Origin of the sequence: Sutterella sp. KLE1602 (genome assembly GCF_001578585.1) — a bacterium.
Lineage (GTDB): Bacteria > Pseudomonadota > Gammaproteobacteria > Burkholderiales > Burkholderiaceae_F > Sutterella > Sutterella wadsworthensis_A.
Window position 1 is genome coordinate 1 of record NZ_KQ968509.1, and the last position, 56,437, is coordinate 56,437.

A 56,437-nucleotide genomic window follows, 5' to 3' on the forward strand; every position below is an offset into this window, starting at 1 on the left:
GCCGCGTTCCACGGACTTCCGAGATGAACCCTTTTCAAAGGCCTTGACGACTTCGAGGACGCTGTAGCCGCGGCCGCAGCCGAGGTTGATGGCGATCCAACCCGTGTGGTTCATGATGTAGGGCACGGCCTTGGCGTGGCCGTCGGCGAGGTCCATCACGTGGATGAAGTCGCGCACGCCCGTGCCGTCGGGCGTCGGGTAGTCGTGTCCGAAGACGCGCAGGCGGGGCAGCGTGCCGTGAGCCACGCGGGCGACGTAGGGCAGCAGGTTGTTCGGAATGCCGTTGGGATCCTCGCCGATGAGGCCCGAGGGATGGGCGCCGATCGGGTTGAAGTAGCGCAGGCAGACGGCGCTGAATTCGGGATAGGCGCGGCAGACGTCCGCGAGAATCTGCTCGATGTGCAGCTTCGAGCGGCCGTACGGGTTCGTCGGTTCGCCGGTCGGGCAATCCTCGGTGAGGGGAAGCGTCTCGGGCGTGCCGTAGACCGTCGACGAGGAGCTGAAGATGATGCGGTTGACGCCCTTCCTGCGCATGGCCGCGAGCAGCACGAGCGTGCCGTTGACGTTGTTGTCGTAGTACTCGACGGGCTTGCTGACGGATTCGCCCACGGCCTTGAGGCCTGCGAAGTGAATGACGGCGTCGACGCCGTCGAGCGCCTTCTCCATGGCGGCGGCGTCGCGGATGTCGCCTTCGATGAAGACGGGGCGACGGCCCGTGATCGTCTCGATTCGGTCGAGAACGGAGCGGTCGGCGTTGGAGAGATTGTCGAAGAGCACGACGTCATGGCCGGCCTCGATGAGCACGACGGCCGTATGGGAGCCGATGAAGCCCATGCCGCCGGTGAGCAGAATGTTCATGTCTGGGTCCTGCGAGGTGAAGACGGGAGGCGCGGGAGCGCCGTCCCCTGGGATGGTGGCATTGTAATGCTGCGGCGTGATTGCAACAACAGTCTTCCCGAATCGGCGTGCGGCCCGGCCGTATAATCACAGTTTTTTTGCAGGATCGAGCATGCAGGAAGGAACCGTACTCTGCTTTGACTTCGGACTGGCCAGAACCGGCGTCGCCTCGGGCAATACGCTCACGCGTAGCGCGCAGCCCGTCACGATCATTCATGCCAGAACGAACGACGAGCGCTGGAAGGCCGTCGAGGCCCTCGTGAAGGAATGGGAGCCCGTGCTTCTGGTGGTCGGCGTACCCCGTCACGGGGACGGCACGGACTGCGACCTCACGCCCCGCTGCGAGCGCTTCGCCCGCCAGCTCGGCGGCCGCTTCCGCCTGCCCGTGCGCACCGTCGACGAGCGCTTCTCGTCCGTGATGGTCGAACACGGCGCGGACAAGATCGACGACGAGGCCGCCGCCGTCATCCTGCAACAGTACTTCGACGAGCAGGACGCCGTCGCCTGAGGAAGCCTTTCATGCGCTATGTCATCGGATGCGGCCGCATGGCCGCCGTGGGGATCATGATCCTTGTGATCCTCTTCATCCTTCTCGTGCTTTTCCCGCTGGTCGGCCGCAAGGGCCGCGGCCGCTGCGTCAGGCGCGTCTGCCGCGTGCTCATGCGCGTGCTCGGCGTGCGCATGACCGTCAGGGGCGCGGTGCCCGTCGCGCAGAGCGCCGAATGCGGCGTGAACGGAGAGGGACCGGGCTACATGGTCTGTGCAAACCACGTTTCCTTCATCGACATCTTCATCCTCGATGCGGTCCTTCCGTGCCGCTTCGTCGCCAAGAAGGAGATCGCCTCCTGGCCCGTCTTCGGCTTCATCGCCAGGGGAACAGGCACGCTCTTCATCGACCGCAGCCGCAAGCGCGCCGTGCTTGAGATCGCCGACGCCATGGCGGGCGCCATCAACGAGGGCACCAACGTGCTCTTCTTTCCCGAGGGCACGACGGGCAACGGCCTTGAGCTTCTGCCTTTTCATCCGAATCTCTTCGAGGCCGCCGTCCGCTCGGGCGCGCAGATTCTGCCCGTGACGCTCCGATACACGCTCGACGGCAAGCCGAGCGGGCTCGTTTCCTATGCGGGGGACGTCGCGCTCTTCACGGTCCTCAAGCGAATCCTCTTCACGCCGGGACTCGGCGTCGAGGTGACGGTGCTCGATTCCGTCTCCGTCGACGGAAAGACCCGCCAGGCGCTCTGCCTTGAGGCATCCGCGCTCATGTCGGGGGCGCTCGGCGTCTCCGACGTCACCGCTGAACGCGAAGAGGCCCGCAGGCGCCGCCTGCAGGCCATGTCCGAAACGAAGGCCGAAGCCGAAAAGACCGTCTGAGACGGACTTATTTGTATTTGAAGGGGTCTGCCCAGCAGGGGCAGTCCTCCTGATAGATCCGCCTGTCGGGGAAGCGCACGGCGGTGAGCTTCCCGCCCCACAGGCATCCCGTGTCGATGGCCACGATGTCGTCGCGGCGGATGAGGCCCAGCATGGACCAGTGGCCGAAGCAGATGGGCGTGCCCGCCATGGGGCGCTTCGAGTATTCGAACCACGGGATCAGGTGCTTGGGTGCGGAGCCGATGTCCTCCTTCTGCTTGAAGTCGAGCTCGGCCGTCTTTTTGTCCACGAAACGCATGCGCGTGAAGCAGTTGAGAATGGCCTGCATGCGCTCGCCGCCCTTGAGCCCGTCGTCCCAGTCGCTGTTGCCGTACATCTGCTGGAGCATGGCCTTCCAGTCGGGCCCCGACAGCACGGCCTCGGCCTCGCGTGCGAGTCCCCTGGCCTTTTCCAGCGTCCAGAGCGGATGAACGCCCGCATGCACGAAGACGGCGTCCTCGGTTTCGATCATGATGGACTGGTGCCTGAGCCACTCGATGAGTTCGTCCGCGTCGGGCGCCTCGAAGATTTCTCCGATCGTGTCCTTCTTGTGCACCTTGCTCGCACCCGCCGCCACGGCCAGAAGGTGCAGGTCGTGGTTGCCGAGCAGGCATCGCGCCCTGCTGCCGAGGCCAGCGACGCGCCGAAGGGTCGCTAGCGATTCGGGCCCCCTGTTGACGAGATCGCCGAGGAAGATGAGCGGGGCGTCCTCCGGGAGCTGTTCGAGCAGACCGTCCAGGCTTTCCAGACAGCCCTGCAGGTCGCCGATGGCGAAGTACGGGTTCGTGACCATAAGAATCTCTAATTCGTGCTAGTCTTTACGACAATTACAGCGTTGATTGCCCCGACTGAGGGACAACCCTGATTTTCTCAATTGTACTTTTTATTGGTCACAAGACAATGAAGCCTGTTCGCAAAGTCGTGTTCCCCGTCAACGGTCTCGGCACCCGCTTTCTTCCCGCCACGAAGGCGATGCCCAAGGAAATGCTCCCCGTGGTCGACATGCCCCTGATCCAGTACGCAGTGGCGGAAGCCGCTGCGGCGGGCATCACCGAAATGATCTTCGTGACCGGCCGCAACAAGCGCGCCATCGAGGACCACTTCGACTCCTATCCCGAACTCGAGCGCGAGCTTGAGGAAAAGGGCAAGGACGAGCTTCTCGAGCTCGTGCGCGGCATCGTTCCCGCCGGCGTCAAGTGCATCTACATCCGCCAGCCCAAAGCCCTCGGCCTCGGCCACGCCGTGCTGTGCGCCAAGCCCGTCGTGGGTGACGAGCCCTTCGGCGTCATGCTCGCCGACGACCTCGTCGACGCTCCGAGCTCCTGCATCGGCCAGCTGACGGCCGTGCGCGAAGCCCGCGGCGGCGGTTCCGTGATCGCCGTCCAGGACGTTGCTCCCGAAGCCACGAACAAGTACGGCATCGTGAGCGTGGATGACACGAGCCTGCAGACCTCCCAGATGCGCGGCATCGTCGAGAAGCCCGACCCTAAGGTCGCGCCGTCCCGCATGGCCGTGATCGGCCGCTACGTCTTCGAACCCGAAGTCTTCGACTACCTCGAGAAGGTCACGGTCGGCGTCGGCGGTGAAATCCAGCTCACCGACGGCATCGCCTCGTCGCTCGACACGGTGCCGACCTACGCCCACCGCTTCGAGGGCACGCGCTTTGACTGCGGCAGCAAGCAGGGCTTCCTTGACGCGACCATTCACTTCGCACGCAAGCGCGGCTTCAAGATCAACTGATCCCGCCTTCCGCAAGAATGACAAAACCCGCACAGGCCGACAGCCGTGCGGGTTTTGTTGTTTCAGAGGGCTTCGGGAGGCCGTCAGGCGCCGCGGACCTTCTTCAGAAGGGCCGTGGTGGAGCGTTCGTGCTCGAACTGAACCGTGACGGTCCTGGCGCCCCAGGTGGAGACGAGCTTCGCCTCGGGGAGGTCCTCGATGCGGTAGTCGCCGCCCTTGACGTAGATGTCGGGGTGGGCAAGCTCGACGGCCTTGAGCGGCACCTTGTCCTGGAAGACGACCACGAGGGAGACGGACTCGAGCGAGGCGAGTACGGCGGCGCGGTCGGCCTCGGTGTTGATCGGACGGTCGTCGCCCTTGCCGAGCATCTTGACGGAGGCGTCGCTGTTGATGGCCACGACGAGACTGCCGCCGAGGCTGCGGGCCTGGGCGAGGTAGGTGACGTGGCCGCGGTGCAGGATGTCGAAGACGCCGTTGGTCATGACGACCGGATGCGCAAGCGCGGCGGCGCGCTCGGCGAGCTCGTCCATCGTGCAGATCTTGCCTTCAAAGGCAGGGGCGGGTAGACGGGTGCTCACGGGAGACTCCTTTGCTTGAGTTGTGCGAACCAGGGGGAGGCGACGGCGTCGGCCAGACTCCTGAAGGCCCCGGTGGCGTCCGCGGAGGGAACGGGGGCCTCAAGGCCGTCGGTGCCGAGCTGAATGCGCTCAACGCAGCCTGCGGCGCGGCCTGCCGTCATGTCGCCCGGCTTGTCGCCGAACATGATCGAGGTCGAAAGGTCGATGCCGAGGTCCTCGGCAGCCTTGAGAAGCATGCCGGGACGGGGTTTCCTGCAGTCGCAGTCCATGCGGTAGGGCGGATTCGCCTTTTCGGGATGGTGTGGACAGAAGTAGACGCCTGCGACGGGGGCGCCCGCCTCGGCGAAGCGGGCCTTCATCCAGTCGGTGAGGCGGGTGAAAGCGGCTTCGTCGTAGTATCCGCGTCCGATGCCCGACTGGTTGGTGACCACGACGAGCAGGTAGCCTGCTTCCGAGAGGGCGCGGGCGGCCTCAAGGACGCCCGGAACCCAGTCGAACTCCTCGATCTTGTGGACGTAGGCGTGATCGATGTTGATCACGCCGTCACGGTCGAGAAATGCGGCCTTTCTCATCATTCTTCCACGTTCGGGAAGGCGGCGAGGAGGTTCTGCATGTACTCGCGGGTGCCCTCCTGAACCGTGCGGAACTCGACGTCGCAGCCGGCCTTGCGCAGGTTCTCGAGGTTGGCCTGCGTGAAGGCCTGGTACTTGCCCTTGAGGGCTTCGGGGAACGCGATGTACTCGAGCTCGCCCGTCGCGACGGCCTCTTCGAGCGTGAGCTGCTGCCTGCCGTCGTGTTCGCGCAGGGCGTTGATCACGGACAGGGCGACGTCGTTGAACGGCTGGGCTCGGCCCGTGCCGCAGTTGTAGACGCCGGAGACGGGCTTGTCGAGGAAGTGCATAAGCACCTTGCAGACGTCGCCGACATAGACGAAGTCGCGGGACTGCTCGCCGTTGCCGTAGCCGAGGCAGCCTTCAAAGAGCTTGACCTTGCCCGTGCGGCGGTACTGGAAGTACTGGTGGAAGGCGACGGAGGCCATGCGGCCCTTGTGCTGCTCGTTCGGGCCGTAGACGTTGAAGTAGCGCAGGCCGATCACGGGAGCGCGAAGGCTCTTGAGTTCGCGGCGAAGCACCTGGTCAAAGAGGTACTTGGAGTAGCCGTAGACGTTGAGCGGGCCTTCATAGCGGACGTCCTCGATGAACTCCTGGTGCGCGCCGTACGTGGCGGCGGAGGAGGCGTAGATGAAGGGAATGCCGAGTTCCTGGGCCCAACGGTAGAGCTCAAGCGTGTAGCGGTAGTTGTTCTCCATCATGTACTTGCCGTCGTGCTCCATCGTGTCGGAGCAGGCACCCTGATGGAAGATCGCCTCGGGCTTCGGAGCGGAGCCGTCACGCACGCGGGCGATGAAGTCGCGCTTGTCGAAGTAGTCGGAGATGCTGCACTTGGCAAGGTTCTGGTACTTTTCGCCGCGTTCGAGATTGTCGACGGCGATGATGTCGGTGATGCCGCGCTCGTTGAGGGCGAGAACGTTGTTGCAGCCGATGAAGCCGGCGGCGCCGGTGACGAGAATGCTCATGGCAGTCAATCCTTAAAAGAGTTCTTCATAAGAAACGGTGGCGGTGCCGAGCTTGCCGACGACCACGCCGGCGGCACGGTTGGCCGTGCGGACGGCCTCCTCGACGGTCATGCCCGTGGCGAGCATGGTGGCGAGGATGGCGATGACGGTGTCGCCCGCGCCCGAGACGTCGTAGACCTCGCGCGCCTGAGTGGGCACGGTGATCTGGCCGCCTTCAAAGTAAAGGGTCATGCCTTCCTCGCTGCGGGTGAGGAGGAGGTACTTGAGACCGAGCTCGGCGCGCAGGCCCTGGGCCTTGGCGGTGAGCTCCTCCTCGGTCCTCCAGGAGCCGACGACCTGGCGGAGTTCGGAGCGGTTGGGCGTGAGCATCGTGGCGCCGCGGTAGCGCGAGTAGTCGTCGCCCTTGGGATCGATGAGGACGGGGATGCCCGCATCGCGCGCCATGGCGATCATGGAGACGATGTGGGAGAGGCCGCCCTTGCCGTAATCGGAGAGAATCAGGGCGTCGTGTTCGGCGAGCAGGGCGCGGAACTTGTCGAGGTGCTTGTTGAGGACCTCCTCGGCGGGATGCGACTCGAAGTCGCAGCGAAGCATCTGCTGTTGGCGGGCCACGACGCGCAACTTGACGGTCGTGTCGAGCGATTCGTCGAACTGGAAGTGCGGCGTGATGCCCTGTTCGCGCGCAAAGCGTTCGAGCGTGCGGCCGGGTTCGTCGTTGCCGACGACGCAGAGCAGGGAGGAGCGGCCGCCGACGCTGGCGATGTTGACCGCGACGTTGGCCGCGCCGCCGAGGCGCTCTTCGGTGCGGCTGATGCGCACAACGGGAACCGGCGCTTCGGGGGAGATGCGTTCGGCGTCGCCAAACCAGTAGCGGTCCAGCATGGCATCGCCCGTCACGAGAACGCGGGCTTTGGAAAGAGTCTGTTTGTCCATAAAACTTGCGGGCGGCGCAACGGCCGCCATGGTGGTAGACGTGCCCTGATTGTAATGGTTGGCGGGCCCTCGCGTCGGCGCGGCCGTGCGTTTGCCAACGGTTGCAATCGGGTTTTGGGCGGAAGTCACCGATTGGCTACAATTATCTAATTACCTGAAGCAGGCGCAGGCCCCGTTCCAGCGCCTGCGGACTAATACGAGGAAAGAAATTATGGCGCCCGACGTCTCTATTTTTAAGGCTTATGACATTCGCGGCATTGTTGACAAGACTTTGACGGAGGATGCCGTCCGCCAGATCGGCCGGGTGCTCGGCACGATGGCGCACGAGGCCGGCAGGACCTCGTTCTGCGTCGGCCGCGACGGCCGCCTGTCGGGCGAGAGGCTCGCGGGCGCCCTGATGGAGGGCATCACTTCCGCAGGCGTGGACGTCATCGACATCGGTATGGTGCCGACGCCTGTTCTCTACTTCGCCACCGTCCACTTCGGCAACGGCACGGGCGTCGCCGTGACCGGCTCGCACAATCCGCCCGAATACAACGGCCTCAAGATGATGATCGGCGGCATCACGCTCTTCGCCGACCAGATTCAGGACATTCTCGCCCGCATCCGGAACGAGGACTGGTGCACGGCCGAGGTGCCGGGCACGATCCGCCGTGAGGACGTGGTGCCCGCCTATCTCGAGCGCGTCCTTTCCGACGTGCGCCTCGAGCGCCCAATGCGCATTGCGATCGATGCGGGCAACGGCGTCGCCGGCCCCGTCGCCGCCAGGCTCTTCAAGTCCCTCGGCTGCGAGGTGACCGAACTCTTCACGGACGTTGACGGCACCTTCCCGAACCATCATCCCGATCCCTCCAAGCCCGCCAATCTCGAGGACCTCAAGAAGGCGGTTCTTGAGGACGGCATCGAGCTCGGCCTCGCCTTCGACGGCGACGGCGACCGCCTCGGCGTCGTGACGAAGTCGGGCGAGATCATTTATCCCGACCGTCAGATGATGCTCTTTGCGAAGGACATCCTTGCGCATCATCCCGGCGCCCAGATCGTCTACGACGTCAAGTGCACGCGCCGTCTGGTGCCCTGGATCGAAGCCTGCGGCGGCGTCCCGACGATCAGCTGCACGGGCCACTCTCTCGTCAAGGCCAAGCTGCGCGAGACGGGCGCTCCGTTCGCGGGCGAGATGTCGGGCCATCTCTTCTTCAACGACGGCCGCTGGCCCGGCTTTGACGACGGCGTTTATGCCGGCGCCCGCATCCTTGAAATCCTTTCCCGCGAGGCGGATCCGTCCGCCGCGCTTGAAGCGCTCCCGAGCGCCGTCAACACGCCCGAACTGCAGATCCGCATGGCCGAAGGCGAGAACAAGGCCTTCATCGCCCGCCTGCAGAAGGAGGCCCGCTTTGACGACGCGCTTGACGTGATCACGATCGACGGCGTGCGCGTCGAGTGGAACGACGGTTTCGCGCTCGCCCGCTCCTCCAACACGACGCCGGTCGTCGTGCTTCGTCTCGAAGGCGACACGCCCGAGGCGCTCGAGCGCATCAAGAAGACCTTTGCGGAGGTGCTGCTCAAGGTCGAGCCGTCGCTTGAGCTTCCCTTCTGATAGACCGCGTTAGGAATTTTCCTCATGACTGATTCGAACAACTGGACCCTGCTTCCCTTCCTGCGCGACAGCGCAGGCGTGGACACCATGGTGACCGCCTGCGGGATCCGCCTTGACATCTCCCGCCAGCGCCTGACGGGCGAGGACCTCAAGCGCCTTGTCGACCACTGCCGCACGCGCGGCGTCGAGGAGGCGCACCGCCGCATGATGGCGGGCGAGATCGTCAATCCGAGCGAAGGGCGCGCAGCGCTTCACACTTCGCTGCGATCCTTTTCGGCCGGTGCGCCGAAGTTCGCCGAGGTCGACCGCGAGCGTCGCCGCATGCTCGACTTCGCGCGCCAGGTGCGCGAGGGCATCCGCCTCGGCTGCAGGGGTGACCGCATCACCGACGTGATCAACGTCGGCATCGGCGGCTCCGACATGGGGCCGCACGCGGTCTACCATGCGCTTCGTCCCTCCAATCCGAAGATCCGCGTCCATTTTCTCTCCACCGTCGACGGCGTGCTCCTTGAGCGCATTCTCGACGTCTGCAATCCGCTGACGACCCTCGTCGTCGTCTCCTCGAAGAGCTTCGGTACCCGCGAGACGCTCGTCAACGCCGCAGCCGTCGACCAGTGGCTGCTCAACCACGGCATCGTGGGCACGGACCGTGCGCACCACATGGTGGTCGTCTCGGCCAACCCCGACGCGGCCGCCCAGATGTGCCTGCCCGAGGAGAACTTCTTCCGCATGTGGGACTGGGTCGGCGGCCGATTCTCCGTCTGGGGCGCAGTGGGCCTGCCGCTCGCACTCTCTCTCGGGCCCGAGGTTTTCCTCGAGTTCCTGCAGGGCGCGGCCGAAATGGACCGCCACTCGCTGACGGCGCCGCTTGAGAAGAACCTTCCCGCGACGCTGGCCATGATTGCGTTCTGGAACGCCAACCGCCTCGAGATCAGCACGCACTGCGTGCTGCCCTACGACGAGCGCCTGCGCGTGATCGTGCCCTGGCTGCAGCAGCTCGAGATGGAGTCGCTCGGCAAGCACCACACGCCTGATGGCCGCCGCATCCCCGGCAGGACCGGCCAGGCCGTCTGGGGCGCAAACGGCAACGAGGCCCAGCACAGCTTCTACCAGTGGCTTCGCGAAGGCACGGGCCGCGCCAGCATCGATCTCCTCTGGAGCGAGATGCCCGGCCACCGCTATGCGGAGCACTACCGCGTGCTGCTCGCCAACGCCCGAGCTCAGGCCGAGGCGCTCATCATGCGCGATCCCGACAATCCCTGCTTCAACGCCGTCTCAGCCATCGTGATGGACGCCGTGACGCCGCGCCGCCTCGGCGCGCTCATGGCCATGTACGAGCACAAGACGACGATGCTCGGCACGCTCTTCGGCATCAACCCCTTCGACCAGCCCGGCGTCGAGCTTGGCAAGCGCCTGAGCAAGCGCGCCGAACGTGGCGAGGATCCGATGGCTGCAGTTGCGGAAGAGGTGAGGTTTTAATTGAAGATCCTCGTCATCAAGTCCTCCTCCATGGGCGACATCATTCATGCGCTGCCCGTGGCTCATGACATCAGGCAGGCTCTGCCCGAGGCCGAGCTTCACTGGGTTGCGGAAGAGAGCTTCCGCGACATTCCGACGCTCGCCCCCGCAGTCTCCAAGGTTCACGTGACGGCCTTCCGCCGCTGGCGCAAGGCCATTCTCTCGGGTCCCGTCCGAGCCGAAATGGCGGACGTGAAGAATGCGCTTCGCGCCGAACACTACGACGTCGTGCTCGACATCCAGGGGCTGATGCGCTCGGCGATGGTCGCCCGCTGGGCGGGCGTTCCCGCCACGGGCTACAGCTGGGGCACGGCCCGCGAGCCGATCGCCTCGCTCGCCTATGCCCGCAAGCTTGATCTGCCCGCATCGCTCGGCGCCGTGCGCCGCTACCGCATGGCCGCAGCCGAAGCTCTCGGCTACGAGATCGATCCCGAAAGGCCCGTCTTCGGCCTGCAGGCGAATGCGGAGCCGTCCGTGAAGCCCGCCGGTCCCTATGCGGCGCTGGCCGTCAATACGAGCCGTGACGAAAAGCTCTGGCCCGAGGAGTACTGGACGCATCTGGGCCGCAAGTTCGCCGGCGCAGGCCTCAGAAGCGTTCTCTTCTGGGGCAGCGACGTCGAGCGCGAGCGCGTGGAGCGTCTGGTCAGGACCATTCCCGGCGCCGAAGTGGCTCCGAGGACCACTCTGGCGACGACGGCCGCCACGCTGGCCCGTGCCGAGTGCGTCGTGGGCGTCGACACGGGGCTTGCCCATCTCGGGGCGGCGCTCGGTCGTCCGAGCGTCGGCATCTTCGTCTCCACGCCGACCGAGACCCTGAAGCTTGTCGGGGACGGTCCCGTGCGCAGCCTCGGCGGCATCGGACAGTGTCCGGACGTCGACGAGGTTTGGAAGGCGCTCGTCGCCGTTCAGGGAGAACGCTTGTGAGAATCACTCCGTCCATGTACAGGGCGGTGAGCGTCGTTGCGCTCCCGCTCGCCAGTCTTTATCTGATGTGGCGCTCCCGCCGCCAGCCCGCTTACCGCCAGTTCTGGGACGAGCGCTTCGCCTGGTCGAGCTTTCCGCTCAAGACGGGGCGTCCGCGCGTCTGGATCCACGCCGTGAGCGTGGGCGAGACGAATGCCGCTAAGCCGCTGCTCGAGGCGGTTCTCGAGCGCTGGCCCGAGTGCGACGTGCTGCTCACGCACATGACGCCGACGGGTCGCGAGGCCGGCGCCAAGCTTGTGGCGCTTGCGCCCGACCGCATCCATCAGTGCTATCTGCCCTACGACGCGCCGTATGCCGTCGAGAAGTTCTTCCGCCAGACCCAGCCCACGATCGGCATCATCATGGAGACCGAGGTGTGGCCGAACCTCATGAGCGAGGCCAAGCGGTGCGGCGTGCCGATGGTGCTTGCCAATGCGCGCGAAAGCGAGAAGTCCCGCGCTCAGGCCGAGAAGTTCCTCGACGTGATGGGCCCCGCCTTCGGCAGCTTCACGGCCATCCTCGCGCAGAGCGAGGAGGACAAGGAGCGTCTTGAGAGCCTTGGCGGACGCAACGTCACCGTCTGCGGCAGCGTCAAGTTCGATATCCGTCCGAACGCCTCCCAGGAGGCCGCCGCGCGTGCCTGGAAGGCGTCGCTCAGCCGCCCCGTCGCGCTCATCGCCTCGACCCGTCAGGGCGAGGAGGTGCTGTTTGCGAAGGCCATGGCCACCCGTCCCGAACTTCTCAGGCGTGCGCAGTTCTGGCTGGTGCCGCGTCATCCGCAGCGCTTCGACGAGGTCTTCCGCACGCTCACCGGCGCAGGCCTCAAGGTCTGCCGCCGCTCGCAGATTGCGGAGCCCGCCGACGTGCCCGCCGACACCGACGTCGTGCTCGGCGACAGCATGGGCGAAATGAGCTTCTACTGCGCTCTGGCCGACATGACGGCCATGGGCGGATCCTTTCAGAACCACGGCTCCCAGAACGTGATCGAGCCCGCGCTTGCAGGCTCGCCCATCGTCGTGGGACCGTCCATCTTCAACTTTCAGAAGGTCATCCGCGACGGCCTGTCCGCTGGCGCCATGGTGCAGGTCGAGACTCCCGAGGAGGCACTCGACCGGTTCGAGCACTGGCTTGACGTTCCCGAAACCCGCGTGAGCGCGAGCGAGGCTGCCCTCGGCTTTTCGAGGCAGTATGCGGGCGCGACTCAGCGAATGATGACGATATTGGAGGTCTTGTGGCAGAAGGCACAGAAAACAGCATCCCTAACGTCGTAAGCATCGCGGGGGTGGACCCCTCGGGCGGTGCGGGCGTTCTCGCCGACGTCAAGGCCATGAGCGCCTGCGGCGCCTATGCCTGCGGCGTCATCGCGGCCCTGACCGCTCAGAACACGCAGACCGTCACGGGCGTCATGCCCGTGCCCGCGACCTTCCTCAAGGAGCAGATCGACACGCTCTTTGACGACGTTCGCATCGACGCGGTCAAGATCGGCATGCTCGGCACGGTCGAGCAGATCGAGACGGTGGCCGACGCGCTCGTGCGCCGCAAGCCCCGCTTCGTGGTGCTCGACCCCGTCATGGTCGCCAAGGGCGGCAGCCGGCTGCTTGCGGCTGACGCCGTCGACGCCTTGAAGGAGAGGCTCCTGCCGCTCGCCACCATCATCACGCCCAACCTGCCCGAAGCCATGTGCCTTCTCGGACGAGAAGAGGACGTGACGGAGGAGGAGTTCCCCAAAGTCGCCCGCGAGCTCTGGAAGCTCCTCGGGCGTCGAAACGCCTGGGTCTATCTCAAGGGCGGCCATCTTGAGGGCGAGTCCGCCTACGACCTGCTCTTCAACAACGTCGTCTCGGTTCCCTTCACGGCTCCCCGCGTACCGACGAAGAACACGCACGGCACGGGCTGCACGCTTTCGTCCGCCATCGCGGCCTTCCTGCCGCAGTCGGTCGACGTGCCCGAGGCCTGCCGCCGCGCCAAGGAGTACCTGACGGGCGCCGTCCGACACGCAGGCGAGCTCGACGTCGGCCACGGCCACGGTCCCACGAACCACTTCTGGCGCCTCTGGAAGGAGAGGGTGTAAAAATTTGTAACGTCTCCTTGACGGGGGGTTGGGAAGGCTGCATAATCTCAATCCTCAACGGCGCATTAGCTCAGTCGGTTAGAGCAGAGGAATCATAATCCTTGTGTCCGCGGTTCGAGTCCGTGATGCGCCACCAGATTTCAAAAGCCCCGCCTTCTCCACTGAAGCGCGGGGCTTTTTTCTTTCCCGGCCGCAGGCCATGGTCCTGCGGCTCTAAACATCGTCCCCGGATCTAAACCGTGCAAGCGAAGAAACTCTATCTGCGCAGCTTCGGCTGCCAAATGAACGACTACGACAGCGGTCGCATCGCCGACCTTCTCAACGCCGAAATTGGCTATGAACGCACCGACGTGCTTGAGGAGGCCGACCTGGTCGTCGTCAACACCTGCTCCATTCGTGAAAAGGCCCAGGAGAAGACTTTCTCCGACCTCGGCCGCATCCGCGAAGTCAAGAAGACGCGTCCCGGCATGCTGATCGCCGTGGGCGGCTGCGTCGCGAGCCAGGAGGGCGAAAACGTCATCCGCCGCGCGCCCTGCGTTGACGTGGTCTTCGGACCGCAGACCCTGCATCGTCTGCCCGACATGCTTCGCGCCCGCGTTGAGACGGGCCGTCCCCAGGTCGACGTGAGCTTCCCCGAAATCGAGAAGTTCGATCATCTGCCCGCCCCGAAGGCGCATGGCGCCGCCGCCTTCGTCTCGATCATGGAAGGCTGCTCGAAGTACTGCTCCTACTGCGTGGTGCCCTACACCCGCGGCGAGGAGATCTCGCGCCCGATGGTGGACGTCCTCATGGAGGTCGCCCAGCTTGCCGATCAGGGCGTCAGGGAAGTGACGCTTCTCGGCCAGAACGTGAACGCCTATCGCGGCAAGATGCCCGACGGCTCGATTGCGGACTTCGCCCTGCTGCTTGACTACGTCTCCGAAATCGACGGCATCGAGCGCATCCGCTACACGACGAGCCATCCGCGTGAATTCTCCCAGCGCATCATCGACGCCTACGGCCGCCTGCCCAAGCTCGTCAACCACGTGCACCTGCCCGTGCAGGCGGGCTCCGACCGCGTGCTCGCCGCCATGAAGCGCGGCTACACCGCCGCCGAGTACGTCGAGATCACGAGGAAGCTCCGAGAGCTTCGTCCCGACATCTCGATCGCGACCGACTTCATCGTGGGCTTCCCCGGTGAAACCGCCGAGGACTTCGAGGACACGATGAAGCTCGTCGAGAAAGTGGGCTTCGACGCCAGCTTCTCCTTCATCTACAGCCCGCGTCCCGGCACGCCCGCCGCCCGTCTTCCCGACGACACGCCCTATGACGTGAAGCTTGCGCGCCTGCAGCGCCTGCAGGCGACGATCGACGCGAACGCGACCCGCATCAGCGAGAGCATGCTCGGCACCGAGCAGCGCGTGCTCGTGCTCGGCCCCGCGCGCAAGGGCGAGGGCTTCCTCATGGCCCGCACGGACAACAACCGCATCGTGAACTTCGAGGGACCGCTCTCGCTTGTGGACACGATGGTGCGTGTTAAAGTGACGAATGTGTATCCGCATTCGCTTGGCGGACAACTTCTGGACTGACTACCGACCTATGGCTAGTGAAAAGACCGTGCAGCCCGAAACGCTGCGCTACTCCGCAGATGCGGGAAACGCCGAGCTTTCCGCGCTCTGCGGCCCGCTTGACGAAAACCTGAGGCAGATCGAGACGATCCTCAACGTGCGCGTCAGCCGCCGCGGAGACGTCTTCCGCGTGACGGGCGAGCTTGAGGCCGCCCGCCGCGCCGTGACGGCGCTCGCAGTCCTGATGACCCGCGTCAAGAGCACGGGCGAGGAGCTGAGCGTCGACGACATCCAGTGGCACTTCGTCGGACATGACGACGAGTACCGCAGCGGCGCCGCGTCCGATCCCGAGGGCGCCGTCGACGACGTCGACCTCAAGGTCCGCCGCCGCGACCTCCAGGGCCGCACGCCCAACCAGCGCCTTTACCTCAAGGCCATCATGGGGCACGACATCAGCTTCGGCGTCGGTCCCGCCGGCACGGGCAAGACCTTCCTCGCCGTCGCCGCGGCCGTCGACGCCTTCGAGCGCGGCACCGTCGAGCGCATCGTGCTCACGCGCCCCGCCGTCGAGGCGGGCGAGCGTCTCGGCTTCCTGCCCGGCGACCTGACGCAGAAGGTCGATCCGTACCTGCGTCCGCTCTACGACGCGCTCTTCGATCTGATGGGCTTCGAGAAGTCACAGCGCCTCATGGAGCGCCAGTCGATCGAGGTGGCGCCGCTTGCCTACATGCGAGGCCGCACACTCAACAATGCGTTCGTCATCCTTGACGAGGCCCAGAACACGACGCCCGAGCAGATGAAGATGTTTCTCACTCGCATCGGCTTTGGTTCCAAGGCTGTGATCACGGGCGACGTGACGCAGATCGACCTTCCGAAGGGCGTTCCGAGCGGCCTGAAGCATGCGATCCGCATTCTTGACGGCGTGCGCGGCATCGAGATCACGCGTTTCACGTCCAAGGACGTGGTGCGCCATCCGCTCGTCGCGCGAATCGTCGACGCTTATGAAGAGGCCGCCAAGCAGGATGAGCTTGCGGCCAAGGCCAGAAAAGAGGTGAAAGAATGAGCGAACCTGCAGTGAAGTTTTCGTTCCAGAACGCGGCCGCTTTCCCGCAGCTGCCTTCGCGCTCCGTGATGATTCGCTGGATGACGCGCGCCTGCGAGCTTCCGACGATGATGACGGTCCGCTTCGTCGACCAGGAGGAAGGCTACGAGCTCAACCACTCGTACCGCCACCGTGACTACGCGACGAACGTTCTGACGTTCAACTACACGACCGAGCCCGAGGTGACCGCCGACGTGGCGATCTGCGTGCCCGTCGTCGAGCGTGAGGCAGCGGAGCAGAACAAGGAGTTCCGCGCGCATCTCGCACACCTGCTCATCCATGCGGTTCTGCATGCCCACGGGTATGATCATGTTACGCAGGAAGAGGCTGAGGTCATGGAGGCTCGCGAAACCGAGCTCATGCTCTCCCTCAAGTTCCCCAATCCCTACAGCGACCGCATCGGCATGGTGCACGACTGACTCTGACCAAGTTGAAAACAAGCTGTTCCGGCAAATATGTCCAGTTCCTCTGAACCTCCCAGTCCGACCTTGGGCCGTACTTTTCTTGACCGTCTTACCTCCGTCTTCCACGAAGAAGAGCTCAACGACCGGGCCGACGTGCTCGAAGTGCTCGGCGAGGCCCGCCGCCGCAATGTGATCGACGACGAAGTGTTCTCCATGATGGAGGGCGCGATGGCCGTTTCCGAAATCAGGGCGGGCGACCTGATGGTGCCCCGCTCCCAGGTGCAGGCCGTCGACTTCTCGGAGCCGCGCGAAGTCTGGCTTCCCGCCCTCATTGCCTCGGGGCACTCCCGTCTGCCCGCCGTCGAGGACGATCTGGACAACGTGCTCGGCATCCTGCACGCCAAGGACCTGCTGCAGGTGCTTATGAATCCCGCGGTTGATCCGAAGACGCTTCTGCGTCCCGCCCGCTTCATTCCGGAAACGCAGCCGATCAACGTGCTGTTGCGAGACTTCAAGGAGACCCGAAGCCATCTGGCCCTCGTCATTGACGAGTTCGGCAGCATCTCCGGCCTCATCACCATCGAGGACGTGCTCGAGCAGATCGTGGGCGAGATTTCCGACGAGTTCGACCATGACGAAGAGGGTAGCAACATCGTCGCCGACGGCGAGGGCCGCTGGCGCGTCAAGGCCATCACGCCAATCGAGCAGTTCAACGACTACTTCAAGTCGAACCTCGAGGACCAGTACTGCGAAACGATCGGCGGTCTCGTGACCGACCGCTTCGAGCATGTGCCGCACACGGGCGAGACCATCGAGGAGAACGGCTTCCGCTTCCGCATCCTCGGCGGCGACGACCGTCAGGCTCGTCTGCTGAGCGTCGAGAGGATCAAGTAGCGTGAGCGAGGCGTCGCACTGGTGGGAGCGCCGGCCCGAAGCGGCGGGCGCGCTCGGCGCCTTGGGCATGGGGCTTCTCTTTGGCACGGGGTTTGATCCGCTTGGCTGGCAGTGGATGTCGCTCATCGCGCTCGTCGGCTTCTTCCTCGTCTTCGCGGCGCGTCCGACGCCCGCCCGAGCCGCGCTCGTGGGTTTTCTCTTCGGACTCGGCTGGTTCGTGCCGGGACTCTCCTGGACGATGAACTCCATTGCGGTCTACGGGCGCCTGCCCTGGGCCGTTGCGGCGCTTGCGCTTCTTGTACTGGGCGCCGTCCTTTCTCTCTTTCCCGCCTTCGCCTGCTGGATTGCGAAGAAAATCGGCGGCGGAAGGCTCGCCACCGAGCTGCCCGCGCTCGCAGGCGTCTGGACCCTTGCGGAATGGCTCAGGGGCGACGTGCTCGCCAATTTCGGCTGGCTCATGCCGGGGTACGCCGTCATCGACACGCCGCTTGCGGGCTGGGCCCCGCTGGGCGGCATCTACGCGGTCACGCTCGCACAGCTTCTCTTCGCGGCGCTCGTCGCCGTCGCGCTCAGCTGTCGCCTTGCCTGGCTTGCGGTGCCCGTCATCGGTGCAGCGCTCATTGCTGGCACGGGGCAGGTCTCCCGGCAGCACGCCTGGTCGGAGCCGTCCTCCACGGTGGACGTGCGCATCATTCAGCCCGCGCTGCCCGTGGTCGACGCCTATACGCGCGCCAATCCCGCACAGCGCATCGAGGCGCTCTTTCCCGCCGCCTTCAAGCCGTGGCCCGCATCCGACAGGCCCCGACTGCTGCTGACGCCCGAGGGCATCGTGAACGTGCCCGTGAGCCGTCTCGGCAGGGAGGCGGCAGGCAGGCTCGTGCTCCTTCAGGAGAAGACCGAGGCAAGGGTGCTCTTCAACGGCTTCCGCAAGGACGGTCCGCGCTTCTTCAACACCTCCTTCGTTCTGGACGAGGGGCAGATCGCCTACAGGCTCGACAAGCGTGAGCTCGTGCCCTTCGGCGAATACGTGCCTGCAGGCTTCCACTGGTTCGTCGAGATGATCGGCATTCCGATGTCGGACCTGATGCGGGGCGACGCCGTGCAGCCGCTCCTGTCGCTCGAAGGGGCCGATGCGGGCATTCTCATCTGCTACGAAAACCTCTACGGCAGCGTGGTCCGCACCTTCTGGCAGTCCCGCTCGCCCGACTTCCTCATCGTGACGTCCAACCTCGGCTGGTTCGGACGCTCCGTGCTCGGACAGCACCTCACGATGAGCCGCATGCGCGCGATAGAAAGCGCAAGGCCGCTGGTGAGCGTGAGCAACACGGGCATGAGCGCCCTCGTCAATTCGAGGGGCGAGATCGCGGCCATGCTCAGGACCGATGGTCCCGATGCCGCGACCATGCCGCTTCTGGGCGCCACGGGCTCGCCCACGCCCTATGTGAGGCTCGGCAGCTGGCCCGCGCTGCTCGCATCGCTCGTTCTGGCGCTCTGCGCCGTGCTCGTCCGCTTAGGGACAGCCAGAATCCGAGCGGGCAAGGTAAAGGGCTTATAATTAAATCTTTGAGCTCCCGTTTCCGTCAGGAAAGGGAGGGCTCCCTCATTTTTTGAATCAACAGGCGCCGACAAGAATCGGCGGCATAGAGAATGATTACCTTTCAGGAAGTAATCCTGCGCCTGCAGGAATATTGGAACCGCCAGGGCTGTGCTTTGCTGCAACCGATCGACTTGGAAGTCGGTGCCGGCACGTCCCATACTGCGACCTTTCTGCGGGCTCTGGGGCCGGAACCCTGGCGTGCCGCCTACGTTCAGCCCTCGCGTCGTCCGAAGGACGCCCGCTATGGTGAAAATCCGAACCGCCTCCACCAGCACCACCAGTTCCAGGTCGTGCTGAAGCCGGCTCCGACGAACATCGTCGACCTCTATCTGGGCAGCCTTCGCGCGCTCGGCATCGACACGGAAGTCAACGACATCCGCTTCGTCGAGGACAACTGGGAAAACCCGACGCTCGGCGCTTGGGGTCTCGGCTGGGAAATCTGGATGAACGGCATGGAAGTGACGCAGTTCACGTACTTCCAGCAGGTGGGCGGCCTTGAATGCAAGCCGATCACCGGCGAAATCACGTACGGTCTCGAGCGCCTGACGATGTATCTGCAGAACTGCGACAACGTCTTCGACCTCGTCTTCACGACGTGGACCGATCCGGACGGCACGGAACGCAAGCTCACCTACGGCGACGTCTTCCATCAGAACGAAGTCGAACAGTCCGTCTACAACTTCGAGGCCAGCGACTGCGAGAAGCTTCTCAAGCAGTTCGACTACTTCGAAAGCGAAGCCAAGCGCCTGATGGACCTGAACCTGGCCCTGCCCGCCTACGAAATGGTGCTCAAGGCCGGCCACACCTTCAATCTGCTTGACGCCCACGGCGCCATCTCCGTGACCGAACGCGCCGCCTACATCGCCCGCATTCGCAACATCTCCCGCTCTGTGGCCCAGAGCTACTACGATTCCCGTGAACGTCTGGGCTTCCCGATGCTCGCCAAGTCCGCGGAATAATGCGAGTGGAGGAAAAGAAGAAAATGACGAATTTGCTCGTTGAACTGCAAACCGAAGAACTCCCGCCGAAGGCCCTCGAAAAGCTTTCCGAAGCTTTCGCCGCCGGCGTCGAACAGCATCTTAGGAACCGCGGCTTCCTCGCCGAAGGATCCGTCACCACGGCCTACGGCTCTCCGCGCCGCCTCGCCGTGCACATCTCGAACGTGCTTGAAAAGAGCCCCGACGAAGCCTTCACGCAGAAGCTCGTCCCGGTGCGCGTCGGCCTTGCCGCCGACGGCTCCGCCACGCCGGCTCTCGTCAAGAAGATGAACGCCCTGGGCATCACGTGCGACGTCGCCGAGCTCAAGCGCGTCAACGACGGCAAGAATGAACAGCTCGTCTTTGAAGGCGTCCGTCCGGGCATCGTGCTCGCCGAAGGCCTCCAGACCGCTCTCGATGCCGCCGTCAAGAACCTCCCGATTCCGAAGGTCATGACCTACCAGCTCGCCGACGGCGAGACGACGGTCGCCTTCGTCCGTCCGGTCAAGCATCTCACCGCCCTCTACGGCGAACAGATCGTTCCGGTCAAGCTCTTCGGTCTCAACGCAGGCCGCATCACGCGCGGCCACCGCTTCCACACGACGGAACCGGTCACGCTCTCCTGCGCCGACGCCTATGACGCCGAGCTCAAGGCCGCCAAGGTCATGCCCTGCTACGCCGAGCGCCGCGAACTCCTTCGCAAGCTCCTCACGGAGCGCGCCGCCCAGATCGGCGGCACGGTCATCATGCCGGAAGACCTTCTCAACGAAGTGACCGCCCTGACCGAATGGCCGATCATCTATGAAAGCTCGTTCGAAGAAGAGTTCCTCGCCGTTCCGGAAGAGTGCCTCATCCTCACGATGCAGCTCAACCAGAAGTACTTCGCGCTTCGCGACGCCGAAGGCCGCCTGATGAACCGCTTCCTCCTCGTCTCCCAGCTTGAGGCCAAGGACGGCGGCGCCGCCATCTCTTCGGGCAATGCCCGCGTCGTGCGCGCCCGTCTTGCCGACGCCAAGTTCTTCTACGATCAGGACCGTCAGGAAAAGCTTGAGACCCGCGTTGACGGCCTCAAGCACGTCGTCTACCACAACAAGCTCGGCAGCCAGGCCGAACGCATGCTCCGCGTCAAGACGATGGCCGGCCTCTTCGCCGACCTGATCGGCGCCGACCGCGCCAAGGCCGAACGCGCCGCCATGCTCGCCAAGGCCGACCTCCGCACGCTGATGGTCGGCGAGTTCCCCGAACTCCAGGGCATCATGGGCGAGTACTACGCCAAGTATGACGGCGAAGCAGAGGAAGTGGCGCTTGCCATCCGCGAGCACTACCAGCCGCGCTACGCCGGCGACGCCCTGCCGTCCACCCCGGTGAGCCTCGCCACGGCCCTCGCCGACAAGATGGAGACCCTGATCGGCCTCTTCGGCATCGGCCAGATGCCGACCGGCGAAAAAGACCCGTTCGCGCTTCGCCGCCACGCCCTCGGCGTGTTGCGCATGCTCATCGAAAAGGCCCTGCCTGTCAGCCTCAACACGCTGATCGATGCCGCCTGGGAGGCTGAAAAGGCTGTTCCGGGCGTGACGGACCACCGTGAAGAGCTTCGCCAGTTCTTCCAGGACCGCCTGCGCGTCATGCTCCGCGATGCCGGCTACACCACGCTCGAAGTGGACGCCGTCCTCGCCCTGAATCCGGAAAAGCTCGACGAGCTTCCGAAGCGCCTCGCCGCTGTCCGCGCCTTCATGGCGCTGCCGGAAGCCGAAGCCCTGACCGCCGCCAACAAGCGCATCGGCAACATCCTCAAGAAGATCGAGGGCGAAGTCCCGACGGTCGTCAACGAGGCCCTTCTTGCCGAAGACGCTGAAAAGCAGCTCTTCGCCGCCATCAACGACGTCGAACCCAAGGCCCTTCAGCACTTCGCCGCCGGCGAATACGAGCAGATGCTCGCGACACTTGCCGTTCTTCGCGGCCCGGTCGACAGCTTCTTCGACAACGTCATGGTCAACGCCGAGGATCCGGCCCTGCGCGCCACGCGTCAGGCCCTTCTGAAGCGCCTCTACGACGTCATGAACAAGGTTGCTGAAATCGCCCGCCTCGCCAAGTAAGCGACGTGCGCCGAAACGGCCCTTTCGAGGGCCGTTCAACAGGGATCCAAAACGGTATGATTTCGTTTTGGATCCTTTTTTTATCCGGCTCTGCAGGCCGGACATTCCAACATGAATCTTCTTCGAGGCTGGCTCTTCTACATCGTCCTGAGCTTTTCGATTCTGGTCCTTGCGGTCTGCGTGCTCTGCACGACGCCCTTTGCGAGCGTGAAGTGGCGCTATGAGGCCATCTGCCGTCCGTGGGCGAAGTTCGTGCTCGCACTGCTTCGCGTCATCTGCGGCATCAGGCTCGAGATGAAGGGCATGGAGAACCTTCCGCCCGCCGATACGCAGGCGGTCGTGCTGATGAAGCACCAGTCCGCCTGGGATCCGTTCTGGCTCGGCGCCTATCTTCCCGCGCCCGCCTGCTTCATCTACAAGCGCTCGATCAACTGGATTCCGGTCCTCGGCTGGGTGGTCTGCGCCATGGACATGCTGGCGATCGACCGCAGCAAGGGCCGCTCCGCCTTCGAGGCCTTCATGAAGAAGGGCCCCGTGAAGCTCCGCGAGGGCTTCTGGATCAGTCTCTTCCCCGAAGGCACCCGCGTGCCGCCGGGAGAGCGCGTGCGCTACAAGACGGGCGGCGCCCGCTTCGCATGCCAGAGCGGGACGCCCATCGTGCCCGTCTGCCACAATGCAGGCCACTGCTGGCCCAAGAACTCCATCGCCAAGCAACCCGGCACGATCACCGTGAGCGTCGGCCCCGTCATCGAGACGAAGGGCAGGGATCCGCATGAGGTGACGGCCGAAGTCGAAAAATGGATTGAAGATGAGCTTGAACGAATTGATGCCTGAAGCCGGCAGGGGGCTGTCTCTTCGATTGACGTCGCACCAGAGGGCCGTGACGGCGGAAGACGGCGAGCGCATCGAATATCTGTTCCAGCCCTCCCGACGCCACAGGACCCGCGTCATCCTGAGCTACGATGGCAGGCAGGACAAGCCCGTGGTGACGGTTCCGTACCGCTATGCCGGTCCGCAGATGCTGAGCGATGAATTCGTTCTTCAGCGGTGCGATGAAATCATTCTTCAGAAGAGGGAGTACGTCAGGTGGATGCGGGCGCAGACGCATGCAGTTCTGGACGCTGCGTACTGCATTGCAGGCGGCAGCGGGTACATTCTCTACCGCGGCAGGAAGACGGCCGTTGCGGTCGACGCGACGGCGAAGACTTCGTACGTCGACGTGACGGGAGACGACGCCGTCATTCGTCTGGCGCTGCCGCAGACATGCTCGAGGAAGGAGGTCGACAGGGCGTTGCTAGCCCTTTTCAAGGTGCAGGCCAAAACGGTGCTGGGCGACCTGATGGAGGCCTATCGCGGCAGTGCGCGCCACTGGCCCGCGTCGTGGAGTCTCTCAAGCGCGAGGATGAGATGGGGATGCTGTACGACGAGGAATACGATCAGGCTCTGTTGGAGGCTGATCTTCCTTGATGATGCGGTCGCCTCCTACGTGATCGCGCACGAGCTTGCGCATCTCGAGCATTTCAATCACTCGAAGGCCTTCTGGAAGGAGGTGGAGAGGCTCTGCCCGGACTGGCGGGTACAGCTCGCCAAACTCAACGCGGCGAAGGTGCTGCCCGAACTGGAGGAGGTCGGGCAGTGAGGCTCAGACGGCGTCGGCGTGATGCGGCAGATTGGCCGCCTCGCGTGCCAGTCGCACGAAGGCCGCCACGTCGAGCGTTTCGGCGCGTGCGGCGGGATTGACGCCCGCGCGTTTGATCGCGGCGTCATCCATGAGGGTGGAGAGCGCGTTGCGCAGCGTCTTGCGGCGCTGCTGGAAGGCGAGCGCGACCACTTGGGAGAAGATCTCCATATCGACTTCGGGAAGCGACTCGACGGGGCGCGGCACCATGCGTACGATCGAGGACGTGACCTTGGGCGGCGGCACGAAGGCGCCGGGCGGCACGTCGAAGAGCTTGTGCATGACGTAGCGGTACTGGAGCATCACGCTCAGACGGCCGTAAGTCTTGCTGCCGGGTTCGGCGACCATGCGGTCGACCACTTCACGCTGGAGCATGAAGTGCTGGTCGATGACGCGGTCCGCAGCGCTCATGAGCGCGAAGAGGAGCGGCGAGGAGATGTTGTAGGGCAGGTTGCCGATGATGCGCAGGCGGCGGCCCTCAAGGACGGTCGTCCAGTCGAGTTTCAGGGCGTCGGCCTCGATGAGCGTGAGCTCCTCGGGGGAGAACTGCTCGCGCAGAAACTGGGCGAGGTCGCGGTCGATCTCGACGGCGGCTTCGTGGCCTGCGCAGGCGATGACTTCGCGCGTGAGCGCGGCCTGGCCCGGGCCGATTTCAATGAGAGCGTCGCCCGGCTTCGGGTCGATGCCGCGCACGATGCGCTCGATCCAGTGGCGGTCATGAAGGAAGTTCTGACCGAAGCGTTTGCGGGCCTTGTGCCCTTCAAGCCATTCTTGTTTCACGGTTCTTCGATAAAAAGTGTGCTAATCGGAGGGCGGAGATCATGCTCGTGTCGTCCGCCTTGCCCTGTCCTGCGATGTCGAGCGCAGTGCCGTGGTCGACCGAGGTCCTGATGTAGGGAAGCCCGAGCGTCACGTTGACGCCCTCGGCGAAGCCCACGTGCTTGAGGACGGGAAGTCCCTGATCATGGTACATGCAGAGCACGGCGTCGTAGCGGTCCCAGTGGCCGGGCACGAAGGCCGTGTCGGCGGGCACGGGACCGTCGGCGTGAATGCCGCGGCTGCGCGCTCTTTCCAGAGCGGGCGTGATCGTGTTGATTTCCTCGTGGCCCATGTGGCCGTTTTCACCTGCGTGCGGGTTGAGGCCCGTGACGAGGATGCGGGGCTCGGCCAGACCGTAGTCGCGTGCGAGCGCCGTGTTGAGCGTGTCGAGCACCTCGTCGAGCAGCTCGCCCGTGATGGCCTCGGAAAGCCTGGCGATCGGCAGGTGAGTGGTGGCGAGGGCCACCTTCATCGCGTCCGTGCGGGCGTTCGACGTGAGCATCATGACGACGCGCCTGACGCCGCAGAGATCCTGGAAGAACTCGGTGTGGCCTGTGAAGGGCACACCGGACTCGATGATGATGCTTTTCTGAACGGGCGCCGTGACGACGGCGCTCCATTCGCCTGCGGCGGCGCCTTCATGAGCTGCGCGCAGGATGTCGAGCACGTAGGCCGAGTTGCGGGTGTCAAGCCTGCCGGGTTCGGCAGGCGCCCGAAGCTGCACGTGACGGATGGAGACGTGCGCGGGCAGGGGCCAGGCGATGCCGAGGCGGCGGGCCTCGGCTTCAAGCAGCGTGCGGTCGCCGATCAGGAGGATCGGGTCGGACACGGCGGCTGCGGCCTTGAGCGAGACTTCCGGTCCAATGCCGGCGGGCTCGCCGGTCGTGACGGCAACGGACCGGAGTTCAGTCATGGTTCGCCTCAGTAGTGGCTGTCACGGATTTCAACGTAGGCGCGGTCGCGGAGCTCGCGCTGCCAGTTGTAGACGGCCTCGCCGAGCTTCTTCTCGCGAAGCTGCTGTCGGGCGGCGATGCGCATGCGCTGCGGATTGCCGTTCTTTTCCATGCGGCGCTCGATCACCTGGATGAGGTGGTAGCCGAACTGGGACTTGATCGGTTCGGAGACCTCGTTGGGCTTGAGCGAGTTCATGGCCTTTTCGAATTCGGGCACGGTGTCGCCGGGCTGGAGCCAGCCGAGGTCGCCGCCGCGGGTCGCGCTGTTGTCGACCGAGTGCAGGCGAGCCATCGTGGCGAAGTCGGACTCGCCCGCGTCGATGCGGCGCTTGATGTCGTTGAGGCGGTGGATCACCTCGCCTTCGGGCGTGATGTCGCTCACGAGCATCAGGATGTGGCGGGCGTGGGTCTGTTCGACCGGGCCGCCGGCGAGCTTGAACTGAACGCCGTCACGGGTGTCGGAGACGCGCATGACGTCCCAGGAGTCCTTGCCCTTGATGATGTAGACGCCTTTCCTGGGGGATTCCTTGAGCACGTCGGCCATGACGTTGGGCAGCGACTGCAGGTTGCGCCAGCCGATGTCACCGCCCTGCAGCGCGTCGGAGGCGCGCGAGTAGGTGGCGGCGAGCATGGCGAAGTCCTCGCCTGCGCGGGCGCGCTCGGCGATCTCCTCGGCATGCTTCTTGAGCTTTTCGGTGTTGTCGGGATGGTCGATCGGGATCAGGATGTGCTGGATGTGGAATTCCGTCGTGTTGCCCGTCGTGAAGCCGGCCTGCTCGGCGAGGTAGGCGTCGATTTCACTTTCGGGAATCTGGATCTTGGCGTCGACCTCGCGTTCGCGCAGGCGCTGCGTCGTGATTTCGTCGCGGATCTCCTCGCGGAAGGAGGAGAAGGAGACGCCGTCGGCCATCAGACGCTGACGGAGCTGGTCGACCGACAGGTTGTTCTGACGGGCGATCTGCTCGATGGAGGCGTTGACCATCTGGTCGTCGATGCGGATGCCGGTTTCGCGGGCGCGCTGCTTGATGGCGCGTTCGAAGATCAGGCGTTCAAGCACCTGGGCTCGGAGCTGCTCCATCGGCGGGAGCTGGATGTTCTGGCGGCGCAGGTTGATGGCGACGACGTGCGTGCGCTCCTGAAGCTCGCGGTCCGTGATGACGTCGTTGTTGACGACCGCCACGATGCGGTCGAGTTCGACGTTGCCGGCCTGCGGCTGGACGACGGGAGCCGCCTGCGCAGATTCGGTAACGGCCTGCTCGGCGGCGAAGGCGGTGCTGAGGGCGGCCATGCTCATCGTCAGCACGGCAATGGTCTTGAGCTTATTCATAGTAATCGTACTGTCCAATCTTGTCGGGAACACGGGTGGTGGTCTGATAACCCTTGATGTTCCTCTGGAGTTCAGAAAGCGGGCTTGTGCCAATACTACCCAAGCCGTTGAGCTCGAGTTGTAAGAAGAAGTTGGTCTCGTCGTTGTTGGACGTCGTCGTGTAGCGCTGTGCGGCAAAACGAAGCGTCCAGCAGTCGTGCAGGTACTCGACGCCGCCGATCATCTCGATGGGCTTGTCCTGCAGGAGCGAGTAGTTGTAGCGGAAGAGGCCGAACAGACGGTTCGTGATCGGCCACTGGACCGCCAGGTCGATCTGCTTGATGTAGTCGTTCTGATAGTCCGTGTAGTCGCGCTCGGACGAGTAGTTGTAGCGGTAGTAGAGGCCGACGAGGGACATCGGGCGCGGCTGCCACCTGACGCCTGCCTTGGCCTTCACCCAGCGGCTCATCGCCGAGGAGTACTGGCCGCTCACGTCCGACGTGATCGAGCGCGTCAGACGCGCGCCCACGCTCGCGAGCAGGTCGCTGCGAACGTCGGTGCGAAGCGGGCTTTCGCGCATCTGGGTGTCGCCCGGTGTGTAGAAGTTGACGCGCTGGTCCGAGAAGTAGTTGCGCTGGCCCACGCTGGCCTTGAAGAGCTCGAGGCCGCTCGTCTTGTCGATGTAGCGGGTGGTGAGCACGCTCGTCAGCTGGTTGGCCTCGCTCACGCGGTCGTAGCCGGAGAAGATGTTCTCCGAGAAGAGCGTTGCAAAGTTCAGGTCGGCGATCGTCGTGTCGAAGACGGGCAGGTCATCCTGATTGCGGTACGGCACGTACGCGTAGTAGACGCGCGGCTCGAGCGTCTGGTACGCCTCGCGGTTGAACCAGACGGCGTCGCGGTCGAAGACGAGGCCGGCGTCAAGGCTGAACATCGGCGTCGTGCGGTGCGGATCCTTGTTGGTGAAGCGGCCCCCGTCGCGGTCCAGGTTCTCGAGCTGGTACCAGGTGCCGAGGAAGGTGCCTTTGGGCACGACGAACCAGCCCGCGCCGCGCATCGGATAGGAGACCGTCTGCTCGAAGACGAAGCGGTCGCCCGTCGTGAACGTCGGATGCTCGAACCTCGTCGCCTCGATGGTCGTGCCGACCTCGAAGCCGTAGAAGTCGCCGTTGTAGCCGTTGAAGGTGATCTGGGGCACGCGTTCGTACGGCTTGTAGTAGTCGATGTGGTCGAAGGTGAGCGCCTGGTTCTTCTTGACGTTGATCGACGTGTTCCAGTACGTCTCGTCGTAGCGAAGGGCGTATTCCTGCGGCAGGACGGTTTCGGAGGACTCTCGGACGTTGCTCGAGAAGTCGCTGATGAAGTCATCGTCGGAGACGCGGTTGTAGTCGACGAAGGCGCTCAGCTTGTCGCGGCGCCAGCTCATGTCGACGTGCAGGCTCGAACGGCTGTCGTCCATCTCCTTGTCGTCGGGCATCAGCGCGTAGTCGACTGTCGTCTCGAAGTTGTTGTAGAGGAACCTGGCCTCGGTGTCGAGCATGACGCCGCGCTTGGTCATCAGACGGGGCGTCAGCGTAAGGTCGTAGTTGGGCGCGATGTTGAAGTAGTACGGGACCGCGAGGTCGAGGCCGCGGGTCGAGCTCATGCCGAAGGTCGGCACGAGGAAGCCGGAGCGGCGCTCACGGCTCACGGGGAAGGAGAACCACGGGGAGCCGAAGACGGGCACGCCCATGAAGTGCAGCGAGGCGTTCGTGCCCGTTGCCGTCTGGTCGTACTCGTCGATCTCGAGCTCGTTCATCTTGATGAACCAGGCTTCGTCGTCGCGCTTGCAGGTCGTGACCTTGGCGTCGTCAAAGACGGTCGATTCACCCGAGATGAAGCGGATGTTCTTTGCGCAGCCGCGGATGTTGCGCGGCGCATATTCGTATTCGGCGTCCGACATGTCGCCCGTGCGCGGCGAGATCTTGAAGCGCATGGACGGACCCGAGAAGGAGGCGCCCTGGCGCGAGATGCGCGCGTTGCCAACGGCCTCGACTTCGTCGGTTTCCTGCGTGTAGGTGATTCGGTCGCCCTTGAGGACGGTGCCGGCGCGGCGGATCTCCGCGTTGCCGTAAAGGTGGAGCTGGTCTTCGGGGTTGCCTTCGATGCGGTCGGCGGACACGAAGCTCGCGGCGTCCGAGTCGGGCGTTGCGCGGGACGGATCGAGCGTCGTCACGGATTCGAGGGACACCACGCTGCCTGTCTGAGCGGCCGGCGCAATGGAGGTGTAGGCCATGGCGGCCAGCGCGATGCTTACGCTGATCGCGGTCTGTCGGGGACGCGGGAATGACATGAAAAAACGGTGAGAGTGACAGCCTGTGGGCAGGCCTATAAAATGACGTCAAGACAATTGAAGGATTATAAAGCCCCGTCATTCCCGAGGGGCGCCGCGCAGTCCATAAAATCCCTGCGGGCTTCAGATCCTTCGGCACTAGAGGACGACGAAAACATGACGAACAGCGCGGCCGCCTCCGCCTTTTGGCAGTGGCTCCAGAGCATTTCCCCGAAATATCAGCTCGATCTGACGACGGTAAGCCGTGCAGGCGCGGACGCTGGCTTCAGGTCCTATCACCGCATTGCCGCCGCCGACGGCCGCAGCTTCATCGCCATGAATGCCGAGGGCGAGACGCCCGAGAGCTTCGCTTCCTTCATCAAGGTCGACGGCCTGCTGAGGAACGAGGCGGGCCTCAACGCCCCCGAAATCTTCGAAGCCGACACGGACCATCGCTTCATGCTGCTCTCCGACCTCGGCAGGGAGACCTATCTTGACGTCCTCAACGAGGACAACGCCCGCGAACTCATGGACCGTGCCACCACGGCGCTCGTCGCGTGGCAGAAGATCTCCCGCCCGAACGTGCTTCCCGCCTACAGCCGCGAGGTCCTGCAGCGCGAGCTCGAGCTCTTCCCGACCTGGTACGTGGGCCGCCACCGCGGCGTCGAGTGGACCGAGGAGCAGCAGAAGTGGTGGAGGATGACCACCGAGGCCATTCTCGACACCAACTGCCGCGAGGCCCTCGTCTTCGTGCACCGCGACTTCATGCCGCGCAACCTGATGGTCTCCGATCCGATGCCCGGCATCCTCGACTTCCAGGACGCGCTCTACGGTCCGCTCAGCTACGACATCGCCTCGCTCCTGCGCGATGCCTTCATCTCCTGGGACGAGAGCTTCGTGCTCGACACCACGATCCGCTATTGGGAGAAGGCCCGCAAGGCGGGCATCCCCGTGCCCGCCGACTTCGGCAACTTCTACCGCGACGTCGAGTTCATGGGCGTGCAGCGCCATCTGAAGGTGCTCGGCATCTTCGCCCGCCTCAACTACCGCGACGGCAAGCCCAAGTACCTTGAGGACACGCCGCGCTTCATCCAGTACGTGCGCAAGACGGCCCGCCGCTACATCCAACTCTCGCCGCTCACGCACCTCATCGACGACCTCGAGGGCTCCGAAACGTCCTTCGGCTACACCTTCTGACGGTCATGCGCGCTCTGATCCTCGCGGCGGGGGAAGGCCGCCGCATGCAGCCCGTCACGCTCACGACGCCCAAGCCCCTCGTCGAGGTGGCGGGGACGCCCATGGCCGTTCGCCAGATTCTTGCACTCAGGAAGGCGGGCGTCGAGGAGATCGTCCTCAACGTCGCGCATCTCGGCGACAGGATCGTGGAGACGCTTGGAGACGGCTCCGCCTGGGGCGTGCGCCTGCGCTATTCAGTCGAGGGCCGCACGGCGGGCGAAGCCCTCGAGACGCTCGGCGGAATCGCGAAGGCGCTTCCGATGCTCGATGACGGCGACGGCGCATTCATCGTCGTCGCGGGTGACATCGTGACCGACTTCGACTACTCGCGCCTTGTGCGTGCGGGCCGCGCTCTCGCGGGCTCGGACGCAGTTGCGCACCTCGTGCTTGCGCCCAATCCCTCCTACCATGCCGACGGCGACATGACGCTGGATGAGCTGGGACTCGTCCGAAGGGAGCCGAGGACGCACACGTTCTCGAGCCTCGGCGTCTACGGGACGTCGCTCTTCGAGGGCGTCGAGCCTGTTCGTGCAAAGCTCTTCCCGTGGCTCTGGCAGTTCTGCGAGGCGGGACGCGTCACGGGCGAGGTGTACGAGGGCATGTGGTTCAACGTGGGCGACGTGCGCGAGCTCGCGCTTGCCGAGGCGCGAATTCGAAACCAAATGGAAAAGTGAGGGCACGGCAGGGCCTGTGCGCCGGTCGTGTCGGTAAAATGTGGCGGTCGGGCGCTCCCCGTGTGCAGAGCGCCCCCCGAATAACGTGAGAAGAGAGTGAAGCTCGGTCCCTACGCCGTCGATGTTCCCGTCATGCTGGCCCCCATGGCCGGCATGAGCGATCTGCCTTACCGCGAGATCTGCCGCGCCCATGGTGCGGGATATGCGGTGGGCGAAATGACGACCTGCCAGCCGCAGTTCAGGACGAGCCGCAAGAGCGCCACGCGCTGGGCCTGTGACGCCGAGTTGGGACTGCGCGTCGTGCAGCTTCTCGGAGCTGATCCCGCCATGATGGCCGACGCCGCCCGCTATGCCGAGGATTCGGGCGCGCAGGTGGTCGATATCAACATGGGCTGTCCCGCCAAGAAGGTGCTTCAGACGGCGTGCGGCAGCGCGCTCATGAAGGACGAGGCGTTGGTGGCGCGGATTCTCGAGGCCGTGTGTGCGGCCGTCTCCGTGCCCGTGACGCTCAAGATCCGCACGGGCTGGGACAGGGAGCACAGGAACGCGCTCGCCATTGCGGGCATCGCCGAGCAGACGGGCGTCGCCATGCTGACGATCCACGGCAGGACGCGCGAGGACGGCTTCAGGGGCGAGGCCGAGTACGAGACGATCAGGACCGTGAAGGCCGCCGTCTCCATTCCCGTCATCGCCAACGGCGACATAGACTCGGGCGAGAAGGCAAGGCGCGTGATGGCGCTTACGGGCGCCGACGGCGTGATGATCGGCAGGGCCTCCTACGGCAATCCGTGGATCTTCTCGGAGGTCGGCGCCGCCCTCGGCCATCTTCCCGAAAGGAAGGCGCCGGGGCTTGAGGAACGACATGCGGTCATTTGCGACCACATGCTCCGTCATTTTGACTATTATGGCGGTGCTAGAGGTGCCGTGACCTTCAGGAAGCACCTGAGCCATTATTTGAAGGGGCTGCCGGGCTCCGAGGCGTTGTTGGGCGAGTTGTTCGCCACGTCCGATGCGGACGTCCTCGGTGCGGCCGTCAGCCGTTATTTTGAGAGGTTGCAGGATGACGAGCAGGGACTTGGATGACAAGGCGATTGTCCGCCGTAAGCCTGAAGCGCCGCAGATCAGGCTGATCAGGCAGGCGAAGCAGAGAGTCAAGCTGGGACTTGACTTCGAGGGCGTTACGCTGGAAAGCCTGGCGAAGGACATGCCCGAGCTCAAGGCGGGCCGCATTGAAGAGGCCGTGATCGTCCAGCTCAACCAGTACTTCCAGCAGCTCGGCGGTTCGCAGCCGCATCCTCTCTACAGTCTGGTCATGGAGACGGCGGAGCGTCCGTTGCTCATCTACGTGATGAAGCTCTGCCGCAACAACCAGATTGAAGCCGCAAAGATTCTTGGCATTAACCGAAATACTCTGCGCTCGAAGCTTCGCAGTCACAAGCTTCTGCCCGGAGAAAGTTCATAAGGAAATAGGCAATGAAGAAACAGGCTCTTATCAGCGTGTCCGACAAGACCGGCGTCGTGGATTTTGCCCGCGAGCTCGTCGCTCTCGGCTACCACATTCTCAGCACGGGCGGCACCGCCAAGCTCCTCACGAAGGAAGGCGTCCCCTGCCAGGAAGTCGCCGACTACACGGGCTTCCCTGAAATGCTCGACGGCCGCGTCAAGACGCTCAACCCGAAGATCCACGCCGGCATCCTCGCCCGTCGTCCCGTCGCCGAGCACATGGCCGCTCTCGAGGCCCACGGCATCGACCCGATCGACATCATCTGCGTGAACCTCTATCCGTTCGAACAGACGATCGCCAAGCCGGACTGCACGTTTGAAGACGCCATCGAGAACATCGACATCGGCGGCCCGACGATGATCCGCGCCGCCGCCAAGAACCACGAGTCCGTCGCCGTGATCGTTGATCCGACCGACTACGCCTCCGTCGTCGCCGAAATCAAGGCCGAAGGCGGTGTCACGGCCGCGACGCGCCTCGCGCTCGCCAAGAAGGTCTTCGCCCATACCGCCCGCTACGACGGCATGATCACGAACTACCTCACGAGCCTTGACGAAAACAACCAGCGCACCCGCTTCCCGCAGGTCCTCACCCGCCAGTGGGAAAAGGTCCAGGACATGCGCTACGGCGAAAATCCGCACCAGGCTGCCGCCTTCTACCGCGAATCCTCCGTTGCGCCGGGCCTTCTCGCCGGCTATGAACAGCTTCAGGGCAAGGAACTCTCCTACAACAACATCGCCGACAGCGATGCCGCTTGGGAATGCGTCCGCTCCTTCGAGGCTCCCGCCTGCGTGATCATCAAGCACGCCAATCCGTGCGGCGTCGCCGTGGGCATCAGCTCCGCCGAAGCCTACTCCAAGGCCTTCCAGACGGACTCCAAGTCCGCCTTCGGCGGCATCATCGCCTTCAACCGCGAAGTGACCGGCGAATGCGCCGAGCTCGTTTCCCGCCAGTTCGCCGAGTGCATCATCGCTCCGAGCTTCTCCAAGGAAGCTGTCGAGATCTTCGCCGCCAAGAAGAATCTCCGTCTTCTCACGGTCGCTCTCGGCAAGGCCCACAACGACTTCGACTTCAAGCGCGTCGGCGGCGGCCTGCTCGTTCAGACGCCCGACAACCAGATCTGCGCCGAAGGCGCCCTGCGCTGCGTGACGAAGCGCCAGCCAACGTCGTCCCAGATCGCCGACCTGATGTTCGCCTGGAACGTCGCCCGCTTCGTGAAGTCCAACACGATCGTCTATGCCCGCGGCGGCATGACGCTCGGCGTCGGTGCCGGCCAGATGAGCCGCGTCGACTCCGCCCGCATCGCCATGCTCAAGGCTGAAGAGGCCGGTCTCTCTCTCGAGGGCTCCGTGGCCGCTTCCGACGCCTTCTTCCCGTTCCGCGACGGTCTCGACGTCGTGGTGGACGCCGGCTGCACGGCCGTCATCCAGCCGGGCGGCTCCATCCGTGACGACGAAGTGATCGCCGCCGCCGACGAGCGCGGCATCGCCATGGTCTTCACGGGCGAACGCCACTTCCGCCACTAAGGCGGTCCCGAGGCGCGGGGAGCCGTGAGGCTCCTGCGCCTCAAACGCAGCGGTGAGCGGCGTTTCGACGCCGCCTCCGCGTACCGAATGCAAGCCGCTCCCCGACGGGAGCGGTTCCGTGCTTACAAGGGAGTCATCCGTGACCAACTTCAATCCTTCCCGCCGCAGAGTGCTGTGCGCTGGCGTGCTTGCAGGCGCCTTCACGGCATGTCCTGCGCTTGCCGAACTTCAGGTCTCCATCACGGGCGTGGGCGCCAATCAGCTCCCGATCGCCGTCAAGGTGTTTGAAGGCTCCGGCGCCACGGGGTTCGATGCTGCGGCCGTCATCGGAGCCGACCTTGAGCGATCCGGCGCGTTCCGCCTGATCCCGACGGGCGCCGAAGGCGAACCCGAGAACCTTGAAAAGCCCGCGAGCCTCGAGGCCTTCGGCAAGCTCGGCGCGAACGCGCTCGCCGTGGGCCGCGTCAGCCGTCTTCCCGACGGCCGCTGGGAGCTCACCTACTATCTGCACAACACCGTGACGGGTGCGCTGACGGACTCGGCCGTCTTCACGACGTCGGGCAACGACGTGCGCATGTGCGCGCACCGCATCGCCGACCGCATCTACACGAATCTCACGGGCGAAGGCCCGATCTTTGCGTCGAAGCTCGTCTACGTGGCCCAGCTCGCCCGCAACCGCTATGAGCTCGTCATCAGCGACAGCGACGGCGGCAACCGCCAGGCCGCCCTTCAGTCCCATGAACCGATCATCTCCCCCGTCTGGTCTCCCGACGGCAAGAAAATCTCCTACGTGAGCTTCGAGGACCGCAAGCCGATCATCTATGTTCAGGAGCTCGCGACGGGCGCCCGTCATGCGATCTGCGCCTTCCGCGGCAACAACTCCGCGCCGGCCTTCAGCGCCGACGGCGGCACGCTTGCCGTGGCGCTCTCCCGCGACGGCCTCACGCAGATCTACCTGATGAACGCCAACGGCACCGGCCTGCGCCGCTTTACGAAGAGCTACGGCATCGACACCGAGCCGTGCTTCTCGGCGGACGGCCAGTGGGTCTACTTCACCAGCGATCGAGGCGGCGCTCCGCAGATCTATCGCCAGCCGCTCGCCGGCGGTCCCGCCGAGCGCGTGACCTTCGGCTCTAGCTACGCGATCAGCCCGACGGTCAGCCGCGACGGCCGCTATCTCTCCTACATCTCCCGCATCGACGGCCGCTTCCGTACGGCCGTGATGGATCTCACGACAGGCCAGAACACGCTCGTGACCACGACCGACCGCGATGAATCGCCGTCCTTCGCGCCCAACGGCCGCTTCCTCGTCTATGCGACGGAAGTCAACGGCCGCGGCGTTCTTGGAACGGCCTCCGTCGACGGCAGGCTCTCGACGCGCCTCACCGGTCTGGGCGACATCCGTGAACCCTGCTGGGGACCGATTCTGCCCTGATGAAGGGCGAAAACCAACGACAATCAACCACAACACTGTTGCCAGGAACACAAAATGTCCTTTTCGTGGAAAATCCTCGCTGCCTCCGCAGCCGTTGCCGCTCTTCTGAGCGGCTGCTCGTCCGTCTCCCTTGACGAAAGCGCCAAGGACGGCACGCTCGCCGGCCAGACCGCCGGCAGCCAGACCCAGGCGGTGAATCCGTTCGCCGATCCGAACAACCCGCTCTCCAAGCGCTCCGTGTACTTCTCCTTCGACTCCTATGAAGTCGAAGCCCAGTACATGCCCGCCGTCGAAGCCCACGCCCGCTGGCTTGCCGCTCATCCGAACGTCAACATCATCATCCAGGGCAACACCGACGAACGCGGCGGCCGCGAGTACAACCTCGCCCTCGGCCAGAAGCGTTCCGAGGCCGTCAAGCAGCGCCTGCAGCTCCTCGGCATCCCCGCCGAGCGCATCGAAGCCGTTTCCTTCGGCCGTGAAAAGCCGGTGGCCTACGGTCACAGCGAGGAAGCCTGGGCCCAGAACCGCCGCGCCGACATCGTCTATCCGACGGAAGTGACGTCCGGCAAGGCCGCCCAGTAATCTCTGGACGCATTACCTGAGACGACGGCCGGACGCAGCCCCACGGGGACCGCGGCCGGCCGCCTGCTTTTCGAGCCCGGCTCGTGCACGGACACGAGCGGCTTCTTCGGAGAAATTATGAATTTGAACAAGCTGATGGTTCAGGCCTGCACGGCCGCGATCCTGTCGGGCTCCGCCGCGGGTGCGATGGCCTTCGCGGACGACGATGCTCGCCGCGCCATTCTTGATCTGCGCGCACAGGTTGCCGCCCTTGAGGAACAGCTCAAGAACGCACAGATTTCGTTTGCGACGCGTCTCGACAACCTGCAGAACCAGAACCGCCTTCTCACCGGTCAGGTCGAGGAGCTCACGAATGCGATCCGTCAGGAAAAGCGCAGCACGCGCGAGCTCTACACCAGCATCGACGAGCGCCTCGGCAAGTTCGAGCCGCGCGAAGTTGAGGTCAACGGCGAGAAGGTCATGGTTCAGCCTCAGGAGCAGGCCGCCTACGACGCCGCCGTCGAGCTTCTCAAGGCGGGCGACTACAAGAAGGCCGCCGCCGCATTCAGCACTTTCGGCGCCGAGTGGCCCAAGTCCGCCTACGCGGCCGACGCCGTCTACTGGCGCGGATCCTGCCTCTTCGCCCTTGAGCAGTACAAGAGCACGATCAACGTTCAGAATTCGCTCATCCGCAGCTACCCGAAGCATCCGCGCGTGGCCGATGCCATGATCTCCGTGGCGTCGTCCCAGGCGGCGCTCGGAAACGTCAAGGCAGCCTCTGCGACGCTCGCCAAGGTGATCAAGCAGTATCCGAATTCGGACGCGGCCAAAACCGCCGCCCAACTTCAGAAAACTTTGAAATAAGTCGACGAGAGCACTCAAATGCAGCCTGTCCTGTCATAGGGGCAGGCTATTATTTTGTCGGGTGAAGAGGGGAAAATGCCGTGGATAGCCGCAAAATATGAGCAGAAGCGGAATTTTTAGGTTGTTTCACTTACCGAAGCCGTTTCTACTGGCCTCACAGAGTTGCTAGAATCACCATCGGAGGTGTCGCCATGGATTTGGCGGCACCTTCAGTACCTTATAACTGCCCGGACAATTTCGTACCCCGTGGAGTTTTTTAGCAAGAAGGACTTATGACTGAATCCAAGCAAATTTGCGGCGCCGACCTGCTCCGCAACCCGCAGCTCAACCGTGCCGACGCCTTCACTCAGGAGGAGCGCGACGCCCGCGGCCTTCGCGGTCTTCTGCCGCCGGCCGTTTCCACCATGGAGCTGCAGGTCAAGCGCACGCTCGCTTTGCTCGACCGCTGCCCGACGGCTCTCGACAAGTTTCTGATGCTCGACAGCCTGCATGCGACTGACGAAGACCTCTACTTCAAGATCCTGATCGACTACATCGACGACTACATGCCCGTGGTCTACACCCCGACCGTCGGCGAGGTCTGCCAGAAGTTCAGCCATATCTACCGCTATCCGCGCGGCGCCTTCATCTCGATCAACGACAAGGGCCGCGTCCGCGAAATCATTGAAAACTGCCCGAACGAGGAAGTCGACGTCATCGTCGTGACCGACGGCCAGCGCATTCTCGGCCTCGGCGACCTCGGTATCAACGGCATGGGCATCCCCTGCGGCAAGCTCTCGCTCTACACGGCCTGCGCCGGCATCGCCCCGGAAAAGACGCTTCCCGTCACCATCGACGTCGGCACGAACAACCCGGAATACCTGAACGATCCGATGTACCTCGGCCTGCGTCAGGAACGTGTGACGGGCGAAGCCTACGACGAACTCATCGAGGAATTCGTCACCGAAGCCCGCCGCCGCTGGCCCAACGTCCTCATCCAGTTCGAGGACTTCGGCAACAACCACGCCTTCGACCTTCTCGAACGCTACAAGGACAAGGTCCTCTGCTTCAATGACGACATCCAGGGCACGGCTGCCGTGGCCGTCACGGGCGTCTACTCCGCTCTTCGCGTCACGAAGCAGAAGCTTGCCGATCAGCGCTTCCTCTTCCTCGGCGCCGGCGAAGCCGCCACCGGCATCGCCGAACTCCTCGTCGACGCCATGGTCGCCGAAGGCGTTGAACGCGAGGACGCCCTCAAGCACTGCTTCCTCTTCGACTCCAAGGGGCTCGTGACCTGCAACCGCGGCGACAAGCTCGCCCACAACAAGGTTCCGTTCGCCCACGACGTCGAGAACTGCAAGACCTTCATCGAAGCCGTCCGCGCCCTGCGTCCGACCGGCATCATCGGCGTGGCCGCCCAGCCGGGCGCCTTCAATGCCGAAGTGCTCGGCGCCATGGCCGAAATCAACGAGCGTCCGATCGTCTTCGCGCTTTCCAACCCGACGTCCCGCGCCGAATGCGACGCCGCCACGGCCTACCGTGAAACGAACGGCCGCGCGCTCTTTGCCTCCGGCTCTCCGTTCGCTCCGGTCGACTTCAACGGCAAGACCTTCGTGCCGCGTCAGGGCAACAACAGCTACGTGTTCCCCGGCCTCGGCCTCGGCGCCGTCTTCGCCCGCGCCAAGACGATGCCCGTGGGCATGTTCCTCGCCGCCTCCCGCGAGCTCGCCGAGCTCGTGAGCGAAGCCGACCTCGAACAGGGCTCGCTCTATCCGCCGCTCTCCACCGTGCGTGAAGTCTCGGTCAAGATCGGTGCTGCCGTCGCCCAGTACGCCTACGACAACGGTCTCGCTGGCAACGAACGCCCGGCCGATCTCGAAGCCGCCGTTCGCGAATTCATGTACAAGCCCGAATAAGTTCCGGCTTCATCCGTGAATGAATGAGAAAAGCCTCCGCACTTCGGTGCGGAGGCTTTTTTGTCAGGATTTCGTCAGGATTCAGTCAGGAGTCGCAGGCAGCCGCAGGGCGGGACCCGAGGGCGTGCGTTGTGGTATTCTCCCCGACGCCCGAGAGGTCAGCCCTGATGCGGCGGGCCTTCATCTTCTGCAGGAACCCGTCCCTTCATGACCGACCTTTTCACCGCGCACCGAGGCGTCGACACGCAGACCGAGGAGAAGATCCTCGCACGCCTCTACGGCGAGCCGCTGGAGGAGTGTCCCGACGGGCTGTACATTCCACCCGAGGCGCTGCGCGTCTTTCTGGCGAGCTTCGAGGGACCGCTCGACCTGCTTCTCTACCTCATCCGCAAGCAGAAGTTCGACGTCATGGACATCCCGATGGCGGAGCTTACCGACCAGTACATGCGCTACGTGGATCTGGTGAGGGAGAGCGATCTGGAGCTGGCCGCAGCCTATCTCGTGATGTCCGCGACGCTCATGCAGATCAAGAGCAGGCTTCTGCTGCCTTCCGTGAGGACGGCCGAGGGGACGGAACCCGAGGATCCGAGGGCGGAACTCATGCGCCGTCTTGAGGAGTACGAGCGGATTCGTTCTGCGGCGCTCAAGCTGCAGGCCATGCCGAGGATAGACCGGGACTTCCGTGTCGCCGAGGTGGAGCGCTGCGTGCCCGTGGTGGCGCTCCAACCCGATGTGACGCCCGAGATGCTCGCATCGGCCTGGGCTGCCGTCGCCGCCCGTCTCAAGCTTCGGGACCGGCACAAGGTGAGCAGGCAGGAGCTTTCGGTGAGGGAGCACATGACGGCCCTTCTGAAGCGCCTGCAGACGGAGCCCTTCGTGACGCTGGAGGGGCTCTGGAACGGCACCCGAGACCGCGAGACGATGACCGTGTGGTTCCTGGCGCTCCTCGAGCTTGCCAAGGAGGGAATGATCATCCTCACTCAGGGAGCGCCCTACGCGCCGCTCTACGCCACGCTGCCCGAGGATGCGGGCACGCTTGAGCTTCGTTGCCCCGATCCCGATCCGCTCGTGCTGACGAGCTGAGACGGTGAACGGACAAAACAAAACCCCGCCGGGCGGAGAGCCTGACGGGGTTTTTGTCTTTGCCTGAGCGTGGAGGCTGTTTAGGCTTCTCCGCCGAGGAGAGCGCGCTTGGCGGCGGCCTTTTCATCCTGCTCCTTGAGGATGATTTCGGCACGGGCGAAGGCGAACTCCATGTTCGGCACGAGGTTTGCACCGAGACGCTGGGCGATGTTGGTGCGCTTGAGCTGGGCGAGCGGGTGGCCGGAGGCGCCCGCAATGATCAGCTCGTGGTTGTGGCGGTGCAGGGCGCGTGCATAGACTTCGATCTGGTCCATCGCGGAGTTGTCGATGTTGAGCAGGTCGGTGAAGTCAAGGATCACGATGCGGGCTGCGGAGGCCGACGTGATGCGGGCCGGATCGGTCACGTGCTCGAGCTTGGAGACGGAGCCGAAGAAGAGGGCGCCCTTGATGTGCCAGGCCTCGACCGTGTCGGGCACGTTGAACGGAAGCGTGACGGGTTCGACGACCGTCAGGTTGTTCATGCGCATCAGGAAGAAGACGCAGGCAACGACGAGGCCGAACTGGACGGCGACCGTCAGGTCGAAGATCACGGTCAGGAAGAACGTGATGAGAAGCGTCGCCTTGTAGGAGAGCGTCATTGAGCGCAGGCGCAGGAACTCGCGCCAGTTGCCCATGTTCCAGGCCACGAAGACGAGGATGGCGGCAAGCGCGCAGAGCGGGATGTTGCTCGCAAGCGGGGCGGCGGCGAGGATCACGACGAGAAGCGTGATGGCGTGGACCATGCCCGCGACGGGCGAGAAGGCGCCGGACTTGATGTTCGTGACGGTACGGGCGATTGTGCCGGTGGCGGGGATGCCGCCGAAGAACGGAACGATCATGTTGGCGACGCCCTGGCCCATCAGTTCCTGATTGGGGTCGTGGCGGTCGTCGGTCATCGTGTCGGCCACGCGGGCGCACAGCAGGCTTTCAATGGAACCGAGCACGGCGATCGTGATCATCGGGCCGAGAAGCTGCTTGGCGGTGTCCCACTCGAGGTCGGGGATCTGCAGGCTCGGGAGGGACTGCGGAATGCCGCCGAACTTGGAGCCGATCGTTTCGACGGGAAGGCCGAAGACCGTGACGATGATCGTGGAGAGCACGAGGACGACGACGGTGCCGGGCAGGTGGGCGAGCCAGCGCTTCCACTGCGGGCCGCTCATCTGATAGCCCTTGGGCCAGAACTTGACGATGAGGAAGCTCGCAAGCGCAAGGCCGAAGGCCCACGGATTGATCGTGCCGATGTTGTTGATGATCGTGTTGACCTGGCCGAAGAAGTCGGCGGGCATCTTGGCGACGGTGAGGCCGAGGAAGTCCTTGACCTGCTGCAGGCCGATCATGACCGCAATGCCGTTCGTGAAGCCGATCACGATCGATACGGGGATGAACTTGATGAAGCCGCCGATCTTGAAGAGGCCCATCAGGAAGAGGATGACGCCTGAGCCGAGCGTGGCGAGCATGAGGTTGCTCAAGCCGTACTGTGCGATGATGCCGTAGATGATGACGACGAAGGCGCCGGCGGGACCGCCGATCTGGACGCGGCAGCCGCCGAGAAGCGAGATGAGGAAGCCAGCGATGATGGCGGTGTAGAGGCCCGATTCGGGCGGCACGCCGGAGGCGATGCCGAAGGCCATGGCGAGCGGCAGGGCCACCATGCCCACGGTGAGGCCGGCGGAGATGTCGCGCGACAGCATGCGGCTGTCGTATTCCTTCAGGCAGGTGAGGAGCACCGGATGGAATTTGGCCAGCGGCACGTGGTGCATGAATTCGCGGGCCATGTCTTTGAAGCTCATGTCGAAAACCGGATGAGGTGAGGGAAAAACGCCTAATTGTAAGAAAAGGCATCCTCCTTAGGAAGAGGATGCCTTTGCTCAATCGCAAGCAATGGCCAAAAAATCAGGCCTATTGCGCAAATAAGTCGATCTTATCGGATGCGCATGCCGGGAATAGCGCCGGAGTGCGGTTCGAGCACGAAGAGGCCGAGCGACTTGTCGCCGGCGTCGGAGGCGGCGAGAACCATGCCTTCGGAGACGCCGAAGCGCATCTTGCGCGGGGCGAGGTTGGCGATCACGACCGTCATGCGGCCTTCGAGCTGCTCGGGCTTGTAGGCGCTTGCAATGCCGGAGAAGACGTTGCGGGTGCGGCCTTCGCCCAGATCGAGCGTGAGGCGCAGAAGCTTCGTGGAGCCTTCGACGGGCTCGCACTTGACGATCTTGGCGACGCGCAGGTCGATCTTCGTGAAGTCGTCGATCGTACACTCGGGAGCGATGGCTTCGCCGCCGGGCAGGACGGGTTCGGGCTCGGGAGCCTTTTCGGGGACGAGGACGTCAAGCTGCTTTTCCATGTCGACGCGCTGCATCAGGTGCTTGAAGGCCTTGATCGGGCTCGCGGAGGAGAGCGGCACGGAGACGCTCGCCCAGGTGAGAGGTTCGATCGAGAGGAAGTCCTCGACGCGGGTGGCCGTGGCGGGCAGCACGGGCTTGAGGTAGAGCGTGAGCAGGCGGAAGCCTTCGAGGGCGATCGAGGAGACGCGGTGCAGTTCGGCCCTGGCCTCGGGGTTCTTGGCGAGCTCCCACGGCTTTTCCTGATCGACGAACTCGTTGATCTTGTCGGCGAGCTCCATTACGAGGCGCGTGGCGCGGGCGAACTCGCGGATTTCGAAGAAGCCCTTGACTTCCTCGGCGCGGTTGCGGATGGCTTCAAGCAGCGGATCCTGCATGGCGGAATCGTCGACGCGGCCCTCGAACTTCTTGAAGATGAAGCCCGCGGCGCGGCTGGCGATGTTGACGTACTTGCCGATCAGGTCGGAGTTGACGCGCTGGGCGAAGTCGGACTTCGTGAAGTCGACGTCCTCGACGCGGGAGTTCATCTTGGCGGCAAGGTAGTAGCGGAGCCATTCGGCGTCCATGCCGAGCTCGAGGTACTGCAGCGGCGAGATGCCGGTGCCGCGGCTCTTGGACATCTTCTCGCCGTTGACGGTCATGAAGCCGTGGGCGTTGACGTGATCGGGCACGCGGAAGGGCTTGCCGGCAAAGTGCAGCATGGCGGGCCAGAAGAGCGTGTGGAAGTAGATGATGTCCTTGCCGATGAAGTGGATCTGCTCCGTCTTTTCGTCGGAGAGGATGCCTTCGAAGTCGAGGCCCTGCTTGTCGCAGTAGTTCTTGAGCGAGGCGAGGTAGCCGACGGGGGCGTCAAGCCAGACGTAGAAGTACTTGCCCGGAGCGTCGGGAATGGCGATGCCGAAGTACGGTTCGTCGCGGGAGATGTCCCAGTCTGAGAGGTTGCCGTCCTTGCCGAGCCATTCGCTGTCCTTGGCGAGGACCTCCTGCTGCACGCGCGGCAGGCCGTCCTTGCCTTTGCCGTTGGTCCAGTCGCGGAGGAACTGGACGCACTGCGGGTCGGAGAGCTTGAAGAAGTAGTGCGTGGACTTGCGGATTTCCGGACGGGAGCCCGAAAGCGTGGAGTACGGGTTCACGACTTCCATCGGGGAGTAGACGGCGGAACACTTTTCGCAGTTGTCGCCGTACTGGTCGGTCGCGCCGCAGCGCGGACACGTGCCCTTGATGAAGCGGTCGGCGAGGAACATGCCCTTGACCGTGTCGTAGTACTGCTCGATCTCCTTCGTGTAGATGAGACCGGCGGCGACGAGGCGGCGGTAGATGTCCTGGCTGAGCTCGTGGTTTTCAACGGCGTCGGTGCTGTGCCAGTTGTCGAAGCTGATGTGGAAGCCGTCGAGGTACTGCTTGCGGCCTGCGGCGATTTCGGCGACGAAGGCCTGCGGCGTGATGCCGCGCTTCTGGGCGGCAATCATGATCGGCGCGCCGTGCACGTCGTCGGCGCCGACGAAGTGGACCTTGTTGCCGGACATGCGCTCGTGACGCACCCAGATGTCAGCCTGGATGTACTCCATGATGTGGCCCATGTGGAAGGCGCCGTTCGCGTAAGGCAAGGCGGTCGTAACAAAAAGATTGCGCTGACTCATCGTCGTGTTAAATCCGAAGTTGAAATGAAGGGCGCTTCGGAAAATCCGAAGCAATCAGTTATTTTAGCGTAGCGAAAACCCGAGGGGGCTTGGAGAGCCTTTCCAGTCCGGGCCTTTTCAGGAAAATCAAAGGATCGGCGCGTAAAATCCGCATAACCACACGCGCGATGCGCGCGGACATCAACGGAGAAGAATCCCATGACCATTTCCACGGAAGCGATCAAGAGCGCCCTTTCCGCGCTGATCGACCCTGTCACCGGCACCGACTACGTGTCCGGCAAGATGTTCAAGAGCGCCGAAACCGACGAGAACGGCAACGTCAAGGTGTTCATTGAGCTCGGCTATCCCGCCAAGCACCGTGCCGAAGCCGTCGGTCAGGCCGTGGGCGAGGCCGTCCGCGCCGCAGGTGCCGCCTCCGTTGAGGTGAGCGTCACGCAGAACATCATCGCGCACAAGGTGCAGGGCACGCTTCGCGTCATGCCCGGCGTCAAGAATATCATTGCGGTGAGCTCCGGTAAGGGCGGCGTCGGCAAGTCCACGGTCTCCGCCAACCTCGCGCTCGCGCTTGCGCACGAAGGCGCCCGCGTCGGCGTGCTTGATGCGGACATTTACGGTCCGTCCCAGCCCAAGATGCTCGGCGCCTCCGGCCAGCCCGTGAGCGCCGACGGCAAGACGATGGAGCCGATGGAATCCCTCGGCCTGCAGATCAACTCGATCGGCTTCATGATCGAGGAGGACGATCCGATGATCTGGCGCGGCCCGATGGCCGCAGGCGCCCTGCAGCAGCTCATCACCCAGACGAACTGGCACGACCTCGACTACCTGATCGTCGACATGCCTCCGGGAACGGGCGACATCCAGCTCACGCTCTCGCAGCAGGTGCCGCTCACGGGCGCCGTCGTCGTGACGACCCCGCAGGACATCGCGCTCATCGACGCCAAGAAGGGCCTGCGCATGTTCCAGAAGGTGAATGTGCCCATCCTCGGCATCATCGAGAACATGTCCGTCTTCATCTGCCCGCACTGCGGCGAAGTCGAGCACATCTTCGGTGAAGGCGGCGCCAAGCGCATGAGCGAGCAGTACGGTGTGCCGCTTCTCGGCGAGCTTCCGCTTTCGGCCAAGATCCGCGAACAGGCCGACAGCGGCCTGCCCACGGTCGCCGCCGAGCCCGACGGCAAGGAGGCCCTGATGTACCGCGAGATGGCGATGAAGGTCGCCGGCGCTCTCGCCCGCATCACGAAGGACTACACGGCCAAGATGCCCGGCATCCGCGTCGTGAACGACTGATCGAAAGAAAACGGCGTCGAAGGCCCGCGTTGAGCGCGGGTCTTCGCAGGCGAAAAAGCAAGAGGGGACGGCCGCAGGGCCGTCCCCTCTGTCCATGGAGTCCTTGGACTCAAAGACGATCAGTCTTCGTCAAAGTTCGGCGTCTCGACGCCGAGTACCTTGTGGAGCTTCGGCGACGTGGTCGTGTACTGCAGGAACACGCGCTTTTCCGGGAAGACGTAGTCGCAGGCCGCGAAGGCGGCGAGGGCGCATTCGTGGAAGCCGGAGAGGATGAGCTTCTTCTTGCCGGGGTAGGTGTTGATGTCGCCCACGGCGAAGATGCCCGGGATGTTCGTCTCAAAGCGGGCGGTGTCGACGACGATCTGCTTGCGGTCGAGCTCGAGGCCCCAGTTCTCGATCGGGCCGAGCTTGGGCTGCAGACCGAAGAAGACGAGCAGATGGTCGAGCGGGATGCGGCGCGTGACGCCGTCGGCGCCCGCGACGAGCACTTCGGTGAGCTTGCCGTCGGCTTCGTTGAAGCCCGTGACCTGGCCCACTTCGAACTGCATCTCCCAGTTCTCGCACAGTTCCTTCATCTTGGCGACGGAGGCGGCTTGGGCGCGAAAGCCGTCGCGGCGGTGAACGAGCACGACGCTTTCGGCGCGGCCCACGAGGTTGAGCGTCCAGTCGAGGGCGGAGTCGCCGCCACCGCAGATGACGACGTTCTTGCCTTCAAAGACGGAGGGATCCTTGCAGCTGTAGTGAAGCTGCGTGCCCTCGAACTTCTCGATGCCCTTGACGCGGAGCGGACGCGGCTGGAAGGAGCCGACGCCGGCGGCGATGATCACGACCTTGGTCATGAAGCGGGTGCCGGTGCTCGTCTCGACGTAGAAGCGGCCGTCCTCCTGCTTTTCAACGCGGGTGACTTCCTGGCCGAGGTGGAAGACGGGGCCGAAGTGATGGTTCTGCTTGAGGAGGTTTTCTGTGAGCTCGTAGGAGGAGCAGACGGGAACGGCGGGAATGTCGTAGATGGGCTTCGTCGGATAGAGCTCCATGCACTGGCCGCCGACGTTGCGAAGCGAGTCGATGACGTGGCACTTGATTTCGAGCAGGCCGAGCTCGAACACCTGGAAGAGGCCGACGGGACCGGCGCCCACGACGACGGCATCGGTTTCAATGAGCTCATCGGTGGGCTCGGCAACGGTCATATAGTCTTCAATAGCCATGATTCTGTTTCGAATGGGTAAAAACGGTTGAGCCTTCCCCTCGGGGAAGGCGGTTGCGGTATTTTCGCACGCTTTCGGGTCCTGATGCAGGCGCCTGCGGGGCCTATCACTTGGCGCGCTCCTTCTCGATGAGGAGCTGCTCGCGCAGTTCGCGCAGGCGTGCGTCGATCTGGCTCATGGTGTAGAAGTCGCCGTCGGCGGCCTTCTGCCCGAGCGTCATCTGGTAGACGGCCGCCTCGGTGGAGCCATAGAGCGCGTACATCTCGCCCGTGTGCAGGTACTGGAGGCTCTTCTTGCCGAGCTTTTCGTAGGAGCGTGCGAGGAGTGCATGGTAGTTGGAGCTCTCCTGGCTTATCGCGGTGTTGCTGCGCAGGAAGTGGATGAGCTTCTGATGCTCGTTCTGGCTGTAGAGGAGGTCGACGTAGTTTTCCGCAATCATCGTGGAGAGCGGAAAGCGATCGACGGCGCTGCGGGCGTCCTCGACGGCCTTTCTCTTGTCGGCGGCGGTGCGGGCGGCGTCGTACTCGGTGCGCGTGAGATTGCGCACGAGAATGGCGCTCTTGCCCGCCTTCATGGCGAGGCGCGCCTCGACGAGGGCCTCGTCGGGTTCGTGCAGCTTCTGGGCCGCCACCGAGAGGCCGTAGTGAAGCACGGCCTCATTGATGCCCGAGGAGGTCTTGAGGCGGCGCTGGAATTCCTTCCTGACCTTGTACCAGCCGTCGTGGCGCGTCTCCTGCAGCACCTCAAGGCGCGCCTGGATCAGCTTGAAGTCGAGGCTGTCGCGGTGCAGGCGCGGCGGGATGCTGCGGGTGCGGTTCTCCATGTCGGCCATTCGCTCGACGGTGAGCGGATGGGTGGAGAGGTAGGCGGGGGCGGCCGATTCGTAGAAGCGGTTGCTCGAATGGAGGCGCTCGAAGAAGCTCTCCATGCCCTTGGGGTCGAAGCCTGCGTTGTAGAGGGTCTGCAGACCCACGCGGTCGGCCTCTCGTTCGGCGTCTCTCGAGTAGTTGAGCTGGGACTGGATCATGGCGGCCTGGGAGCCCATGGCGACGGCCGCGGCGGCGTGACCGCCCGAATTTCCGCCCGCTCGTGCGGCGAGAATGGCCAGAAGCATGGAACCGATTGTGAGGGCCATGTTCCCCTTCTGGGCCTCGATCATGCGCGCGATGTGGCGTTGGGAGACGTGGCCGATTTCATGGCCCATGACGCCTGCAAGCTCGCTTTCGTTCTGAGCGTTGATGATGGTGCCCGTGTGCACGGCGATGTAGCCGCCCGGAAGCGCGAAGGCGTTGAGCGTTGCGTCCCGGATGGGAAAGAAGAAGAACTGGTAGGTGTAGGTGTTCGCGTTGCTGACGAGCTGGTAGCCGAGCCTGTTGAGGTATTCGCTCGTTTCGGGGTCCGACATGTAGGTGGGGTCGGCTCGAACCTGCCGCATGATCTGCGCGCCGAGAGCGTATTCGTCGGCGGGTGAGAGCTCGGCGCCTGCGACGGTGCCCAGACTCGGCAGGTTGAGGTCGAGCGGCGTCTGGCCTGCCGACAGTGCCGTGCCGGGCAGGCATGCGGTCGTCATGGCCGAGACGAGAAGTACCCACGCTTTGAAGTTCATCGAAATTCCTTTGGGGCGGAGGAGCGGACAGTGTGCGCCGCGCCTGCGCATCGTGCAGACAAAATGGAGGTCCCGACCGCTATCATAATGGGCGGACGCGTCCGGAGCCCCGCTTTCGGGCGCCTTACAGGATCAAAGGTAACGAAAATGAGCGAACTGACACACTTTGACGAGGCCGGTCAGGCCCATATGGTCAACGTCGGCGAGAAGTCCGAGACGTACCGAATCGCAGTGGCCTGCGGCCGCATCCACATGCAGCCCGCCACGTTCGAGCTCGTCGCGGGTGGTACGGCCAAGAAGGGCGACGTGATCGGCATTGCGCGCGTGGCGGCCATCATGGCCAGCAAGCGCACGTCGGATCTCGTGCCGCTCTGCCATCCGATCGGACTCACCCGCGTGGCGGTCGACTTCGAGCTTGACGAGAAGACGCACGCCGTGACGTGCACGGCCCGCTGCGAATGCTACGGCAAGACGGGCGTCGAGATGGAGGCGCTCACGGCCGTGCAGGTCGGCCTGCTCACGATCTACGACATGTGCAAGGCCGTCGACCGAGGCATGGTGATGACCGACATACGCCTTCTCAAGAAGGACGGCGGTAAGTCGGGCCGCTGGACGGCTGAAAGGGCCTGAGGCGGCTTTTTCCCTGACTGAAACGAAAGGAGGTCGGCGTGCATTTGGCACGCCGGCCTCCTTTCGTATGGAGCCCGTCGTCAGCTGTCGCTGATCAGGTTGAGGGCTCTGGCCTCGTAGACCGCTTCGCCGCGGGAGTGGACCTGAAGCTTGCGGTAGATCTTCTTGATGTGCGCAGTCACGGTGTGCGGCGAGATCATGAGGATCGTGCCGATTTCGGCGAACGGAATGCCCTTGGCCAGAAGCTCGAGAATCTCGCGCTCGCGGGTGGAGATGTCGGGCGCGTCGTTCGTGGCGGCCACGAGCGGCTCGGAGTTCTTCTTCATCTGCATGGCGCGCAGGACGTGGCGGGTCACGGCGGGGGACATCGGGGATCCGCCGCCGTTGATGAGGCGCACGCAGTTGTCCAGGCTTTCCTGGGAGTTGCGTAGCACGTAGCCGAGCGCACCCGCACGGATGGCGTTCATGATGAAGTTCGGCTCGCTGCGGTTCGTGTAGCAGAGCACGTTGAGGTTCGGGCGGAGCGTGACAGCCTTTTCGACGATGGGGAAGACCGTGGCGCCGCCGAGTTCGACGTCGGTGACGAGCACGTCGACGTCGGTGCGCAGGTGCAGCGTGGCGTCAAGCTCGTTGAAGGTCGTGGCGGTGCCGACGACCATGAACTCGTTGCGGTCCGAGAGCATGGCGCTCAGGGAGCGGGCCTCCGTCTTGCTGTTCGCGGCGATCAGCACGCGGATGCGACTTGAGGGAGCGGAGCTCGAAAACTTGGAGTCGCGGTCCTGTTCGCGGGGGAACGTGCCGTTGACATAACGGCGGCTGCCCCTGCCCTCCTGGAGGTCGGAGGTGTCGAGCCTGCGGCCGGAGGAAGCGGGCGACTTCTTGGAGTCCTTGCCCGCGGCGGTCGTGCCGCTAGAACTCAACTGTTCTTCGGTGAGAGTAATCATCTTTGGATTTGTCAGGGTCGCAGAGGTGGGGCGCCGGGCGGCTGAGACGCTGCCCGGCGGAACATGCAGGTATTCTACGACATCCCGCAAATCGGGGATGGTCAGGCGTGCCGTTCGTCGAAATGCCTGTGTTGCAGGTGCTCCAGGGCGTATGCCGGTGGAAAAAGATAGCCGGCCAGAGGCCGGCTATCTTCAGCGGCGGGTGGCATCCTGCAGGAACCGCCCGCTGCGCTCAGGCCGTCAGGCCTGACGGATGATCAAAAGCGGAACGTCGCCCGTGGCGGCGATGCGGGTTGCGGTCGAGCCCATGACGGCGGCCTTGAAGCGGCCGTAGCCGTGGGAGCCCATGACCACGAGGTCGAGCTTCTTCTTCTTCGCGAAGGCGGCGATTTCGTCGCCTGCGTTGCCGACGAGGCAGATTTCCTTGGTCGCGACGGCGGCCTTGGCAAAGAGCGGACGCAGCGGCTCAACGGCTTCATTGAACTCGTCCTTCTGCAGTTCGAGCACTTCCTCTTCGGAGAGTGCGGGCAGGGCCATGCCGGCCATGTCGGGCATCACGGCGCCGGCGTAGTCGCTCACCACGTTGATGAGGTAGAACTGTGCGCCCGTGCCGAAGAGCGAGATGTGCTTGAGGGCGTAGCGCACGGCGGCGCGGCCGTACTTGGAGCCGTCGACCGCGATGCCGACCTTGAGAGCGTCGGACTGCGGCGCGGCCTTGTCGCGCAGCATCAGGACGGGGCACTTGGACTTGGCGAGGACGCCGTTCGAGACGGAGCCGAAGAAGAGGCCGCGAAGAGCGGTCTGGCCGCGGGAGCCCATGACGATCAGGTCGGCGCCGAACTTTTCGGCTTCGGCCGCGATGCTGTCGGAGGCTTCGCCGACGAGGAAGGCCTCGCCTGCCTGGAAGCCGACCTTGTTGAGCTCGGCGCGCACGGGTTCGAAGACCTTGGCGGCTTCGTCTTCATAGTAGCGGGTCAGGGAGTCCTGGCCGACGAGTCGGCAGGCGCGTGCCGGAAGCGGAAGCTGAACGTTCAGGACTTCGATTTCCGGATTGCTCCCGAGAAGCGTGGTGCGGCTGGCGATGAATTCCACGGCGTGCATGCTGTTTTCACTGCCGTCAACGGGAACGAGAATGCGCATATAACCTCCTGAGGATCTTTGCAGGACGGTGGTCACGTTGTTCTTTGCCGTCGCCGTGCTTTACACTCGCGGTGGCGAAGAACTTCCGTCCTTGAGGACAATGTACTCTGAAACGACTGCGGCGGCATCAAAGCCAAGACGTCCGCACCGTCGTTTTCTTGCTCTAAAGCAATAAAAAACGAAATTGAGCCTCTCGGAAAACTTCACTCACATTTTAAAAATCTAATTGTTCGGACAAATGGAGAACTGATATGAGCGTGACGACTGACCCGAGGCGATTCGGAGGCGTGGGCCGTCTTTTCGGCGAGGAGGGCGCCAGGCGCCTCGCCGGCGCGCATGTGGCCGTGGTGGGGCTGGGCGGCGTCGGCAGCTGGGTCGTGGAGGCTCTGGTCCGCACGTCGGTGGGCCGCATCACGCTGATCGACGGCGACGATGTGGCGCTCTCGAACACGAACCGCCAGCTGCCCGCCTTTGAGGGCGCCTACGGACGCGCGAAGGCCGAGGTGCTCAGGGAGCGCTGCCTGCTCATCAATCCTGACTGCCGCATCGAGGTGAAGACGGTCTTCGTGACGCCCGAGAACGCGGTGCAGGTCATTCCGTCCGACTGCGACTGGCTCGTCGACTGCATCGACGACCTCAAGGGAAAGGCCGCGTTGCATGCGGCGGCCCGCGGCATGGGCGTGAGGACCGTCTGCGCGGGCGGCGCAGGCGCGCGCATCGATCCCTCGCGCATCGAGGTTTCGGACCTCGCGCGCGTCAAGGGTGATCCGCTTCTCGGGAAGCTACGCACCTTTCTTAGAAAGGAGTACGGCTTCCCCGCAGGTTCGGCCGACGGCCGCTCGACGCTCTTCGGCATTCCCGCGGTCTACAGCACGGAGCCTCTCAGGCAGCCCGGCGCCGACAGTCTGGAGGCGATCGGCGCCGAGCCCGGCAGCCGGATCGGCTTCGGCTCCTTCGTCTCCGTGACGGGTTCCGCAGGCCTCAGGCTGGCGGGAATCGTGATCAACGATATTGCGGGCGCTCAAAACACGGCAGACTGAATCCGCCTACAATGAAAGGATATGCGTCGTCCCGCGCAGGACGGCGCCATGGAAAAACAGAGTAAAAAGGATCTCAACATCATGTACAAGCGCATTCTGGTTCCGACCGACGGCACGCCGATGTCGGAAAAGGCCGTGGAGGGCGCCGCCCGCTTTGCCAAGTCTCTCGGCGCTTCGCTCGTGCTCATCACCGTCGTCGAGCCGTACTCCTACACGAATCTTTCCGAATACCGTCCGGAATCGATCGAGCAGTACGACGAGCGCGTGACCGCCGAGGCCAAGGACCGTCTTGCCGACGCCAAGCGCCGCTGCGATGAAATCGGGGTGCCCTCGACCACCCTCATGGTGAAGAGCTTCTCGCCCGCCGAGGCGATCATCGAACAGTCCAAGAAGCACGACTGCGACGTCGTCTTCATGGCGAGCCACGGCCGTCAGGGCTTCGCGGCCGTCCTGCTCGGCTCCGAAACCCAGAAGGTGCTCACGCACTCCCAGATTCCCGTCATGGTCTACCGCTGATCTGACGACGCCTTCGGGACGGCCCTGCGGACCGTCCCGTCAACTTCTGTACAATTTCGACGCGACGCCGGCGGCCTGCCGCCGGCTTCCCATTGATTGGATATTGATTGGAACATGACGCCGCCGGCGCAACGCCTGCGGCCATTCGGAGAGTCTTATGCCCGCACAGGACAGCATTGATGCCATGAACACCCAGATGGATGTGGCCAGCCTCTATCGCGAAGAGGTCGTGACGGACCGCAAGGTCGGCACCATCCACGTCTTGACGCCGATTCTCGACTCCGGCGAGCGCGACACGAACCGTCCGCTCCTCTTCCTCGGCGACACGCAGATCATGACCCAGATGGGTCCGCTGCCGATTTCCTTTGAGATCAAGGCCGAAACGCTTGCCGAAGCCGTCGCCGGCTACGGCGAGGCAGCCAAGCAGGGCGTGCGCGACACGATCGAAAAGCTTCAGGCCATGCGCCGCGAGGCCGCCAGCCAGATCGTCACCCCGGGCATGCCGGGCTTCCAGGCGCCGCCTGCCGCCGGCAGTGGCATCGCCATGCCCTGATGACGTCAGGGGACGCGCCGCCTTCGGGCGGCCTCTCCGGGATACCTCATGACCGAGACCAAGCCTTTTGCCCGTGCCGATCTGGCACAGGCTCCGACGAAGCTCCTGCGCAACGGCCGCGTGGCCAACGCTGTCGTCACGCGCGTGGAGATTGACGGACGCTCCTGGACCGTGAAGGACTTCTCCGCGCGTCCCTGGTGGGTCCGCACCTTCATCGCGCCCTTCCTGCTGAGGCGAGAGCTTTCGATTCTCGCGCGCCTGCGCGGCGTCGAGGGCGTTTCCCAGGAGTCCTTCCGCATCGACCGCGAGGCGATGGCCGTGCTCTTCATGGAGGGCTCGAACATCGGCCGCGAACCCGAGCGCGTCACGCCCGCCTATCTTGAGGCGTTCGAGGAGCTCCTGCGCGCCATGCATGCGCGCGGCGTCGTGCATCTCGACGTGCGCGGAACGGGCAACGTGATGATCCGCCCCAACGGCTCGCCCGGCCTCATCGACTTCCAGGCTTCGCTCTACACGGGCTGGATGCCGGGCTTCCTTCGTCGCCTTCTCGAGGACTTCGACATGTCGGGCGCCCTCAAGAAATGGCTTCAGTTCCAGCCTGAAATGATGGGCGAGGAGCGCCGAAAGGAGCTCGAGCGCATCAACGGGCTAAGAAAGTTCTGGATCTTCAGGGGTTACTTCGGCCTCAAGAAGCACTAGGTCTGAAGCAAACCCTCACAAGAGCCGCGGCAGAGTCCGCGGCTTTTTTGTCGCCAAGCCCCGCCGTTTCCGTTAAGATAGCGGCACATTCCATGCGTCCGGCATCCGTCGGTCCGCGCCTCATTTTTTCCCTTATCAGCTCATGCACGTTGCGTTCGGACGAATCCTTCGTTCTCCGGCCGCCTTCGTCATGTCCGGAGTAGTCATCAAACCATGGCCCAGTATGTTTTTACGATGAACCGCGTCGGGAAGATCGTCCCGCCGAAGCGTCAGATTCTTAAGGACATTTCCCTCTCGTTCTTCCCGGGCGCCAAGATCGGCGTCCTCGGCCTCAACGGCGCCGGCAAGTCCACGCTCCTCAAGATCATGGCGGGCGTCGACAAGGACATCGAGGGCGAAGCCATCCCGATGCCCGGCATCAACATCGGCTACCTGCCGCAGGAACCCGCTCTTGATCCGGCCAAGACCGTCCGCGAGACCGTCGAGGAGGGCATGGGCGAGGTGATGCAGGCTCAGGAGAAGCTCAACGCCGTCTACGACGCCTATGCCGATCCCGACGCCGACTTCGACGCCCTTGCTGCCGAGCAGGCCCGTCTTGAGGCCATCATCGCCGCTGCGGGCACGAACGTCGAGACTCAGATGGAGATCGCCGCCGACGCCCTGCGCCTTCCGCCTTGGGATGCCGTGATCGGCAACCTCTCCGGTGGTGAAAAGCGCCGCGTCGCGCTCTGCCGCCTGTTGCTCTCTCGTCCCGACATGCTGCTGCTCGACGAACCGACGAACCATCTCGACGCCGAATCCGTCGAATGGCTCGAGCAGTTCCTGCACCGCTTCCCCGGTACCGTCGTCGCCGTGACCCATGACCGCTACTTCCTCGACAACGCGGCCGAATGGATTCTCGAACTCGACCGCGGCGAAGGCATTCCCTGGAAGGGCAACTACTCCTCCTGGCTTGACCAGAAGGAAAAGCGCCTTGAGATCGAAAAGCGTCAGGAAGACGCCCGCATGAAGGCCATCAAGCACGAGCTTGAATGGGTCCGTCAGAATCCGAAGGGCCGTCAGGCCAAGTCCAAGGCCCGTATTGCGCGCTTCGAGGAGCTCTCCAGCGTCGAGTACCAGCAGCGCAACGAAACGAATGAAATCTTCATCCCTGTCGCCGAGCGTCTCGGCAACGACGTGATCGAGTTCAACCACGTTTCCAAGGGCTTCGGCGACCGCCTGCTCATCGACGACCTGTCGTTCCGCATCCCCGCCGGCGCCATCGTCGGCGTGATCGGTCCGAACGGCGCCGGCAAGTCCACGCTCTTCAAGATGATCACGGGCCGCGAGCAGCCCGACAGCGGCGAAATCAAGATCGGCACCACGGTCAAGCTTGCCGCCGTCGACCAGATGCGCGACTCGCTCCCGAACGACAAGACGGCGTTCGACGCCGTGGCCGACGGCCAGGACATCCTGCAGGTGGGAAAGTTCTCGATGTCGAGCCGTGCCTATCTCGGCCGCTTCAACTTCAAGGGCGGCGACCAGCAGAAGCTCGTCGGCAGCCTTTCCGGCGGCGAGCGCGGCCGTCTGCACCTTGCCAAGACGCTTCTCGCCGGTGGCAACGTGCTGCTTCTCGACGAACCGTCGAACGACCTCGACGTCGAAACGCTGCGCGCCCTCGAGGAGGCCCTGCTCGAATTTGCGGGCTGCGCCCTCGTGACGTCTCATGACCGCTGGTTCCTCGACCGAATCGCGACGCACATCCTCGCCTTTGAGGGCGACTCCCGCGTCGTATTCTTCGACGGCAACTACAACGAGTACGAAGCCGACAAGCGCCGCCGTCTCGGCGAAGAGGCCTGCCAGCCCAAGCGCCTTCGCTTCAAGCCGCTCAAGCACTGATGAGGAAATGCGCCCGGCCGAAAGGCCGGGCCGATGCGATGACCGTTCATCTGCTGACATCTGCGAAAAAGCCTCTGCTCGACTTCGTGCGGCAGAGGCTTTTACCGTTGGAGCCCTGCGAAGTCCGCACCGTGCTCGTTCCCGTGGCGCAAGAGACGGCGGAGGACGTCGCGCAGGCGCTCGGACTAGTTCCCGGAGATTCGGGATTTGCGTCAATGCCGGGACTCCACGTGGTGCCCTGCGGCGGGACGAGACTCGTCCTCGTCAGGGCGGAGACCGCCGCTGCGGCCCTCAGGGAGACGACGACCGTGCCCGACGTGCTCGTTTCGATGCCCGAGGACATCAACGGCGGGTTCAGACGTCTGATGGGGGCTCGAACCCGTCTCGTCACGACGGCGCCGCTTGAACGCGCGCCGGGTTTTCTTGAGCCTGACGGAGAGTCGTGGCGCCTGAGGAGCGCACGGAAGGCTCCTGAAGAGCAGCAGGAACAACAGGGGGGCGGAAGCAGCGCTTCGGAGCGCGTGCTGATCGTGGGTGCGGGGCTTGCCGGCGCCATGACGGCATGGGAGCTCGCTCAGCGCGGCAGTCGTGCCGTGGTCGTTGATGCGGGGCCTGTGCCCGGCAGCGGCGCCTCGGCCCTTCATGCGGGACTCATTCATCCGCACTGGCAGGCGTCGGATTCGCCGCTCTTTCAGCTCACGCGAGCGGGCTTTGAGGCCATGACGGAGGTGCTTCGAGACTTCCCCGACGCCTTCATTCCCGAGGGCGTCGTTGACGCGGCCTCGTCCGAGGAGGAGTACGAAAAGTGGCGGGAGGCCGCAGCCTATGGCCGTCCCGTGCATCTTCCGGGAGACTTCGCGTCGCTCCTCACGCGGGAGGAGGCGTCCGAGCGGGCGGGACTTGCACTCTCGCGCGGCGGCTGGCTCTACCCGAAGGCCGGTCTCGTGCATGCGGGACGTCTTGCCAGAAGGATGCTTGAGGCGGCGCAGGCTCAGGTGCTCACGAACATGCCCGTGAGCCTTCGCAGGCGAGAGGGGCTGTGGGAGGCCGTGTCGGCTCAGGGCGTCGTCGTTGCCCGCGCTCCGAAGGCGGTTGTCTGCGCCGCGCTTGCCACACCCTGCGTGCTCGGCCTCGCACGCGGCACGATGGGACTCAGTCCGCTTTACGGACGCATATCGCTCCTCA

Annotated in this window: 51 protein-coding genes and 1 tRNA gene (1 of these 52 cut by a window edge); 36 read left to right on the top strand and 16 right to left on the bottom strand. The window is 64.2% G+C overall.

From position 1 onward, the window contains the following. Window positions 1–858: UDP-glucose 4-epimerase GalE (galE, locus tag HMPREF3036_RS02805; RefSeq protein WP_062331388.1), on the bottom strand; the 858-nt coding region annotated here is incomplete at its 3' end. 151 nt (window positions 859–1,009) lie between these two features. On the opposite strand from galE, the gene ruvX reads away from it, so the two are divergent. Both ruvX and HMPREF3036_RS02815 read left to right on the top strand, forming a co-directional pair. After that, entirely contained in the window at window positions 1,010–1,405 is a 396-nt protein-coding gene (ruvX, locus tag HMPREF3036_RS02810) for a Holliday junction resolvase RuvX (RefSeq protein WP_005433870.1), read from the top strand. An 11-nt stretch (window positions 1,406–1,416) separates the two neighbouring features. Continuing rightward, complete coding sequence (locus HMPREF3036_RS02815; protein WP_062331393.1) at window positions 1,417–2,268, top strand: lysophospholipid acyltransferase family protein; 852 nt, start codon at window positions 1,417–1,419, stop codon at window positions 2,266–2,268. Window positions 2,269–2,275: 7 nt separating this feature from the next. Here the strand turns inward: HMPREF3036_RS02815 and HMPREF3036_RS02820 are convergent, their stop codons facing one another. Further along, complete coding sequence (locus HMPREF3036_RS02820; RefSeq protein WP_005433866.1) at window positions 2,276–3,100, bottom strand: symmetrical bis(5'-nucleosyl)-tetraphosphatase; 825 nt, start codon at window positions 3,098–3,100, stop codon at window positions 2,276–2,278. A 107-nt stretch (window positions 3,101–3,207) separates the two neighbouring features. Here HMPREF3036_RS02820 and galU point away from each other — a divergent pair, with 107 nt between their 5' ends. Then, entirely contained in the window at window positions 3,208–4,047 is an 840-nt protein-coding gene (galU, locus tag HMPREF3036_RS02825; RefSeq protein ID WP_005433865.1) for a UTP--glucose-1-phosphate uridylyltransferase GalU, read from the top strand. A gap of 83 nt (window positions 4,048–4,130) precedes the next feature. Here galU and rfaE2 read toward each other — a convergent pair whose 3' ends face one another. From rfaE2 to rfaE1, 4 genes are read right to left on the bottom strand one after another with little or no spacing between them, the layout of a single operon-like run. Beyond that, entirely contained in the window at window positions 4,131–4,625 is a 495-nt protein-coding gene (gene rfaE2 / locus HMPREF3036_RS02830; protein WP_062331396.1) for a D-glycero-beta-D-manno-heptose 1-phosphate adenylyltransferase, read from the bottom strand. Next, window positions 4,622–5,200, bottom strand: coding sequence for a D-glycero-beta-D-manno-heptose 1,7-bisphosphate 7-phosphatase (gene gmhB, locus HMPREF3036_RS02835; protein ID WP_231853556.1), 579 nt, complete (start codon window positions 5,198–5,200; stop codon window positions 4,622–4,624). Before gmhB ends, rfaE2 begins: the two co-directional genes overlap by 4 nt. After that, on the bottom strand, window positions 5,197–6,201 hold the full coding sequence (gene rfaD / locus HMPREF3036_RS02840; protein ID WP_005433860.1) for an ADP-glyceromanno-heptose 6-epimerase: 1,005 nt from the start codon (window positions 6,199–6,201) through the stop codon (window positions 5,197–5,199). Before rfaD ends, gmhB begins: the two co-directional genes overlap by 4 nt. Before the next feature lie 12 nt (window positions 6,202–6,213). Continuing rightward, entirely contained in the window at window positions 6,214–7,134 is a 921-nt protein-coding gene (gene rfaE1 / locus HMPREF3036_RS02845) for a D-glycero-beta-D-manno-heptose-7-phosphate kinase (protein WP_051008970.1), read from the bottom strand. A gap of 211 nt (window positions 7,135–7,345) precedes the next feature. Between rfaE1 and HMPREF3036_RS02850 the strand changes: the two genes are divergently transcribed. From HMPREF3036_RS02850 to HMPREF3036_RS02920, 15 genes are all read left to right on the top strand, one after another. Beyond that, window positions 7,346–8,728, top strand: coding sequence for a phosphomannomutase/phosphoglucomutase (locus HMPREF3036_RS02850; protein WP_062331399.1), 1,383 nt, complete (start codon window positions 7,346–7,348; stop codon window positions 8,726–8,728). 24 nt (window positions 8,729–8,752) lie between these two features. Then, window positions 8,753–10,207 (top strand): glucose-6-phosphate isomerase, encoded by a 1,455-nt coding sequence (locus tag HMPREF3036_RS02855; protein WP_062331402.1) that lies wholly within the window; start codon window positions 8,753–8,755, stop codon window positions 10,205–10,207. Further along, entirely contained in the window at window positions 10,208–11,170 is a 963-nt protein-coding gene (waaC, locus tag HMPREF3036_RS02860) for a lipopolysaccharide heptosyltransferase I (RefSeq protein WP_005433853.1), read from the top strand. It begins immediately after the preceding gene. Continuing rightward, on the top strand, window positions 11,167–12,480 hold the full coding sequence (locus tag HMPREF3036_RS02865; protein WP_005433852.1) for a 3-deoxy-D-manno-octulosonic acid transferase: 1,314 nt from the start codon (window positions 11,167–11,169) through the stop codon (window positions 12,478–12,480). Before waaC ends, HMPREF3036_RS02865 begins: the two co-directional genes overlap by 4 nt. Beyond that, window positions 12,441–13,280, top strand: a complete 840-nt coding sequence (thiD, locus tag HMPREF3036_RS02870; RefSeq protein WP_062331405.1) for a bifunctional hydroxymethylpyrimidine kinase/phosphomethylpyrimidine kinase — start codon at window positions 12,441–12,443, stop codon at window positions 13,278–13,280. Before HMPREF3036_RS02865 ends, thiD begins: the two co-directional genes overlap by 40 nt. Before the next feature lie 59 nt (window positions 13,281–13,339). Beyond that, window positions 13,340–13,416, top strand: a tRNA-Met gene (locus HMPREF3036_RS02875). Between the two features lie 103 nt (window positions 13,417–13,519). Beyond that, window positions 13,520–14,848, top strand: coding sequence for a tRNA (N6-isopentenyl adenosine(37)-C2)-methylthiotransferase MiaB (gene miaB, locus HMPREF3036_RS02880; RefSeq protein ID WP_082897327.1), 1,329 nt, complete (start codon window positions 13,520–13,522; stop codon window positions 14,846–14,848). A 10-nt stretch (window positions 14,849–14,858) separates the two neighbouring features. Beyond that, window positions 14,859–15,890, top strand: coding sequence for a PhoH family protein (locus tag HMPREF3036_RS02885; protein WP_062331413.1), 1,032 nt, complete (start codon window positions 14,859–14,861; stop codon window positions 15,888–15,890). Next, entirely contained in the window at window positions 15,887–16,348 is a 462-nt protein-coding gene (gene ybeY, locus HMPREF3036_RS02890) for an rRNA maturation RNase YbeY (protein WP_005433848.1), read from the top strand. The genes HMPREF3036_RS02885 and ybeY overlap by 4 nt, the downstream gene beginning before the upstream one ends. Before the next feature lie 69 nt (window positions 16,349–16,417). Then, on the top strand, window positions 16,418–17,227 hold the full coding sequence (locus tag HMPREF3036_RS02895; protein WP_231289329.1) for an HlyC/CorC family transporter: 810 nt from the start codon (window positions 16,418–16,420) through the stop codon (window positions 17,225–17,227). Window position 17,228: 1 nt separating this feature from the next. After that, complete coding sequence (lnt, locus tag HMPREF3036_RS02900) at window positions 17,229–18,782, top strand: apolipoprotein N-acyltransferase (protein WP_062331415.1); 1,554 nt, start codon at window positions 17,229–17,231, stop codon at window positions 18,780–18,782. 92 nt (window positions 18,783–18,874) lie between these two features. Then, a complete protein-coding gene (gene glyQ / locus HMPREF3036_RS02905; RefSeq protein WP_062331418.1) occupies window positions 18,875–19,783 on the top strand; it encodes a glycine--tRNA ligase subunit alpha in 909 nt (302 codons plus the stop codon). A gap of 23 nt (window positions 19,784–19,806) precedes the next feature. Then, window positions 19,807–21,897, top strand: a complete 2,091-nt coding sequence (gene glyS / locus HMPREF3036_RS02910; RefSeq protein WP_005433833.1) for a glycine--tRNA ligase subunit beta — start codon at window positions 19,807–19,809, stop codon at window positions 21,895–21,897. Between the two features lie 111 nt (window positions 21,898–22,008). Further along, window positions 22,009–22,731: a lysophospholipid acyltransferase family protein gene (locus HMPREF3036_RS02915; protein ID WP_005433831.1), complete on the top strand. Its 723-nt coding sequence runs from the start codon at window positions 22,009–22,011 to the stop codon at window positions 22,729–22,731. Further along, a complete protein-coding gene (locus HMPREF3036_RS02920; protein ID WP_156469728.1) occupies window positions 22,706–23,536 on the top strand; it encodes a M48 family metallopeptidase in 831 nt (276 codons plus the stop codon). Before HMPREF3036_RS02915 ends, HMPREF3036_RS02920 begins: the two co-directional genes overlap by 26 nt. A gap of 3 nt (window positions 23,537–23,539) precedes the next feature. Here HMPREF3036_RS02920 and rsmA read toward each other — a convergent pair whose 3' ends face one another. The 4 genes from rsmA to HMPREF3036_RS02940 are packed head-to-tail and all read right to left on the bottom strand — an operon-like array spanning window position 23,540 to window position 28,982. Then, complete coding sequence (gene rsmA, locus HMPREF3036_RS02925; RefSeq protein ID WP_005433828.1) at window positions 23,540–24,355, bottom strand: 16S rRNA (adenine(1518)-N(6)/adenine(1519)-N(6))-dimethyltransferase RsmA; 816 nt, start codon at window positions 24,353–24,355, stop codon at window positions 23,540–23,542. Continuing rightward, a complete protein-coding gene (pdxA, locus tag HMPREF3036_RS02930; RefSeq protein ID WP_005433826.1) occupies window positions 24,336–25,307 on the bottom strand; it encodes a 4-hydroxythreonine-4-phosphate dehydrogenase PdxA in 972 nt (323 codons plus the stop codon). Before pdxA ends, rsmA begins: the two co-directional genes overlap by 20 nt. Window positions 25,308–25,315: 8 nt before the next feature. Next, window positions 25,316–26,674 carry a peptidylprolyl isomerase gene (locus HMPREF3036_RS02935; RefSeq protein ID WP_005433824.1) on the bottom strand — a complete coding sequence of 453 codons (1,359 nt, stop codon included), beginning with the start codon at window positions 26,672–26,674 and terminating at the stop codon, window positions 25,316–25,318. After that, the gene (locus tag HMPREF3036_RS02940) at window positions 26,667–28,982 is read right to left on the bottom strand and encodes an LPS-assembly protein LptD (RefSeq protein WP_005433822.1); all 2,316 of its coding nucleotides are present in this window, start codon (window positions 28,980–28,982) and stop codon (window positions 26,667–26,669) included. Before HMPREF3036_RS02940 ends, HMPREF3036_RS02935 begins: the two co-directional genes overlap by 8 nt. A gap of 156 nt (window positions 28,983–29,138) precedes the next feature. Between HMPREF3036_RS02940 and HMPREF3036_RS02945 the strand changes: the two genes are divergently transcribed. The 10 genes from HMPREF3036_RS02945 to HMPREF3036_RS02990 all read left to right on the top strand — a co-directional run bounded on the left by HMPREF3036_RS02945 (window position 29,139) and on the right by HMPREF3036_RS02990 (window position 39,736). Next, the gene (locus tag HMPREF3036_RS02945; RefSeq protein ID WP_062331425.1) at window positions 29,139–30,158 is read left to right on the top strand and encodes an aminoglycoside phosphotransferase family protein; all 1,020 of its coding nucleotides are present in this window, start codon (window positions 29,139–29,141) and stop codon (window positions 30,156–30,158) included. Window positions 30,159–30,163: 5 nt separating this feature from the next. Continuing rightward, complete coding sequence (locus HMPREF3036_RS02950; RefSeq protein ID WP_005433819.1) at window positions 30,164–30,871, top strand: nucleotidyltransferase family protein; 708 nt, start codon at window positions 30,164–30,166, stop codon at window positions 30,869–30,871. 96 nt (window positions 30,872–30,967) lie between these two features. Then, complete coding sequence (gene dusB, locus HMPREF3036_RS02955) at window positions 30,968–31,954, top strand: tRNA dihydrouridine synthase DusB (RefSeq protein ID WP_062331428.1); 987 nt, start codon at window positions 30,968–30,970, stop codon at window positions 31,952–31,954. Further along, window positions 31,947–32,333, top strand: coding sequence for a helix-turn-helix domain-containing protein (locus tag HMPREF3036_RS02960; protein ID WP_231853557.1), 387 nt, complete (start codon window positions 31,947–31,949; stop codon window positions 32,331–32,333). The genes dusB and HMPREF3036_RS02960 overlap by 8 nt, the downstream gene beginning before the upstream one ends. An 11-nt stretch (window positions 32,334–32,344) precedes the next feature. Continuing rightward, window positions 32,345–33,898, top strand: coding sequence for a bifunctional phosphoribosylaminoimidazolecarboxamide formyltransferase/IMP cyclohydrolase (gene purH / locus HMPREF3036_RS02965; RefSeq protein ID WP_005433811.1), 1,554 nt, complete (start codon window positions 32,345–32,347; stop codon window positions 33,896–33,898). 139 nt (window positions 33,899–34,037) lie between these two features. Continuing rightward, window positions 34,038–35,333: a Tol-Pal system beta propeller repeat protein TolB gene (tolB, locus tag HMPREF3036_RS02970; RefSeq protein WP_005433809.1), complete on the top strand. Its 1,296-nt coding sequence runs from the start codon at window positions 34,038–34,040 to the stop codon at window positions 35,331–35,333. 54 nt (window positions 35,334–35,387) lie between these two features. Further along, entirely contained in the window at window positions 35,388–35,915 is a 528-nt protein-coding gene (pal, locus tag HMPREF3036_RS02975; RefSeq protein ID WP_005433807.1) for a peptidoglycan-associated lipoprotein Pal, read from the top strand. A gap of 117 nt (window positions 35,916–36,032) precedes the next feature. Continuing rightward, window positions 36,033–36,758, top strand: a complete 726-nt coding sequence (gene ybgF / locus HMPREF3036_RS02980) for a tol-pal system protein YbgF (protein WP_005433805.1) — start codon at window positions 36,033–36,035, stop codon at window positions 36,756–36,758. Between the two features lie 272 nt (window positions 36,759–37,030). Next, window positions 37,031–38,653: an NAD-dependent malic enzyme gene (locus tag HMPREF3036_RS02985; protein WP_062331431.1), complete on the top strand. Its 1,623-nt coding sequence runs from the start codon at window positions 37,031–37,033 to the stop codon at window positions 38,651–38,653. Window positions 38,654–38,860: 207 nt separating this feature from the next. Further along, window positions 38,861–39,736 (top strand): segregation and condensation protein A, encoded by an 876-nt coding sequence (locus HMPREF3036_RS02990; RefSeq protein ID WP_062331434.1) that lies wholly within the window; start codon window positions 38,861–38,863, stop codon window positions 39,734–39,736. Between the two features lie 80 nt (window positions 39,737–39,816). On the opposite strand, the gene HMPREF3036_RS02995 is transcribed toward HMPREF3036_RS02990, so the two are convergent. Next, a complete protein-coding gene (locus HMPREF3036_RS02995; RefSeq protein ID WP_038006325.1) occupies window positions 39,817–41,565 on the bottom strand; it encodes a SulP family inorganic anion transporter in 1,749 nt (582 codons plus the stop codon). Between the two features lie 131 nt (window positions 41,566–41,696). After that, on the bottom strand, window positions 41,697–43,754 hold the full coding sequence (gene metG, locus HMPREF3036_RS03000) for a methionine--tRNA ligase (protein ID WP_062331437.1): 2,058 nt from the start codon (window positions 43,752–43,754) through the stop codon (window positions 41,697–41,699). 198 nt (window positions 43,755–43,952) lie between these two features. Here metG and apbC point away from each other — a divergent pair, with 198 nt between their 5' ends. After that, a complete protein-coding gene (apbC, locus tag HMPREF3036_RS03005; protein WP_005433796.1) occupies window positions 43,953–45,041 on the top strand; it encodes an iron-sulfur cluster carrier protein ApbC in 1,089 nt (362 codons plus the stop codon). A gap of 119 nt (window positions 45,042–45,160) precedes the next feature. Here apbC and HMPREF3036_RS03010 read toward each other — a convergent pair whose 3' ends face one another. Both HMPREF3036_RS03010 and HMPREF3036_RS03015 read right to left on the bottom strand, forming a co-directional pair. Further along, window positions 45,161–46,246, bottom strand: coding sequence for an NAD(P)/FAD-dependent oxidoreductase (locus HMPREF3036_RS03010; RefSeq protein WP_005433794.1), 1,086 nt, complete (start codon window positions 46,244–46,246; stop codon window positions 45,161–45,163). 106 nt (window positions 46,247–46,352) lie between these two features. Next, window positions 46,353–47,852, bottom strand: coding sequence for a M48 family metallopeptidase (locus HMPREF3036_RS03015; protein ID WP_062331440.1), 1,500 nt, complete (start codon window positions 47,850–47,852; stop codon window positions 46,353–46,355). 147 nt (window positions 47,853–47,999) lie between these two features. On the opposite strand from HMPREF3036_RS03015, the gene moaC reads away from it, so the two are divergent. Then, window positions 48,000–48,482, top strand: a complete 483-nt coding sequence (moaC, locus tag HMPREF3036_RS03020) for a cyclic pyranopterin monophosphate synthase MoaC (RefSeq protein WP_062331442.1) — start codon at window positions 48,000–48,002, stop codon at window positions 48,480–48,482. Between the two features lie 80 nt (window positions 48,483–48,562). On the opposite strand, the gene HMPREF3036_RS03025 is transcribed toward moaC, so the two are convergent. Together HMPREF3036_RS03025 and HMPREF3036_RS03030 are read right to left on the bottom strand one after the other, a co-directional pair. Next, window positions 48,563–49,426: a LuxR C-terminal-related transcriptional regulator gene (locus HMPREF3036_RS03025; RefSeq protein WP_062331445.1), complete on the bottom strand. Its 864-nt coding sequence runs from the start codon at window positions 49,424–49,426 to the stop codon at window positions 48,563–48,565. A 240-nt stretch (window positions 49,427–49,666) separates the two neighbouring features. Then, window positions 49,667–50,566, bottom strand: a complete 900-nt coding sequence (locus tag HMPREF3036_RS03030; protein ID WP_005433787.1) for a universal stress protein — start codon at window positions 50,564–50,566, stop codon at window positions 49,667–49,669. A gap of 251 nt (window positions 50,567–50,817) precedes the next feature. Here HMPREF3036_RS03030 and HMPREF3036_RS03035 point away from each other — a divergent pair, with 251 nt between their 5' ends. The 6 genes from HMPREF3036_RS03035 to mnmC form a co-directional block, all read left to right on the top strand. Further along, window positions 50,818–51,606 carry a tRNA threonylcarbamoyladenosine dehydratase gene (locus HMPREF3036_RS03035; protein ID WP_062331447.1) on the top strand — a complete coding sequence of 263 codons (789 nt, stop codon included), beginning with the start codon at window positions 50,818–50,820 and terminating at the stop codon, window positions 51,604–51,606. 81 nt (window positions 51,607–51,687) lie between these two features. Then, window positions 51,688–52,122 carry a universal stress protein gene (locus tag HMPREF3036_RS03040; RefSeq protein WP_038006379.1) on the top strand — a complete coding sequence of 145 codons (435 nt, stop codon included), beginning with the start codon at window positions 51,688–51,690 and terminating at the stop codon, window positions 52,120–52,122. A gap of 157 nt (window positions 52,123–52,279) precedes the next feature. Further along, complete coding sequence (locus HMPREF3036_RS03045) at window positions 52,280–52,675, top strand: hypothetical protein (RefSeq protein ID WP_005433773.1); 396 nt, start codon at window positions 52,280–52,282, stop codon at window positions 52,673–52,675. Between the two features lie 48 nt (window positions 52,676–52,723). Next, window positions 52,724–53,374 (top strand): protein kinase family protein, encoded by a 651-nt coding sequence (locus HMPREF3036_RS03050; protein WP_005433772.1) that lies wholly within the window; start codon window positions 52,724–52,726, stop codon window positions 53,372–53,374. Between the two features lie 213 nt (window positions 53,375–53,587). After that, a complete protein-coding gene (ettA, locus tag HMPREF3036_RS03055) occupies window positions 53,588–55,252 on the top strand; it encodes an energy-dependent translational throttle protein EttA (RefSeq protein ID WP_005433771.1) in 1,665 nt (554 codons plus the stop codon). 215 nt (window positions 55,253–55,467) lie between these two features. Continuing rightward, a protein-coding gene (mnmC, locus tag HMPREF3036_RS03060; RefSeq protein WP_062331451.1) for an FAD-dependent 5-carboxymethylaminomethyl-2-thiouridine(34) oxidoreductase MnmC1 crosses the window boundary here: on the top strand, window positions 55,468–56,437 show its 5' portion. Its footprint extends 491 nt past the window's final position; 970 of the gene's 1,461 nt are visible here — the first part of the coding sequence; it begins with the start codon at window positions 55,468–55,470; the stop codon falls past the right edge of the window.

What these genes read in the sequence shown, in the direction of transcription:
- HMPREF3036_RS02940 (WP_005433822.1), bottom strand. Translation starts at nt 28,982, where the DNA reads ATGTCATTCCCGCGTCCCCGACAGACCGCGATCAGCGTAAGCATCGCG.
- glyQ (WP_062331418.1), top strand. Translation starts at nt 18,875, where the DNA reads ATGATTACCTTTCAGGAAGTAATCCTGCGCCTGCAGGAATATTGGAAC.
- pdxA (WP_005433826.1), bottom strand. Translation starts at nt 25,307, where the DNA reads ATGACTGAACTCCGGTCCGTTGCCGTCACGACCGGCGAGCCCGCCGGC.
- rfaD (WP_005433860.1), bottom strand. Translation starts at nt 6,201, where the DNA reads ATGAGCATTCTCGTCACCGGCGCCGCCGGCTTCATCGGCTGCAACAAC.
- ybgF (WP_005433805.1), top strand. Translation starts at nt 36,033, where the DNA reads ATGAATTTGAACAAGCTGATGGTTCAGGCCTGCACGGCCGCGATCCTG.
- HMPREF3036_RS02820 (WP_005433866.1), bottom strand. Translation starts at nt 3,100, where the DNA reads ATGGTCACGAACCCGTACTTCGCCATCGGCGACCTGCAGGGCTGTCTG.
- gmhB (WP_231853556.1), bottom strand. Translation starts at nt 5,200, where the DNA reads ATGATGAGAAAGGCCGCATTTCTCGACCGTGACGGCGTGATCAACATC.
- ybeY (WP_005433848.1), top strand. Translation starts at nt 15,887, where the DNA reads ATGAGCGAACCTGCAGTGAAGTTTTCGTTCCAGAACGCGGCCGCTTTC.
- HMPREF3036_RS02815 (WP_062331393.1), top strand. Translation starts at nt 1,417, where the DNA reads ATGCGCTATGTCATCGGATGCGGCCGCATGGCCGCCGTGGGGATCATG.
- HMPREF3036_RS03025 (WP_062331445.1), bottom strand. Translation starts at nt 49,426, where the DNA reads ATGATTACTCTCACCGAAGAACAGTTGAGTTCTAGCGGCACGACCGCC.
- ruvX (WP_005433870.1), top strand. Translation starts at nt 1,010, where the DNA reads ATGCAGGAAGGAACCGTACTCTGCTTTGACTTCGGACTGGCCAGAACC.
- apbC (WP_005433796.1), top strand. Translation starts at nt 43,953, where the DNA reads ATGACCATTTCCACGGAAGCGATCAAGAGCGCCCTTTCCGCGCTGATC.
- HMPREF3036_RS02935 (WP_005433824.1), bottom strand. Translation starts at nt 26,674, where the DNA reads ATGAATAAGCTCAAGACCATTGCCGTGCTGACGATGAGCATGGCCGCC.
- HMPREF3036_RS02885 (WP_062331413.1), top strand. Translation starts at nt 14,859, where the DNA reads ATGGCTAGTGAAAAGACCGTGCAGCCCGAAACGCTGCGCTACTCCGCA.
- HMPREF3036_RS02945 (WP_062331425.1), top strand. Translation starts at nt 29,139, where the DNA reads ATGACGAACAGCGCGGCCGCCTCCGCCTTTTGGCAGTGGCTCCAGAGC.
- HMPREF3036_RS02915 (WP_005433831.1), top strand. Translation starts at nt 22,009, where the DNA reads ATGAATCTTCTTCGAGGCTGGCTCTTCTACATCGTCCTGAGCTTTTCG.
- pal (WP_005433807.1), top strand. Translation starts at nt 35,388, where the DNA reads ATGTCCTTTTCGTGGAAAATCCTCGCTGCCTCCGCAGCCGTTGCCGCT.
- HMPREF3036_RS03030 (WP_005433787.1), bottom strand. Translation starts at nt 50,566, where the DNA reads ATGCGCATTCTCGTTCCCGTTGACGGCAGTGAAAACAGCATGCACGCC.
- HMPREF3036_RS03045 (WP_005433773.1), top strand. Translation starts at nt 52,280, where the DNA reads ATGCCCGCACAGGACAGCATTGATGCCATGAACACCCAGATGGATGTG.
- HMPREF3036_RS03040 (WP_038006379.1), top strand. Translation starts at nt 51,688, where the DNA reads ATGTACAAGCGCATTCTGGTTCCGACCGACGGCACGCCGATGTCGGAA.
- HMPREF3036_RS02950 (WP_005433819.1), top strand. Translation starts at nt 30,164, where the DNA reads ATGCGCGCTCTGATCCTCGCGGCGGGGGAAGGCCGCCGCATGCAGCCC.
- HMPREF3036_RS02850 (WP_062331399.1), top strand. Translation starts at nt 7,346, where the DNA reads ATGGCGCCCGACGTCTCTATTTTTAAGGCTTATGACATTCGCGGCATT.
- metG (WP_062331437.1), bottom strand. Translation starts at nt 43,754, where the DNA reads ATGAGTCAGCGCAATCTTTTTGTTACGACCGCCTTGCCTTACGCGAAC.
- HMPREF3036_RS03035 (WP_062331447.1), top strand. Translation starts at nt 50,818, where the DNA reads ATGAGCGTGACGACTGACCCGAGGCGATTCGGAGGCGTGGGCCGTCTT.
- HMPREF3036_RS03015 (WP_062331440.1), bottom strand. Translation starts at nt 47,852, where the DNA reads ATGAACTTCAAAGCGTGGGTACTTCTCGTCTCGGCCATGACGACCGCA.
- HMPREF3036_RS03050 (WP_005433772.1), top strand. Translation starts at nt 52,724, where the DNA reads ATGACCGAGACCAAGCCTTTTGCCCGTGCCGATCTGGCACAGGCTCCG.
- HMPREF3036_RS03010 (WP_005433794.1), bottom strand. Translation starts at nt 46,246, where the DNA reads ATGGCTATTGAAGACTATATGACCGTTGCCGAGCCCACCGATGAGCTC.
- ettA (WP_005433771.1), top strand. Translation starts at nt 53,588, where the DNA reads ATGGCCCAGTATGTTTTTACGATGAACCGCGTCGGGAAGATCGTCCCG.
- HMPREF3036_RS02995 (WP_038006325.1), bottom strand. Translation starts at nt 41,565, where the DNA reads ATGAGCTTCAAAGACATGGCCCGCGAATTCATGCACCACGTGCCGCTG.
- galU (WP_005433865.1), top strand. Translation starts at nt 3,208, where the DNA reads ATGAAGCCTGTTCGCAAAGTCGTGTTCCCCGTCAACGGTCTCGGCACC.
- HMPREF3036_RS02985 (WP_062331431.1), top strand. Translation starts at nt 37,031, where the DNA reads ATGACTGAATCCAAGCAAATTTGCGGCGCCGACCTGCTCCGCAACCCG.
- HMPREF3036_RS02855 (WP_062331402.1), top strand. Translation starts at nt 8,753, where the DNA reads ATGACTGATTCGAACAACTGGACCCTGCTTCCCTTCCTGCGCGACAGC.
- glyS (WP_005433833.1), top strand. Translation starts at nt 19,807, where the DNA reads ATGACGAATTTGCTCGTTGAACTGCAAACCGAAGAACTCCCGCCGAAG.
- purH (WP_005433811.1), top strand. Translation starts at nt 32,345, where the DNA reads ATGAAGAAACAGGCTCTTATCAGCGTGTCCGACAAGACCGGCGTCGTG.
- rfaE1 (WP_051008970.1), bottom strand. Translation starts at nt 7,134, where the DNA reads ATGGACAAACAGACTCTTTCCAAAGCCCGCGTTCTCGTGACGGGCGAT.
- HMPREF3036_RS02920 (WP_156469728.1), top strand. Translation starts at nt 22,706, where the DNA reads ATGAGCTTGAACGAATTGATGCCTGAAGCCGGCAGGGGGCTGTCTCTT.
- HMPREF3036_RS02990 (WP_062331434.1), top strand. Translation starts at nt 38,861, where the DNA reads ATGACCGACCTTTTCACCGCGCACCGAGGCGTCGACACGCAGACCGAG.
- moaC (WP_062331442.1), top strand. Translation starts at nt 48,000, where the DNA reads ATGAGCGAACTGACACACTTTGACGAGGCCGGTCAGGCCCATATGGTC.